We start from the raw sequence: 56,242 nt of genomic DNA, 5'->3' as shown, positions 1-56,242 counted from the left end.
CATGCCCATTCAGGTGCGCTAGGTTAGCTAAAAATTGTACGACTAGACCGGATACGTCGATATGAACTTTCGAAGAATTTGATAAGCCTGTTTCTTAAAAAAACAGGATCTGGAAAGAATAAGCACCCGCCAGTAATGGTTCGAGCCGGCCCCGTTTACGTCGCAGGTGGTTCGAGTTCCCACTGCTAAAATGTGAACCCACCAGCCGAGCCAATCGCGAGTTTTTTGTGCAGTCGGACGAACTCTTTTCCAATGGGATGCGACCAAAATCGGATGCAGCCGGTAAGCCGACAACAGCAAAATCCTGGATGAATGGAAAGCTGGGCGTGCCTCCGGCGGCATGTTGCTTTAGGTACGAAAGGGCACTTCGAGGTTAATGCCGATCAGTTAAGTCTCATCGCTTGACCTTTGGCCGCAAGAAATCAAAATCCGATGCCTGAATAGGCATCGGATTTAATGAGATGGTCAGCCTGACCGAGAAGCCCTGCAGGTTTACGCTTGCAGGGCTTTTCTCGTTTTCGGCGGAGGATCTCTCATGAACACGATGACGCTTCTCGGTACGGGTCTGTTGGAAGGCATAAATAATCGAATAAAGGTCATCAAGTGGATGACGTACGGTTACCGGGATAGCGAGTTCTTTTTCATAAAGATCAAGAGCGTCTTTCCTGGTAATCCGTGAAGAACCTTTTTTATTCTGACGAAGGCTGAGAATTTAAAAGAAATAAGCAAGCAGTAATGCTCTTTTATGGGTTCGGTGAGTTCTTTTTTTGAGGGCGTTTTAATGGTTTTATTTGTGGTTGATGTTATGTGCTTAGTGTGAAAGGTCAGACTATCACTGCCAGATTTTCTCAATTCAATGATTTCTGTCGTTACAAGTAACCCAGATGTACTCAATGGTTTTGGCATGTCGATGAACTGAAAACGTCTATGTGAGTTTGGGCGTGCGTTTCGCTTCGTCGGTATGCCACTGAAATTCACCGACATCAGCATGAAGATTTCGCGGATGCAAAAAAAGTGGAATGAATGTTCTGTCGCAGGTCGTTTCTGTTAATGAAAATGCGCAAAAAATACCCTTGGCATTTGCCTAACATGAACCATCGATTACCGCCGTATCACGATGCCAGGAGACCTGCCATGCGCTTTGTAAATCCAATCAAGCACAGTTTAAAAAGCGCTAAACCAACCGTCGGTTGCTGGCTGACGCTCGCGAGCCCTGCGGTCGCTGAACTGATTGCTCATTGCGGTTTTGATTGGTTGGTCATCGATGCCGAGCACGGCCCTAGTGATGCCCAGGATATTGCTGCTCAACTTAGAGCCATTGATGCGGCGGCTTTTTATGGGGCAAGAGCCGTAGGTGCAGTGCGAGTAACCGCCAATGATCCTTCTTTGGTCAAGCGTGCCATGGATTGTGGGGCACAGACTATTGTCTTCCCGAACATTAACAGTGCGGCTGACGCGCAAGCCGCAGTGGCATCAATGTTATTCCCACTACCAGATCAAAGTGGTGTCAGAGGCGTCGCTGGAATGGTCAGAGCGGGGGCGTATGGGTTGGACAGTAACTATGTCAAATCCGCAAACAACCAGGCTTGTGCCATTGTCCTGATAGAGTCAGTTGAAGGGGTGGAGAACGTCGACTCTATAGCTCAAGTCGAGGGCGTTGACTGTCTGTTCATTGGTACAGCTGATTTGTCTGCAAGCATGGGGCTACTGGGGCAGACCAGGCACGATGATGTCAATGCTGCGGTAGAGAGAGTCTTGACAGCTGCCCGCAAGCATTCCAAAGCAGTAGGAATTTTCGCGACCTCGGTGGAAGAAGCCCGCCAGTACAGGGAAAAGGGTGTGACCTTTATCGCACTTCACTCTGATACAGGTTGGTTGGCCAAGGGAGCGACAGACGCCTTGGATGCTCTCAACTTAAAAAGATAATACCTAATTGAGCGTCGAGTAGTATCGATGAGTATTTGTTATTTTAATTGTTTATATTGGAGGTTGTAAATGTCGATGTCAGATTGTGATGGGAAAATCTGGAAAGATGGCGAGTTAGTTGAATGGCGTGAGGCCAATACTCACATTTTGACCCATACACTTCATTATGGCATGGGCGTGTTCGAGGGCATGCGCGCATACGAAACTGCGCGTGGTCCTGCAGTCTTCCGACTGAAAGAGCATGTTCGTCGTCTTTTTAACTCGGCCAAGATTTTTCAGTTGAAAATTCCGTTCGATGAAGAAACTATTCGTAACTCGTGCGAAGAAGTTATTCGGGCAAACAAGTACGACGCTTGCTATCTACGTCCTTTGGTTTGGATCGGTTCAGACTTTCTGAGTATCGCAGCGAAAAACAACACAATTCATGTCGCCACAGCTGCATGGCCCATGGGATCTTACTTAGGGGAGGAGGGCATGGAAAAAGGCATTCGAGTAAAAACATCGTCTTTCACCCGCCACCACGTCAACGTTTCCATGGTGCGTGCAAAAGCTTGTGGCTATTACATCAACTCGATCCTGGCTAACCGAGAGGTTACTTCGCTCGGATTTGACGAGGCGCTATTGCTAGATACTGAGGGTTATGTGAGTGAGGGTGCGGGCGAGAATATTTTCATGGTTCGAGACGGGGTTATTTACACTCCCGATCTGGCGTCTTGCCTTGATGGCATAACCCGTGACTCGGTTATGGTAATTGCTCGTGATTTGGGTTTCGAAATTCGGGAGAAACGGATCACTCGCGACGAACTGTATTGCTGCGATGAGGCGTTCTTTACAGGTACCGCTGCTGAAGTGACACCTATTCGTGAGCTCGATGGTCGGACAATCGGTGCGGGCTCGCGAGGCCCTATCACTCAGCAGCTTCAAGAGGTCTACTTTTGCGCAGTACATGGAACTAATGAAAAGTACGCTCATTGGTTGACCCATGTTTGATGGTCGGGTGACCAGGATGTCGCGGCTATTGCTGGAGCCACAGTCAACTATTCCTAATGGTGGCTAGACTTCTTGATGTGAGGTGAGATAACCATGAATAGTTCCCAGCACGGTACTCCTGAAAGTTTGGAGTTTTCCACCAGCGAAAGCGACACGCAGGAGTCTGCAGAGTGGCGTGATGCGCTACTTTCCTTGATTAAAAATAGCGGCCCTGAGAGGGCTCGCGAAATCATTGATGAGCTGGTCAGTCTCGTCCGTGATCCCAGCATTGGCTGGAAACCTACGCTGGGTACGCCCTACATCAACACCATCCCCGTGACAAAGCAGCCTGCATTCCCAGGCGATTTGGCAATCGAGGAACGCCTGTCATCGATAATTCGTTGGAATGCTCTAGCCATGGTCGTACGTGCTAACCAGGCATATGGGGACTTGGGTGGTCATATCGCCAGCTACGCGAGTGCGGCTGATTTGTTCGAGGTTGGTTTTAACCATTTCTTCAGAGCGAGGAGCGACTCTTTTGGTGGCGACCTGGTCTTCTATCAGCCTCATTCGGCACCAGGAGTTTACGCGCGAGCCTTTCTTGAGGGACGGCTGGGAGAAGAGAACCTTCAGTATTACCGGCAGGAGATCACCGCTTCTAGCCACGGGGTACAGGGCTTGTCCAGCTATCCACACCCTTGGTTAATGCCGGACTTCTGGCAATTTCCGACAGGATCGATGGGCATCGGCCCAATTAGTTCGATCTTCCAGGCCCGATTCATGCGGTATCTTCACAACCGTGGCTTGTTAAACACATCTGAGCGAAAAGTGTGGGGCGTTTTCGGTGACGGTGAGATGGATGAGCCGGAAAGTATGTCAGCCCTTACTTTGGCTGCAAGGGAGGGTCTGGATAACCTGATCTGGGTAGTCAATTGCAATCTTCAGCGATTAGATGGTCCGGTGCGAGGCAATGGGCGAATCATCGACGAGCTGGAAGCATTGTTTGTCGGGGCTGGCTGGAACGTCATAAAACTGGTTTGGGGGTCTGATTGGGACGGGCTATTCGCCCGTGACACTGACGGAAGCCTGGTGCGGGCCCTTTCGGAAACCGTTGATGGGCAGTTCCAGACTTTTGCGGCGAAAAACGGACGTTACAGCAGGGATCATTTCTTTGGTCAAAACGAAGCATTGGCGAAGCTTGCCCAAGGTTTTACAGACGAACAAATCGATCGGCTGAAACGTGGCGGCCACGATATGGTGAAGATCTATGCCGCCTACCACGCTGCTTCTGTTCATAAGGGCCAGCCTACTGTGGTTCTTGCCCAGACCAAAAAAGGTTATGGGATGGGCGAAGCCGGTCAAGGGAAAATGACGACTCATCAGCAAAAGAAGCTTGATCGCGAAACGCTTATTGGCTTTAGAAATCGATTCAATCTTCCTTTGACTGATGAGCAGGTTGAGACTCTCTCGTTCTACAAGCCTGCCGATGATAGTCGTGAAATTCGCTATCTCCTTGAGCGTCGGCAAAGCCTTGGGGGCTTTACGCCTGGCCGGCAAACGAATGTTCCTGTGGTCGCGGTACCCGGATTGGATGTTTATGGAAGCTTTGCCACCAAAGCGCAAGGCAAGGAAATGTCCACAACTATGGCTTTTGTCAGGATGCTCAGCAGCTTGCTAAAAGATCCTGTTTTGGGACGGCGTGTGGTTCCAATTGTGGCAGATGAAGCCCGGACGTTCGGGATGGCGAATCTGTTCAAGCAAATCGGTATCTATTCCAGCGTCGGTCAGCATTATGAGCCAGAGGACATTGGCTCGATTCTGAGCTATCGGGAGGCGCTGGATGGTCAAATACTCGAAGAGGGTATCAGCGAAGCGAGTGCCATCAGCTCCTGGGTGGCAGCGGCAACTAGCTATGCTACCCATGGTCTGCCCATGCTGCCGTTCTACATCTATTACTCAATGTTCGGTTTTCAGCGAGTCGGCGATCTCATTTGGGCGGCAGCTGATCAGAGGGCTAGAGGCTTTCTGCTCGGAGCCACGGCAGGCCGTACAACCTTGGGCGGGGAAGGTCTGCAGCATCAAGATGGCAGTAGCCATTTGATGGCTGCTCTGGTGCCAAATTGCAGAGCTTATGACCCCGCATTCGCTGGTGAATTTGCCGTAATTCTAGACCATGGCATGCGTCAGATGCTGGAGAAGCAGGTTGATGAGTTCTACTACGTCACCCTTATGAACGAGAGCTACGCTCAGCCTAGCCTGCCGACTGATGTTGAGAAAGACATCATCAAAGGCATGTACCTTTTCTCAGAACAAAAGTGTGGAACGGAATCGAACAAAGTTCGGCTGCTCGGATCAGGAACCATCTTGCGAGAAGTGATGGCTGCAGCAGAACTCCTGAGCGCAGATTGGCAGGTCGATTCCGAGGTATGGAGTGTCACGAGTTTTACAGAGCTCGCCAGGGACGCCAGAGGAGTAGAACGTTGGAACCGGCATCATCCTGAAGGCGATCAGAAGACTAGCCATGTGGGTCAGTGTTTGCCGAAGGGGACTCCAATCATTGCTGCGACCGATTACGTGCGCGCGCTTGCGCAACTTATTGGTTCCTATGTTGAGGATCACTATGTCGTTCTGGGTACCGATGGTTTTGGTCGCAGCGATACCCGGACAGCTTTACGCAAATTTTTTGAAGTCGACCGTCATCAGATAGTCCTGAGCGCCCTGTGGGGCTTGGTGCACGAAGGGAAACTTAGTGCTGAAATCTGTTCTCGTGCAATTGAAAAATACGACATTGGATTTGACGAAACAGCCCCTTGGGAATGTTGATGTGAGTTTGTGAGGGGGCATCGAAATCGCTTTCGCCCATTATTCCCATTAATGCTGTCAGGCAAACATTGAGAAAGTAGTTTTCGATGAAGTTTTACCGTTCGCTTCACCATCTACAAGGCAGCGGGATCCCAGCCCAGCGCAGTATGCGAACCGGTGGGAAGATACTACGGCTTTCTTGAAAAAAACTTATGCTAAGATCCCTTGCTCTATTGAGAGGATATGGAATGTATATTCTGTATTTTTGGGGTTTTTGAAATGATCATATCAAAGGTTAAGATAGACGCTACGGATCGCCGCATATTGGCGGCGCTCCAGCGGGATGCCAGGCTGTCGAGTGCGGAGCTTGCTGAGCTGGTATCACTGAGCGCATCTCCATGCTGGAGACGGGTCAAAAGACTCGAAGAAACAGGTCTGGTGCGAGGCTACCATGCCAGCATTAATACCGAAATGCTTGGGTACGCTATTACTGCCTTTGTACAGGTATCCCTGGATCAAAAGGATACTGCCCATATGAAGGCTTTCGAAGAGTCGATAACTTCTTTTGAGCAGGTTATAGCCTGCCACTGCATTTCAGGTGTTTATGATTACCAGTTAATGGTCTTGGCAACTGATTTGGCTGAATTCAGTGAGTTTGCCAGAAAGAATATAAATGGTTTTCCAGGTGTCAAAGACGTTTGCACCTCCTTTGTCGTAAAGGAAGTTAAAGCGCCAGTGAATTTGATGGTCGGGTAGTAGGGGGTATGTATCTAATCTGTTTGAAGTGCATGCTACTTACCAAACTATTGGAGAGTACAGTCTGATTGATTTCCCCTCAGGAATTAAAATTTCCCGCTGGAAAGGGTATGCCGGCTCGTTTCCGTTGTGGGGGCGTCATCTGAAATCAAGGGCTTGCAAGCGAAAGCTGACGCAAGCCCTTGTTTGTTTCTGCTCCATTATTTCCATCTTGATCGTGGTTGCCTGATGCTTCAGGACGCTGGGTCTGCCTTGCGGCGATCGCTGCCGGCTGGGTTGCCGGTATCGATCAGCCTTCTTTCCAGCAGTACGTTTTCCAAGGCCTGGCGGTCTGACGGGTTCATTTGATGTTCTCGCTCCTTGAGTTCCAACAGGATCGGGCTGGACCACTGGCGGTAGGTTTGTTCAGCACTACGATTGGGTGACATGGGTACCTCCTTGATCAGGCTCCTGCCAATAAAGGCGCCGCAGTTCGATACGCAAAAAACCCTAGTCGACGAAGCAGGTTCTCGCCACTGCTTTACGTCGGACTTCCATTTCCCCAGATGCCCGTAGCGGCAGTGCGCTGTACGTAGTCGCCAAAGTCGCGGGCCGGCCGACCCAGTGCCCGCTGTACGCCATCGGCCACGGGTGTGTTGCGGCCGTCGAGCACAGTCGTGAACAGATACAACACCAGTTCGATCAACTCCGGGGGAAGTTGTTCCTGTTCCATTGCCTGTCGATAGGCGTCCGGCGGTACTGTCACGAATTCGATGTTGCGACCGGTGGTGCGGGCAATCTCGGTCACGGCTTGAGCAAAGGTCAACGCCCGAGGGCCGGTCAATTCATAGAGCTGGTCAGAGTGTCCGGTTTGGGTCAGTGCTGCGACGGCACACTCGGCGATGTCTTCTGCATCGATAAAGGGTTCGGCGACCTGGCTGACGGGGAGTGCGAGTTCACCTTGCACAATGGGTTCAAGAAAGTGTGCCTCGCTGAAGTTCTGGCAAAACCAGCTGGACCGCAGAATCGTCCAGTCAATCCCGCTGTCCTGCACGACGCGTTCGGCCTGTTCCGCTTCAACTTCGCCGCGCCCGGATAACAAGACCAGTTTGCGGACTCCGCTTTTCACCGCCAGGTCGGTGAACGCCTGGATGGTTTCAAGGGCGCCTGGAACGGCGAGATCAGGTTGAAAGGAAATGTAGACTGATTGAACGCCATCGATCACGGCGTCCCAGGTTGATCTATCTTCCCAGTCGAAGGGTGGATTGGCGTCGCGGGAACCCCGGCGAACGGGCAGGCCGGCCGCTTCGAGTTGTTGTGTGATGCGCCGTCCGGTTTTACCGGTGGCGCCGAGGACCAGCGTGATTGGTTGAGCCGTTTTCATCGCGTTCATCTCCATCGGTTAATGTGAGTGATGCTCATGTTTAAAAGATGATAGATGCTCATGTTTTGCCGTCAACCCGTCAAAGTGAATTCCCCGACGTGTGGCATCTGTTATTGGGCGTAGGGAGTGGCGATGCTAAGGTGAGTACATGTCACGTTATTGATCGGGAAATTCGCTCGTGCGCAAAACGCCCTCTGAAACCCTCGAACAGCCTGCTGCGCAAGCGGTTCGACGTAATCCCACGCAACAGCGCAGCCGCGAGCGTCAGGAGCGGATTCTGGCCATGGCCACTCAATTGATCGCGGACAAGGGCAGCGATCAACTCAAGATGAGTGAAATCGCCGAGCGCTCCGAGATCTCGATCGGTTCCCTTTATCAGTATTTTTCCGACAAGAGTTCCGTCATCCGCACGTTGGCCGAGCGTTACAACGCCGAGAGTCGCCGTTGCATTGCAGAGGCAATGGAGGCCGTCGAGGATGCCCGGGGTTTGCAGGCCGCCTATTCGCAGTTGCTCGATCTGTATTACGAGATCGTGATGGCGACACCGGTGATGCGTGACATCTGGTCCGGCATGCAGGCTGACAAGCAGTTGTTGCAGCTTGAACTGGGGGAGAGCCGGGTTGCCGGAGCGCTGCTGTCCCAGGCCATGCTTCGCGTATATCCCGACAGCGATGAACACCAGGTCCAGGAGTCCGCGTTTTTGATCTGGCACCTGGGGGAGGCGACCATGCGGTTGGCTGTCACTTGTGCACCCGATGAGGGACGAGCGCTGGTCGAGGCGTTCAAGCGCATGTCCCTGCGCGAGATCATGGAGCCCGCGCGCAGGAGCATCGACTCGCCGTAAAAGCCTGGCGGTTATTTCAGTTTCCCTAAACGAAGGGTTGGCCGCCAAAGCCACGGGGCAGTCGTTGCAGGCCGGCCAGCGCGGTCAGTCGCGCGGTCCAGGCTGAACGCCAGTCATTGGCGGAGTGCATGGCTTTGGCTTTGCGTGCTGCGCGGCGGGCAGCGTTGCGTTCAGCCTTGCGTGCTTCTTTGTAGGCGTCGGTATTTCGGCAACTTCTGCATTTCACCCGATTGAGTTCGCGGGTCGATACGAGGTTGTTGCCGTGGTGACCGCAGGCCAGGTGCCCGCTGACTTTGAAATGAGTGACCATTGGAACGTCTCCTTCGTGACGTGTGAGCGGTTGACTCCACGTGAGCGGGGACGTTCGATTGGATTTGAGCAACAAAAAATCCCGACGCCAGGCCGGGTTGTGAGAAAGGATGGAAATGCAACAGGCAGCCAAAGGTTCGGAGACGTCAGTGTCACCGATCATGCTGCCCAAATCGGGCCGGTCCTCGCACCGCGAATCCGTGACGGTTCATCTGAACCGAGGCAGAGGCCGGTCGACAGGTTTGAGTGACGACAGCGTGTGCCGAATCAGCGGCGTGTCCTTCTCGATGTCGTTCAGGCGATCACGAATTCTGAGGGCGGTGGGGTGCCCGCCTTGATGATCGACCCAGTCGGCGATTTCCTTGCAGGCCGCAGCCAGGCGGGCCTGACGGGAGTCCAGCAAGGTGAGCAGAGTGGTGATGGACTCTTTTTCGGACATGGGAGACACCTCCGTTCAAGAAACCTGGTTGTGGCAGCAAAAAGCCCGCCGGGAGCGAGCTTTCTGCCGTTGGGGTCGCTGATCCTTCAACCATTTCAGTATAGACCCGTTAAAAAACGGGGATTAGTGGTCAACTTTGTCGAGCTGTCACTTGTGATTTAGCGTTCAACTGCCGGCAAACATACTGGGCGTCTTCTTCAACATCGTAGCCATCACCGATAAAGCCTTGGGTGCGGGTATCGGCGATGCGGTACCAGACCGCGGCATCCGGTGGCAGGTGGTCACTTTCACCCTCACGGCGGCCATGGATGATGATCTTGTTGCAACGCTTCACGACGAAAATGTCTTCCATGGCGTCTCCGCAGCTGATTCGTGTTCAGTTCAACTATAGAAGCCATTGGTGATCGTGCAAAAAATAGGCAGGTTAATTCGTCGGTTCAGGTGCTGCCGGAATTACGCCAGCACCGCGACCGCTTTGATTTGTGCCCAGAGTTGCTGACCAGGATGGACGTTGAGTTGATCGCGGGAATAACGCGTGATCCGTGCCAGCAGCGGCGAGCCTGCGGCGTCCAGGCGAATCAGCACGTGGGCGGCGTTGTCGGCGTTCATTTCACTGACCACAGTGACCGGCAGACGATTGAGAATGCTGCTTTGCCCGGCATTGTCCAGGCTCAGGCTCACATCCCGCGCCTGGACCTTGCAGCGCAGCGCCTGGCCCGTATCCATTGGTGTATGAGGCACACGAATGTTGAGGGTGGTATCGGGCAATTGCAGGCTGAGCAGTTGATAGTCGGCGTCATAAGCGCTGACGCGACCCTCGATCACCACACCAGCGTCATCCCCCATCGCCAGCGGCAAGTCGAGGCGCGCCAGGGTTTGGCCGATCGGACCGCTGGCCAGCGCCTTGCCGTTGCTGAGCAACACGATATGGTCGGCCAGCCGCGCGACCTCATCCTGGGAGTGGCTGACGTACAGCACCGGGATGTCGAGTTCGTCGTGCAGACGTTGCAAATACGGCAGGATTTCACTTTTGCGCTGGGCATCCAGCGCGGCCAGTGGCTCGTCCATCAACAACAGTTTCGGGCTGGTGAGCAGTGCTCGGGCTATGCCGACGCGCTGTCGCTCACCGCCCGAAAGGTGTTGTGGGTGCCGGTCCAGCAAATGGCTGATACCCAATAACTCGGTGGCGTGGGCCATGTCGACCCGACGCTGCGACTTGGGGATGCGCTTGAGGCCGAACTCCAGGTTAGCCAGCACCGACAAATGAGGAAACAGGCTGGCTTCCTGGAATACGTAGCCCAGCGCGCGTTTGTGTGGCGCGACGAAAACCTTGTTTTCGCTGTCTTGCCAGACTTCATCGTTGACCTGGATAAAGCCTTGATCGGCCCGTTCCAGGCCGGCGATGCAGCGCAGGCAAGTGGTCTTGCCCGAGCCGGAATGACCGTAAAGCGCAGTGACGCCTCGGCCGGGCAGCTGCAGGTCGACGTCCAGGGCGAAGCCTGAATAACGTAGTTTCAAACGCATATGAATCATCGATCAGCTCCAGCCCGCTTTGGTTTTACGGCTGGAATACAGCGTCAGCAGGACGACAAACGAGAACACCAGCATCGCCCCGGCCAGCCAATGGGCCTGGGCATATTCCATGGCTTCGACGTGATCGTAGATCTGCACCGAGACCACGCGGGTCTTCTCGGGAATATTGCCGCCGATCATCAGCACCACGCCGAACTCGCCGACGGTGTGGGCGAAACCGAGAATGGCCGCGGTAATGAAACCGGGACGGGCCAGGGGCAGTGTCACGCTGAAAAAGGTGTCCCAGGGATTGGCCCGCAAGGTCGCGGCCACTTCGAGCGGGCGCGTGCCCATCGCGGAAAAAGCGTTTTGCAGCGGCTGGACGACAAACGGCATCGAATACAACACCGAACCGATGACCAGCCCCGCGAAACTGAAAGTGAGGGTGCCAAGGCCGAGTGATTGGCTGAGCTGGCCGATGTACCCGTGAGGGCCGAGCGCAAGCAACAAGTAAAAACCAATCACCGTCGGTGGCAGCACCAGGGGCAGGGCGACAATCGCCCCGACCGGGCCGCGCAACCAGGAGCGGGTGCGCGAGAGCCATAACGCAATCGGAGTGCCGACAATCAGCAGGATGACGGTTGTCAGGGACGCCAGTTTCAGGGTCAGCCAAATGGCGGAAAAATCGGCACTCGATAGCGACATTTAGATTTCGTAACCGTAGGATTTGATGACAGCGGCCGCTTTCGGCCCCTTGAGGTAGTCAACCAATGCCTTGGCGGCCGGGTTGTCCTTGCCCTTGTTGAGAATCACCGCGTCCTGTTTGATCGGGTCGTGCAGGTTGGCGGGAACGATCCAGGCCGAACCGCTGGTGATCTTGCCGTCCTTGTAGATCTGCGACAGGGCGACAAAACCCAGCTCGGCGTTACCGGTGGAGACGAACTGGTAGGCCTGGGTGATGTTCTGGCCTTCAACGATCTTGTCTTTGACCTTGTCGGTCAGACCTTCCTTGGCCAACACCTGGGTAGCCGCCAGGCCATAAGGCGCGGCTTTCGGGTTGGCGATGGACAGGTGCTGGTACTCGTTCTTTTTCAGCACATCGCCCTTGGCATCGACGTAGCCTTCTTTTGCCGACCACAGCGCCAGGGTACCGACCGCATAGGTGAATCGCGAACCCTTGACGGTATCGCCTTCGGCTTCAAGTTTTTTCGGGGTGTTGTCGTCTGCCGAGAGGAACACTTCGAACGGCGCGCCGTTTTTGATCTGGGTGTAAAACTGGCCGGTGGCACCAAAGGAGGTGACCAGTTTATGCCCGGTGTCTTTTTCGAAATCAGCGGCGATGGCCTGGATAGGCGCGGTGAAGTTGGCAGCGACAGCTACCTGGACTTCGTCCGCCTGGGCTGAGCCGAAGGCGAATACGGCGAGAAGGCTCGGCAGGCAGGCAGGGGCAAAACGTGAGGCACGAATGGTCATGAAGCGGCTCCGTTAAAGGCAATTGCAGCAGGTTAATCGTTATGTACAAAAATATATAGCGAATTGCCTTTAAACGGAATGTGCTGTGACAAAACTGTATACAATTTTAACGCAAGTGCTGCTCAGGGTTGACGTAGCAGTCTCGCTAATCCTTCTTCAGCCAGTTTTCGAGTCAGTGCCTCGGTGGTCAATTCGACCCCGAGGGTAAATGCCTGGCCGGCCCAGAGGTTGCTGAAGTCCGCTTCACCTTTGGCCCGCAACGGCATCAGCGCGCCACCGGCAAGAGGGAAGGCCGGAGCCTTGGCGCTCATGGGGCCCAGTTCACGCATCACCCGATTGAGGATGCCTCGGGCCGGGCGACCGGTGAACACGTTGGTGACGGCCGTCTCGCTTTCCCTGGCGGTGCGCAAGGCTTTGTGATGGGACGGGCTGACCTTGGCCTCTGGGGTGAACAGGTACGCCGTTCCCACCTGTACCGCCGAAGCGCCCAGCATGAAGGCGGCGGCGACGCCTCGTGCGTCAGCGATGCCGCCGGCAGCAATCACCGGCACTTTCACCGCATCGACGACTTGGGGCACCAGGGCGAAAGTCCCCACCTGACTGCTCAGGTCATCGCTGAGAAACATTCCGCGATGGCCCCCGGCCTCGTAGCCCATGGCAATGATTGCATCGCAGCCATGCTGCTCCAGCCACACCGCTTCTGCGACAGTGGTGGCCGAGGACAACACTTTCGCACCGGTGGCTTTGACCCGGTCGAGCAGGGATTTTTCCGGCAGGCCAAAGTGAAAGCTCACCACTTCAGGGCGAAACGTTTCGATCACTTCGCAGGCCGCGTTATCGAACGGCGCCCGGTTGGACACCGGCGTTGGTGCATCGAAGTCGGCGCCGAGTTCCTGGTAGTAGGGTTGCAGGAGGTTTTTCCAGTCCTGCGCGCGTTGCTCGTCAGGAGCTGGAGGTTGATGACAGAAGAAGTTGACGTTGATCGGGCGCTGGGTGTGTTGGCGGATGGTTTTCAGTTCTTCGCGCAGTTGATCCGTGCTGAGCATTGCCGCTGGCATCGAGCCCAGCCCGCCCGCATTGCAGGCTGCAATCACCATGGACGAGTTTGTGGCACCGGCCATCGGCCCCTGAATGATCGGCAGTTCGATCCCGAGCAGGTCAAGAATGCGGGTATCTGGCCATTGGTTCATGTGCTGTGTTCTCCGACGTTGAAGCAGGGCAGGGACGGTAGAACAGGATTTGTAACGCAACGACTGGCGCAAGGCCAGTCGTCATTTCAGCGGGGCCGGTTATCTTCAGCGTCGGTGGAAGCCTCCACTGCCGCCGCCGAAGGAGTGATCCATAAACCGGGAAGAGTCGTGAAAACTGTTGAAGCGATCATTACCGAAGGAGCGGGCATCGTACTCGCGGTCGGTTTTTTGTCCTTCGGATCGCTCTGGCCCGTCAGCAGGTCAACCTGGCGACCCGATTGGCTTAAAGTCGGGTACGGCAATCGGTTGCCATGTGTTATTTCAATTGCACCACCACCAGACTGATTCCAATGAGAGGCCGTAATGTTCAAAGGTATTTTGATCGACAAAGACGACAGCGGTTATCGGGCCACACTGCAAGAGATCCAGGACGATCAGTTACCCGAGGGTGATGTCACGGTGCGTGTTGCCTACAGCACGCTGAACTTCAAGGATGGCCTGGCGATCACCGGCAGCAGCCCGGTGGTGCGTAAATTCCCCATGGTGCCGGGCATCGATCTGGCCGGTGTCGTCGAAGTCAGCGGGCATCCGGACTACAAGGTCGGTGACGAAGTCCTGCTCAATGGCTGGGGCGTGGGTGAAGGGCATTGGGGGGGATTGGCGCAGAAGGCTCGCCTGAACGGTGACTGGCTGATTCCGCTGCCCAAGGCATTTACCGCTGCCCAGGCGATGGCCATCGGTACGGCGGGCTACACAGCCATGCTGTGCATCCTGGCCCTTGAGCACAATGGCGTTACGCCCGAACAGGGTGAAATCCTGGTCACTGGTGCCAACGGTGGCGTCGGCAGTTTCGCCATCGCGTTGCTGAACAAGCTCGGCTACCGGGTGGTGGCCTCCACCGGGCGTACGTCGGAGCATGACTACCTGAAGCAACTGGGCGCTGGCGAAATTATCGACCGCGCCACGCTGTCCGAGCCAGGCAAGCCGCTGGCCAAGGAGCGTTGGGCGGCCGTCATCGACTCGGTCGGCAGCCACACCCTGGCCAACGCTTGCGCCAGCACCAAGGCTAATGGCACCGTCGCGGCATGCGGTCTGGCACAAGGCATGGACTTTCCGGCATCCGTTGCGCCGTTCATTTTGCGCGGTGTGACCCTGGCCGGTATCAACAGCGTGACCCAGCCCAAGGCCAAGCGCGTAGAGGCCTGGAATCGCCTGGCCAAGGATCTGGATTTCAACCTGTTGCCGCTGATCAGTCACGAAATCGGCTTGAGCGAAGCCATCGAAGCCGCGCCGCGCTTGCTTGCCGGGCAGTTGCGCGGGCGCGTGGTAGTGGATGTGAATCGCTGATTACGGCGACTCGCGCTCCAGCAACTGCCGTTTGCGCTCGACACCCCAGCGATAGCCCGACAGATTGCCATCGCTGCGCACCACGCGATGGCAAGGGATCGCCACGGCCAGGCTGTTCGCGCCGCAGGCTTGAGCCACGGCGCGAACGGCTTTCGGCGAACCGATGCGTAGCGCGATGTCGGCGTAGCTCGCCGTGCTTCCGGCAGGGATCTCCCGCAGCGCTTGCCAGACCCTTTCCTGAAATGCGGTGCCGCGCACGTCCAATGGCAAATCAAGGCCAATGGCCGGCGCCTCAATAAAGCCGACGACCCTGGCAATCAACGCCTCGAACTCCTGGTCAGCACCAATCAGGTTGGCGCGCCGAAACTTGTCTTGCAGATCACAAACCAGTTGGTGCGGATCATCGCCGAGCAGGATCGCGCAGACCCCGCGCTCACTCTGCGCCACCAGAATCGCGCCCAGCGAACACTGGCCAACGGCAAAACGAATGTCGTTGTTTTGACCGGCCGCGCGGTAATCACCAGGTTTCATTCCCAGCAGTTGGTCTGCCGCTTCATAAAACCGGCTGTTGGAGTTGAAGCCGGCGTCATACAGGGCATCGGTTACCGAGCCGCCGTCCGCCAGTCGCTCGCGTACCTTGCGTGAACGATGAGCATCGGCGTAGCCCTTGGGCGTCAGGCCGGTGACGGCTTTGAACACGCGATGGAAGTGGAAGCTGCTCAGGCCCGCCGTCGCGGCCAATTCGCCCAGGGCAGGCAGCGTTTCGGCGGTTTCAATCTGGCGGCAGGCGGCGGCCACGGTGGCGGCATGTTGCGCGGCGAGTTCGCTCTGATCTTTGGTCGCGCGTTTGCTCGGGCGATAACCCGCGGCCCGGGCCTGTTCCGCGCTATCGAAGAATTCGACATTCTGTGGTTTGGGCAAGCGCGCGAGGCTGCTGGGGTTGCAATAGATGCCGGTGGTCTTCACGGCATAGACAAACTGCCCGTCAGCCTTGGGATCGCGGGCGACCACGGCGGCCCAGCGCGGATCGTCTTCGGTGGTGATCTGGGTCGATTGGGTTGTCATGGCGTCATGTCCTTTGAGGAGTTGCCTGTACATTAACCATGGGGCAATTCCCACACACTCCGGCGCTTGCGGTCAAATTCGAAGCCTTTATCCGGCGGTACGGAAGGTGAAGTTGATACGTTGCTCGCCGAGTTTCGGATGATGGCCATCCTTGATTGGCAACACACCGTGATAACGCAGGCGATCCACGCCACCCCAGACCACGATGTCACCATGGAACAGGGGAACGCGCTGACTTTTGTCGCTGCGTGCAAAGCCGCCGAACAGGAATATCGCCGGCAAGCCCAGCGATACCGAAACGATGGGGGCTGCGTAGGAATGTTCGTCTTTGTCTTGATGCAATGACATTTTTGCCCCGGGGATGTAGCGGTTGATCAGGCAGGAATCCGGTGCAAAGTCGATGAAGCCCGCTGCCAGCGCCGCCGCTTGTGCCAGCTGGAGAAACACCTCGGGCATCACGGGCCAGGGCTGACCGGTCTGCGGATCGTGACGGGTGTATCGATATCCGCTGGGGTCGGTGGTCCAGCCGAATGTGCCACAACTGCTCAGGGCGACCGACATGGTAAAGCCACCGGGCGTGACCATCTGCCGAAACGGCGCGGCCGCCAGCACCGCCTCCAGGGCGGGCAGCAAGCGTTCCAGCCAGGGCAGGGCGAAGCCTCTGAGTACGTAGGACTGTTCGCCGATCTGCTCGCGCCTGGGCTGTTGCTCGGGTTCTGCATCGGCAAACAGATCGAAAGTCAGCGGATTCATGGGGTCATGACGCATCGTGAAAGATGATTCCAAGGGTATGCCGTTTGCCGCTGTGCAGGCGACTCACGCCATGGCGCAGGCTCACGCGGTAGTAACCGCGAGTCCCTTTGACCGGACGCTGGTTGACCGCAAAGATCAACCCGTCACCTTTCTTCAGGCCGATGACCATGGGGCGTGACTGCATGCGCGGGCGCTGTTCAGTCAGGACAAATTCGCCGCCGGTGAAGTCTTGATCGGGGTCTGACAGCAGAATCGCCACTTGCAGCGGGAAAACGTGCTCACCGTATAAATCCTGATGCAAACAGTTGTAGTCCTGCGGACCATATTGCAGCAACAAGGGGGTCGGACGGTTCTGACCAGCGGCATGGCAACGTTCGAGGAAGGCTTGATGAGACTCAGGAAAAAGAATGGGCAAACCCATCTGTTCATGCCAGCGATTGGCGATGGGCACCAGGCGCGGGTAGAGCGCGCTGCGCAAGCGGGCCACAAGTTCCGGCAACGGGTAGCTGAAATATTTGTACTCGCCTCGGCCGAACCCGTGGCGAGCCATCACCACGTGCGAGCGAAAAAGCTCGGTTCGAGGGTACAAGGCGCTGACCTGCTCACAAGCCTTGTGGCTCAACAGTGACGGGATGACGGCGTAACCGTCCTGATCAAGTTGTTGTTCCAGCCGGGGCCAGTCCAGTCTGTCCAGATATTGCTCGCTCATTGCCGGGCCTCTTGTTGTTGAGGTGGCCAGTCTGGAAGGGAAGGATGAAGCGGGCACTCCGGCGCTTGCGGTCGAACTGCGAGTTGGAGCTGACGTCCATTGTCGCTCCGGATCGTATTACAGCGCTTTGCTGACGCTGATTTCGCTGATGACGTCGTCCTGTCCATGAATGGCATCCAGTGCCGCCTTGGCTTCTTCCGGGGTGCCGTTTTCAAGCTGGGCAAACTCGAAGCGGCGCTCGCCGTTGAGTTTGTATTTGATGACGTACTTGGTCGTTTTGGCCACGGTTGTATCTGCCTGTCTTGTGTTTCGGGTTCGCTGATCAGCTCAGTTTTGTGCTGGAACGGCGAATGATTTTGATCGAGTGCGTCAGGGTGGGTTTGCGCGTCACGCTGATAGCGCGGCGGTTGACGGTGTCGATTGTGATGTTCCAGAAGCCGGTGCTAGGGGCGGTGATGCGGGCCGGAAACGTGTCGAATGCACCGCCGTGATAGGTGTGACGGCCGCCATTTTTGAAGCTGCGGAAGTTGGCGTCGTTCATCAAACGGATGTTGCACATTTGGGAGCATTGAATGACGACAATGTCGTCTTCATTGAGGTGCTCGCGCTGATGGATAAATTTCATGAGGCGCCTCCAGAAGGGCTTTTTCTACAAAATCAAAACGATAGCATGGGCGATTGGCGCAGTTTATCAGCCTGAAGGCCTTATTATCCGGCCACTTTGACAATTAAAAACGCTAATTTCACGTTCGATGAGCGATAAAGCAGTTTGTCTCGGAGAAAAAGCGTATCTGCGCTGTCCGAGGGTCTTTAACGGAGGTTTTGTATGAAGTGGGGTTTGTGGGTACTGCCGATGGCATTGACGATGACTGGTTGTGCGAACGTCTCGGAAATCAACGAGTCGCTGCCGACCATGAACGTGATTTCTGGCAAGAAGCCCCATGAATACGCGCAATGTCTGAGCGAAAAGCTGGCCGAAAGCCGTGGCGCCTTGCAGATCGAGCCGCACAAGGATGGTTTGCGTGTGATCGTGCCACTCAAGTATTCCTCGGGTCCGTCTGCTGTATTCGACATTGAAGAACGCTCTGGCGGCAGCAGCATCAAGCTGCACGAGAGCATGTCCAATGTCCCGGTGCGTCCAATGGACGTACAGAATGCTGCCAACGAGTGCATTTCCGGCTGATAGACTATCGACGATCAGCACCGATGCCGCCAAAGCTCTGCTTTGGCGGCATCGTTATTTCTGGAGTCGAATATGAAGCGAGAGCAAGTCCGGGAGCGCCATGCAGAGGGTTTAATCTCTGCCACCCATGTGATTCAGAATCCGGCGGAGCTGGGGGAATGGATTGTGTTTTTCAAGAAAAGTGCCGGGCGCAGCTATTTCCTGGTGGATGACAATGATGAAGTCGAGTCTTTCAGTCGCCTTGATGATCTGATCGATACCGTGCGCGGGCTTGGCATAAAATTCGCTGAAATCCATCTGTAGGGCGCGGCGCCTTACTTACAGATCACCACGACGTTGCGGCTCTTGTAGTTGCCGACATCGGCGCCGAAGGTCTTGTCGCTCTGCTTGAGCGAGGGTGTGCCATCGGTTCCGACAATCTTGTAGCCGGTGCCTGCACAGGACGCATCGGCCTTTTCGTAACATGCAGCCCAGGAATTGGCTTCCCCGGAGCAATCAATCGATAGGCCTTGTTCCCCATTGCCCAGGTAGGTTTCTTCCGACGTTGCGCAGCCACTCAGGGCCAATACCGCTAGCAAAGGCAAAATTTTGTTCATGGCTTGATCATCATCAGGGAGGTGAGCTAAGGCTGAGACAGCGTCACAGGCAAAAGGTTATAGCCAAACGCCACGTTATTGCATGCATTCATAAAAAAAGCCCTGCGCAATGGCAGGGCTTTTCGCATTGGACGTCGATCAGTTCTTGTCCTTGCTGCGTCGCTTGGGTTCCGGGTGCTCAAGCTCCAGCACCGAGGCCACTTCGATTGCCAAGGCTTCGGAAGGGAAAGGTCCGGCGATATTTTCACCGGCGACACTGGCCACCCACCATTGACCGTCTTTCTCCTGATTGATCAGGAATCCGTTGACGCTTTTTACTGCCGACATCTATTTGCCTCGTTGTCTGGTTCAATCGCGGCATGATACCGCCAAACGCACTCAACGGGTGTCGATGGGCGTATGGTGATTCGTTCCGGGCGGTTAAACCGTGCAATTGCGCCAGTCTCTGCTATGCATAAGGGCTTGCGCAGTGACCTGCGCACTCCCGCAGGGAACTATCGGCAAGTTTATTTCTCTATGTTGGCATCGGTTAGCCAGCGCGGGGGCATTGTAAGGTGCACGCCGCCTGATTAGACTGCGCCGAAACTCGTACACGCACAGCCCTTACAAGGACTTATATGATCAAGAAATGCTTGTTCCCAGCAGCCGGTTACGGTACTCGCTTCCTGCCAGCGACTAAAGCCATGCCCAAAGAAATGCTGCCGGTGGTGAACAAGCCACTGATCCAGTACGGCGTTGAAGAAGCACTGGACGCTGGCTTGAACGAAATCTCCATCGTCACCGGTCGCGGCAAGCGCGCCCTGGAAGACCACTTTGACATCAGCTACGAGCTGGAAAACCAGATCAAGGGCACCGACAAGGAAAAGTACCTGGTCGGTATCCGCCGCCTGTTGGATGAGTGCTCGTTCTCCTACACTCGCCAGACCGAAATGAAAGGTTTGGGTCATGCGATCCTGACCGGTCGTCCGCTGATCGGCGACGAGCCGTTCGCCGTGGTACTGGCGGACGACCTGTGCGTCAACCTGGAAGGTGACGGCGTACTGAAGCAGATGGTCAAACTGTACAAGCAGTATCGCTGCACCATCGTCGCGATCATGGAAGTCGACCCGCAAGAAACCAGCAAGTACGGTGTGATTGCCGGCGACCTGATTGGTGACGACCTGTACCGCGTGCGCAACATGGTCGAGAAGCCAAAGCCGGAAGATGCCCCGTCGAACCTGGCGATCATCGGTCGTTACATCATGACGCCGGACATCTTCAGCCTGATCGAACAAACCGAGCCAGGCAAAGGTGGCGAGATCCAGATCACTGACGCCCTGATGAAACAGGCGCAGGATGGTTGCGTGATCGCCTACAAGTTCAAGGGCAAGCGTTTCGACTGCGGTGGCGCCGAAGGCTACATCGACGCGACCAACTTCTGCTTCGAGAACTTCTACAAGACGGGCAAGGCGTACTGATCGCTTTCGACCTGACTGTATTGAAAAGCCACCTTCGGGTGGCTTTTTTATTTTCAGGCCCCATATGGACTGCAGCGCTTGCCCAACAAATGTCTGCAGGTATGCTGGTCACCTGCCAAGGAGATTGAAGATGGCCTACGATTTTGACCTTTATGTGATTGGTGCCGGTTCCGGCGGTGTACGGGCTGCACGCTTTGCTGCCGGGTTCGGCGCAAAAGTGGCCGTGGCCGAGAGCCGTTATCTGGGCGGCACCTGTGTGAACGTCGGCTGTGTACCGAAAAAATTGCTGGTCTACGGTGCGCATTTCGCCGAAGACTTCGAGCAGGCGTCCGGTTTTGGCTGGAGCCAGGATGAGGCGCAGTTCGACTGGCCGACATTGATCGCCAACAAGGACCGCGAGATCAATCGCCTCAATGGCATTTATCGCAACTTGCTGGTCAACAGCGGCGTGACCTTGCATGAAGGCCACGCGAAGATCGTCGATCCACATCAGGTCGAGATCAATGGCGAGCGCTTTACCGCCAAAAACATCCTGATCGCTACCGGCGGCTGGCCGCAGATTCCGGAAATCCCGGGGTACGAGCATGCCATCAGTTCCAATCAGGCGTTCTTCCTCAAAGAGCTGCCCAAGCGTGTATTGGTGGTGGGCGGTGGTTACATCGCGGTCGAGTTTGCCGGGATTTTCCACGGCCTGGGCGCGCAGACCACGCTGCTGTACCGCGGCGAATTGTTCCTGCGCGGCTTCGATGGTTCCGTGCGCAAGCATTTGCAGGAAGAGTTGACCAAGCGCGGCATGGACCTGCAATTCAACGCGGACATCGAGCGCATCGACAAACAGGCCGATGGCAGCCTGAAGGTCACACTCAAGGATGGTCGCCAGCTGGAAGCCGATTGCGTGTTCTACGCCACGGGTCGTCGTCCTATGCTGGACAATCTCGGGCTGGAAAACACTGGGGTCAAACTCGACAAGAAAGGCTTTGTCGAGGTCGACGAACTGTATCAAACCGCTGAGCCGTCGATCCTGGCGCTGGGTGATGTGATCGGCCGTGTTCAGCTGACTCCGGTTGCGCTGGCAGAAGGCATGGCGGTGGCGCGACGCCTGTTCAAGCCAGAGCAGTATCGTCCGGTGGATTACAAAATGATCCCGACAGCGGTGTTCAGCCTGCCGAACATCGGCACTGTCGGTCTGACCGAAGAAGAGGCTCGGGAGGCTGGCCACGATGTGCAGATCTTCGAAAGCCGTTTCCGGCCGATGAAGCTGACCCTGACGGAATGTCAGGAGCGCACGCTGATGAAGCTGGTGGTGGACGCCGGGACCGACAAGGTGTTGGGTTGCCACATGGTCGGTCCGGAAGCCGGTGAAATCGTCCAGGGCCTGGCGATTGCCTTGAAGGCCGGCGCCACCAAGCGCGACTTCGACGAAACCATCGGCGTGCACCCGACGGCCGCCGAAGAATTCGTCACCATGCGTACGCCGGTCGCCGGTTAATTGTCCTTCGCTGCGTCTGCCGCTGCCGCAAGGGTCGCGGCCAGACGTACGCGCTCTTCAAGATCCGTCCGGGTCTTGGCCAAATCCATTTCCAATGACCTGTTGAGCTGCGACTGCTCATCGACGTTCTGTTTGAGTGCCTGGCTTTCCAGCAGGGCGACGCGCAGGCGTTCCTGGAGGAGGGTGCGCTCGCCGTCGACGCGAGTGGTCTGTTCCAGCAATTGATCCTGGCGGGTATTGCTTTGCTTGAGCTGTTCTTGCAGCAGGCTCAGCTCGCGCAGCGTGCCGCGGTTTTCAGTCAACAGGCGTTCATTGTCGCGGTGCAATTGGGTGATTTCATCCTGACGTACCAGCGCGCTTTGTTGTGCCTGGCGCAGTTCCATCTGCAGCTGTTGCACCTGGCCTTCATGGCGACTCATTTCCTGTTCGCGCTGTTCCTTGACTGCATTGCGGTAGTGCTCCAGCGCGTCGCGAGTGTGCAGGTGTTTTTCTTCAAGGGAGCGGATCTGCTCGTCCTTGTCTTTCAAGCGCAATTCGAAATCGGCCAGCGCCTGGTTCAACCCGGCGTTGCGGGTTTGCTCCGTTTGCAGCAAGGCGCGGGTTTCTTGCAGGGCCTCGGACTCCTGAGTCAGCGCCAGGCTTTGAAACTCGTATTGCTGGTGCAGTTCGCTGTTGGCCTCTTGCGCTTTGCCGAGCTGGTTATCCAGCGCCTTGCGTTGTTCTTCGTACTGCGCGCGCGCCTGGTCGATGGGTTCTTGCGCCTGCTCCTTGAGTCTTTGTGCGAGCCGCGCCACCAGCGCCATCAGTTCGTCGTCAATCGGTTCCGCCGGCACTTCGACCGGTTCGTTCCTGTTATCCAGCTCCTTGAGGTAGCGATGAATCGTGGTTTTCGAGCCGGTATTGCCCATCTCGATGCGTACGGCATCGATGCTGGGGTTTTCGCCGCGGGCGAGGATCGCCAACCGAGCGGCTTGAACCACCGCTTTATTTACACCGCCGCGTGCCATGAGTTCTCCCGGGTTTTGATGGTGTGGTACGTACCACGTAAATACACATTGTACCATTCAATCCATAAAGTTAAATACTGAATGCTATTAACACGGGATATACTGGTATTACCCCGTGTGATACACCCAGTACCGGCTTTTGACCCGTCAAAGCGGTATGAATTCAAGAGTTGACCCCATGACCGAGCTCGATCGTTACCTGCAAGCTGCGACGCGCGACAACACCCGTCGCAGCTATCGCGCGGCCATCGAACACTTTGAGGTGGCATGGGGCGGTTTTCTGCCGGCCACCAGCGACAGCGTGGCGCGTTATCTGGTGGCCCATGCCGGGGTGTTGTCGATCAATACGCTGAAACTGCGTTTGTCGGCATTGGCGCAGTGGCACAACAGCCAGGGTTTTGCCGATCCCACCAAGGCGCCGGTGGTGCGCAAGGTGTTCAAAGGCATCCGTGCGCTGCACCCGGCCCAGGAAAAACAAGCCGAGCCCTTGCAGCTTCGGCATCTGGAACAGGTGGTCGATTGTCTGGAGCAAAAGGTGCAGACCGCCAGGGCCGAAGGCGACCGAGCGGGTTTGCTGCGGGCCAGGCGCGACATGGCGTTGATCCTGCTGGGATTCTGGCGCGGCTTTCGTAGTGATGAGTTGTGCCGGCTTCGGGTTGAACACGTGCAGGCCATCGCCGGTTCCGGTATCAGCCTCTATCTGCCGCGCAGCAAGAGTGATCGCGATAATCTCGGCAAGACCTATCAGACGCCGGCCTTGCAGCGTTTGTGTCCGGTGCAGGCTTACATCGACTGGATTACCGAGGCGGCCCTGGTGCGCGGGCCGGTGTTCCGGGGCATCGACCGCTGGGGGCATTTTGGCGAGGAGGGGCTGCACGCCAACAGCGTGATTCCGTTGTTGCGTCAGGCATTGGAGCGCGCAGGTATCGCCGGCGAGCTTTACACCAGTCACTCCTTGCGTCGCGGTTTTGCCACCTGGGCGCATCAAAGTGGCTGGGATTTGAAGTCGCTGATGAGCTATGTGGGCTGGAAGGACATGAAGTCGGCCATGCGTTACATCGAAGCCAGTCCGTTCCTCGGGATGGCGCGCATCACGGAAAAGCCCGTGTCACCCTAGATACCGTTTTCTTCTATTAATACAGCTGGCTAATAGCGAAAGCCAATCAGCAGCATCAGGTTTGCCAATGAGCCTTCCGTTCGTCGAGTGGGTAAAGTTCTCTCCATCAACTTCTTAACCCCTGACGGAGAGTCAACGATGCCTATCATCAACAGCCAAGTTAAACCGTTCAAAGCTGACGCATTCAAAAATGGCGACTTCGTAAAAGTCTCGGACGCTGACCTGAAAGGCAAGTGGTCTGTGGTGTTCTTCTACCCGGCCGACTTCACCTTCGTCTGCCCGACCGAACTGGAAGACTTGGCTGACAACTACGACGCATTCCAGAAACTGGGCGTCGAGATCTACAGCGTTTCCACCGATACCCACTTTGCTCACGCTGCCTGGCACAACACTTCGCCAGCCATCAGCAAGATCCAGTACACCATGATCGGCGACCCGACCCACGCCATCTCCCGCAACTTCGACGTGCTGATCGAAGAAGCAGGCCTGGCTGACCGTGGCACCTTCGTGATCAACCCTGAAGGCCAGATCAAGATCGTTGAACTGAACGACGGCGGTGTAGGCCGTGACGCTTCCGAGCTGCTGCGCAAGATCAAGGCCGCTCAGTACGTTGCTGCTCACCCAGGCCAGGTTTGCCCAGCCAAGTGGAAAGAAGGCGAGGCCACTCTGGCGCCGTCCCTGGACCTGGTCGGCAAGATCTAAGTCTGTGATCGCACCATCAGGGCGGAACTCCGCACCTACTCGGTAAGCTGCACCGCCCAATAAAAACGCCCGGGCGAGATTCGCTCGGGCGTTTTTTTATGCCTGCTCTAAATGAATCAGTAAAAAGGAAATCGCCCGTATGTTGGACGCCAATCTTAAAGCCCAGTTGAAATCGTACCTGGAACGGGTCACTCAGCCGATCGAGATCGTTGCATCCCTCGACGACGGTGCGAAATCCCAGGAAATGCTCGAACTGCTGAAAGACGTTGCCAGTCTTTCCACCCAGATTACGTTGCTCGACGACGGTGATGATGCACGCAAACCGTCGTTCTCGATCAATCGCCCGGGAGCCGATATCAGCCTGCGTTTCGCCGGCATCCCGATGGGCCATGAATTCACTTCGCTGGTGCTGGCTTTGCTGCAAGTCGGTGGTCACCCATCCAAAGCCAGTGTTGAAGTGATCGAACAGATCCGCTCGCTCAAAGGCGAGTTCAACTTCGAGACTTACTTCTCGCTGTCGTGTCAGAACTGTCCGGACGTGGTCCAGGCGCTGAACCTGATGGCGGTACTGAACCCGAACATTCGCCACGTTGCCATCGACGGGGCACTGTTCCAGGCTGAGGTTGATGAGCGCCAGATCATGGCGGTCCCAAGCATCTACCTCAACGGTGTGAACTTCGGCCAGGGCCGCATGGGCCTGGAAGAGATCCTCGCCAAGATCGACACCAGCGGCATCGAACGCCAGGCCGAAAAAATCAGCGCCAAGGAAGCCTTTGACGTGCTGGTGGTCGGTGGTGGCCCGGCCGGTGCTTCGGCGGCAATCTACGCGGCCCGTAAAGGCATTCGCACCGGCGTCGCGGCCGAACGTTTTGGTGGGCAGGTGCTGGACACCATGGCCATCGAGAACTTCATCTCGGTGCAGGAAACCGAAGGGCCGAAACTGGCCGTGGCCCTGGAAGAACACGTCAAACAGTACGACGTGGATATCATGAATTTGCAACGTGCCGATAAATTGGTACCGGGCAAAAATGGCGAGCTGCACCAGATTCATTTCGCCAGCGGTGCATCGCTCAAAGCCAAAACCGTGATTCTGGCGACCGGAGCGCGCTGGAGAGAGATTAACGTGCCGGGCGAGCAGGAATACCGCAACAAAGGCGTGGCGTACTGCCCGCACTGCGACGGCCCGCTGTTCAAGGGCAAGCGCGTGGCGGTGATTGGCGGCGGTAACTCCGGCGTCGAAGCAGCCATCGACCTGGCCGGTATTGTGTCCCACGTCACTCTGTTGGAGTTCGATGTGCAGTTGCGCGCCGATGCGGTATTGCAGCGCAAGTTGCACAGCCTGCCGAACGTCACCGTGATCACCAGTGCACAAACCACTGAAGTCACCGGCGACGGTCAGAAGGTCAACGGCCTGCGCTACAAGGATCGTCAGAGCGACGAGTTGCGCAGTGTGGAGCTGGAAGGGATCTTTGTGCAGATCGGTCTGCTGCCCAACACCGATTGGCTCAAAGGCACCATCGAGTTGTCGCCCCGTGGCGAGATCATCGTCGACGCTCGGGGTGAAACGTCGGTACCGGGTGTGTTCGCCGCCGGCGACGTGACCACCGTGCCGTACAAGCAGATCGTGATCGCGGTGGGCGAGGGCGCCAAGGCTTCACTGAGCGCCTTCGATCACTTGATCCGGACTTCTGCACCGGCATAAGCACCGGCACTGAAAATAAAAAACCCCATGATTGATCATGGGGTTTTTTATGGATCAAAAGATCGCAGCCTGCGGCAGCTCCTACACCGATCTCCGTAGGAGCTGCCGCAGGCTGCGATCTTTTGATTCTGCTTTACAGTGGTGCTGGCTGGATGATCTCGACCCAGTAAGCGTCCGGGTCTTTGATGAATGCCAGGCTCTTCATGCGGCCATCGTTCAAGCGTTTCTGGAAATCGCAGCCCAGTGCTTCAAAGCGCTCGCAGGCGGCGACGATGTCCGGTACCGAGATGCAGATGTGGCCGAAACCGCGGGGGTCGGTGTTGCCATTGTGGTAGGCGAAATCCGCATCGTTCTCGGTGCCGTGGTTGTGGGTCAGCTCGAGAATGCCGGGGATCGATTTCATCCATTCGGTGCGCGCGGCGGCATCGGCCGGGATCTGGTTTTTATCGACCAGCGCCAGGAAATACAGGCTGAACTCGGCTTCCGGGAAGTCGCGTTTTTCCACCAGCGTAAAACCCAGAATGCGTGTGTAGAAGTCCAGGGACTTGGTGATGTCCTTGACCCGCAGCATGGTGTGGTTGAAGACAAATTTCTGCGTAGCAGCGTCCGGTTGGGCGGTGACGCCGGGGAAGGTGTTCAATTCGTGCAGGCTCATGGGCCCTCCGGGAAATATGTGGGCTAACGAATGGCGACAATGATACGCAAGGGTTCGGACATCACCAAACCCAAACCGTCGGCTATTGCCTGACGGCCGGCCTGGGCCCAGACTTTACGGCTTGATCCATGAGTGCCCATTGCAATGATTCGATTCCGTAAAGTGCTGTTCATCCTGTTAAGTACGCTTTCGATGGCTGGCGCTGCTCGTGCCGATGGGCCAGTAGTGACCTGGCCGGAAGGCTGGCAGATCGAAGCCGTACCTGACTCTGCGTCGGGGGTGAGCCGTCAGCGGGCGGTGAAAAATGACCGCAATGGATCGCCGCTCATGGTGATGGAACTCACCATGAGCCCAGTGCAAAGCGATCACCAGGTAAACCTCGAAGGGGTATTGCTGGAGATGCGCAAGTCAGTGCAAAAGGATTTCTTTCAGGGCGGGTACCAAAGTGTCTGCACGCGAATTCATTCGACTACGTTGAGTCGATTGGCTGCGCTGGAAACAACCTGCACCGTCACGCAAAACGGCAGGCATGTGCTTTCTCAAACATTGGTGGCCGCGGTGGATGCCGATAAGGCCTACGTTCTTTCCTACGCAGGGCAGGCCGAGGCTTATAAGGCGAGCCAGGATGAAATAGACGCTGCCCGTAACAGCTTGAAACTTTAGTAAGCGACAGTGCTTTTTCGATGCATGAAGAAAATTTTAGATATCCAAATGGATTAAGCACAAAGTTGTTGGCAGTTCAGTAGTTGCCTGATGTCCGCCCCGGGCATTTAGATAACCCATGAAAAAGCCCTGCATTAGCAGGGCTTTTTTTGTCACCGCGAGAGTTAGCCGCGCAGCCAGGAATCAACGGTGGCTGCACCGTACTGTTCTTTCCAGGCTTTCAGGCCGCGGTGGTTGCCGCCCTTGGTTTCAATCAGCTCGCCGGTGTGCGGGTTCTGATAAACCTTGACCACACGGGCGCGGCGGGTTTTAGGTGCTGCTGCCTGCTGCAGACCGGATTTTGCCGGGTTGGGATCGAGAATCGCGATGATGTCGCGCAGGCTCTTGCCATAGGTTTTCATCAACCCCTGGAGCTTCTCTTCGAATTCGATTTCTTTCTTGAGCCCGGCATCGTTCTTCAGGGATTCCAACTGCTTGAGCTGTTCTTGAAGGGCCTTTTCGGCTGCACGAAATTCAGCGAGTCTGGACAATATCTTTACTCCAATAGTGTGTTTGGCTGATACCAACCGCAAACAAAGCTATAAGCCAAGAGCCTTGAAGCGACTCGGTGATAGTGGCTCACCTGCCAATTTAGCGCAGGCATGAAAAATTGTAGTAGTTAATTGGCCAAGAGTAAATCCTGTCTTTTTTTTCATGTAACGGCAGTAGTGTTTTGATTCAATTTGGTGCGGGTAATCGTTGTTTTGTCGATTAAATTCGCGAGTTAACGGTCGCTTAACGCACTAATGAACTCGGCGCCAGGCATGGGTTTGCCAAACAGATAACCTTGCAGGAAGTTGACCTGGTGAACGCTCAGGTAATCACTCTGCTCCCGGGTTTCGACACCTTCGGCCACCAGGGCAAGGTCGAGTTTGACGGCCAGCTCGATGATGCTGTCGAGGATGTGGCTCGAGAGTGTGTCGATGCCGATCATGGCGACAAAACTCTGGTCGATTTTCAGGAAGTCCACATTGAACTGGCGCAGGTAGCCCAGGCTCGAGTGACCGGTACCAAAATCGTCGATGGCGATTTTCACGCCCAGTTCGCGAAGTTGCTCGAACAGTTGCAGGGTGATGGCCGTGGGCTCGATCAGTTCACGTTCGGTCAGCTCCAGTACCAGATGAATCGAGCCCGGCTCGAACGCGTCGAGAAACTCTCGGCAATCCTTGACCAGTTCCAGGTCCTGGCAATGGCTGGCGGTGATGTTGATGCCGATGTGAAACGGCTTGTTGAATCTGGCGGATTGCGGCGCGAGCAGGGCGGCGGTCTGTCGCATGAGCGAGCGGGTCATCGGTACGATCAGCCCGGAATGCTCGGCAAACGGGATGAACAGATCCGGACGCACCAGGCCTTCCTTCGGATGTTTCCAGCGCATCAGCACTTCAGCGCCGGACCAGTTTTTGTTGTCGCCATGTACCACGGGCTGGAAATACGGAATGAACTCTGCGGCTTCCAGTGCCCGTTGCATTTCCTGGGTGGGTGCCGATGAGCGCTTTTGCAGGAAGTGACCAATTGACCCGGCAATCACGCCGAAGAAAATCAGCAGGCTGAACAATGGTGGATATTCGCTGCTCATGTATCGCCAGGTTTCGCCTTTGGGAAAGCCGGCTTCCACGGCAAAAGCATAGTGCTGGGAGGTCAATCGACTTTGCGCAACCGGCAGCTCAGGTGCAGCGTCGGTGTGAACCTTGCCATCGGCGGACATCCAGTTCGGGCCAACTTGCAGCAACAGCAAGGTCTTGCGGCCGATCAAGCGCAGAACATTGCTCAAGTGATAACCATCGAGAGTCGTAAGCGCGCCTTTTTTACCTTCGCTCAGCCGGTACACCAGCAGGGCGGTATTGGGTGTCACCGGGTTGCCATTCATGAGCCATAAGGCGCCCTGGGTGTAGTCACCGGGATTGACCTTCTCCTGATAGTCGCCGAACAAAGAGCTGCAATAGAGGTTGTCGTCCCACACCAGATTGGTTGAACGCACGAATGGGCGGCGAGTGACCTGTTCGCGCAGGGCCAGATTGACATCGCCGCAAATTTGGCCCGCCAGCGGCAGCAGCTCGCGAGCGGCCTGGGCGGTGTTGTCGAGCATCAAGTCGAACTGGCGAATCGCTTCTTCGGCGGCTTGTTCGGTGCCTTGTTTAAGCGCACGCCCGGCTTGCATGTAAAGAATGGCGGCCCCCAGCAGCACCGGGAGCAATCCACTGATCAGGGTCACAGCAATTCTCGTGCTGCGACTGCGGGTTTTGGCTTTCAGTGGCATTCGCGAATCCTGTCACGAAGAAGTAAGGCTCTCAAATACTGGCAGGGCAATACGCCTCCCATGAAGAGTTCGGGTATGGGCCATGATAGTTGGCCGTTGGCGCTTGTGCCGCTCAGCGCAAGTCAAGGCTTTCGGCCAGTTTGATAAAGGCCAGCGTCGCCGGAGATGCCTGGCGTCGATCGAGCACCGCCAGGCCGACCTGGCGCAACACCGCCGGCGACAGCGGTTTTTTTACACAGCGGTTGTCAATTTGATTGGGCAACGAGCCTTCGGCAACCACCGTCACCCCGTCCCCACGAGCGACGACGTCCAAGGTGCTCATCAATTGCGAGCAGCGATAACGGATGTTGGGCGTCAGTCGGGCCGCCGTGAACAGGCGTGAAACCAGCTCCGAAGAGCCGGCCTGGGTCAGCACGAACGGGAAATCGCACAGGTCTTTCAGGCTCAGGCTGTCGTAATTAGCCAGCGGATGACCGGTGGGGAGCAGCGCCACCATCTGGTCTTCGATCAGCGCGACCGTGTCGAAACGATCTTCGGGCAACACCACAAAGCCGATGTCGATCCGTCGTTCCTCCAGCCACTGCAGCACCTGGCGGTCGGGGCCTTCGTCGATATGCACCTCAATGCCGGGATGGGCGGCGCGGTACTGCTGCAGAATCAGCGGAAGCAATTTGATCGACGACGTCGGGCCGAAAGAGCCGATACGCAATGTGCCGCGTTTCATGCCCCGCGCATCGGCCGCTTCCTGGCGCAGGGTGTTGGCCAGGCCCAGCATCGCCCGGGCCCGCAGCAACAACTGCTGGCCAATGTCGCTTAACTCGACCCGGGATTGATGCCGGCGCAACAGTTCGACACCCAACTCCAGCTCCAGGGACTTCAAGGCATGGGACACCGCCGATTGGGAAATGCCCAGGCGATTGGCCGCAGCAGTGAAGCCGTGGAGTTCGGCCACGAGGGAGAAAATCTCCAGTTGAGTGAGGGTCATGAGTGTTTGCTCATTTTACGATGACTGGGTATTAGCCGAATGATACGTCATCTCCCCGACATCCGGTCCTGGAATCCAATGACGATCTGCGAGCAAACCCTGTCAAAACCCTCGGATCTTCCGGTGTATCTGAAACTGGCGGCGGTCACCATGGTGTGGGGTGGCACCTTCGTTGCCGGACGCTATCTGGCTGACAGTCTCAGCCCGTTGCTGGCGGCCAGCCTGCGGTTTCTACTGGCCAGCGTCGCGCTGCTGGTATTTTTAGCCATGGCGCGGACACCGTTGGTCCGACCCAGTGCCCGGCAATGGCTGCAATTGTCATTGCTTGGCTTTTTCGGGATTTTTTTCTACAACCTGTGCTTCTTTTACGGCCTGCATTACATCAACGCTTCACGGGCATCCTTGATTGTGGCACTGAACCCGGCCGTGATCGGCCTGGCTTCCTGGCTGCTGTTCAAGGAGCGTTTGAACCGGGTGAAAGTCGTCGGCATTGCGATCTGCATGGCGGGCGCGAGCATGGTAATCGTCAGTCGCAACCCGCAATTATTGGCCGGCGGTGCCGACGCCTGGCTCGGCGATCTGCTGATTTTCGGCTGCGTCCTCGGCTGGGGTGTCTACTCGCTGTTCTCCAAAGAGCTGAACCACAGCCTGGGACCGGTGCAAACCGTGACCTATTCGATTCTGTTGGGCACCGTCATGCTCTGGATGACCTGCATCGTCCGTGGCGAGGTGGGTGTCGCCGCGATCGCTCACCTGGGTGCGCAGCAATGGTTGAGCCTTTTGTACCTCGGCGTGCTGGGCTCGGCACTGGCGTACATTGGCTACTACGACGGCATTCGCAAGATCGGCGCGACCCGTTCCGGGGTGTTCATTGCCTTGAACCCGTTGACGGCGGTGATCCTTGGCGCGCTGCTGCTGGATGAGCCGCTGACGCTGGCCATGTGCCTGGGTGGCGGGCTGATTCTGACGGGGATTTTCCTGTGCAATAAACCCCTTGCACGAGCAGGGAAAAAGGGGATTTGATACAGAAGGCGGACAAACTGATTTACGCTGTGTAGAATCGGTTTACGCATACAATAATAATCGTCTTCTGGCAGCAGAAGCCTCGCCCGCAAGAGCCTTGGGTCGACAATGAAGATATTCGGGTTTCAACTGATCTACGGTGACTTTCTCGCCCGCAGTGTGCGGGGCATCTCCTGTGCGCCACCCACCGGTCTCAGCATTGCTAGCAACTAACATTTGTTAATTTCAGCTGTTATTTCTAAAAGCATGATGAGGCGCCGACCATGGCAGATTTATACGAAAACCCAATGGGCCTGATGGGCTTTGAATTCATCGAGCTCGCATCGCCGACCCCGAACACCCTGGAGCCGATCTTCGAGATCATGGGCTTCACCAAGGTGGCGACCCACCGCTCCAAGGACGTGCACCTGTATCGCCAGGGCGCGATCAACCTGATCCTCAACAATGAACCCCACAGCGTGGCCTCGTACTTCGCGGCCGAGCACGGTCCGTCGGTGTGCGGCATGGCGTTTCGCGTCAAGGATTCGCAAAAAGCCTACAAGCGTGCCCTGGAACTCGGCGCCCAGCCGATCCACATTGAAACCGGCCCGATGGAGCTGAACCTGCCGGCGATCAAAGGCATCGGTGGTGCGCCGCTGTACCTGATCGACCGTTTCGGCGAAGGCAGCTCGATCTATGACATCGACTTCGTGTTCATCGAAGGCGTAGATCGTCACCCGGTCGGTGCCGGCCTGAAGATCATCGATCACCTGACCCACAACGTGTATCGCGGTCGCATGGCCTACTGGGCCAACTTCTACGAGAAGCTGTTCAACTTCCGCGAAATCCGCTACTTCGACATCAAGGGCGAATACACCGGCCTGACCTCCAAGGCCATGACCGCGCCGGATGGCATGATCCGCATTCCGTTGAACGAGGAATCGTCCAAGGGCGCCGGGCAGATCGAAGAGTTCCTGATGCAGTTCAACGGCGAAGGCATCCAGCACGTTGCTTTCCTGTCCGATGACCTGCTCAAGACCTGGGACCACCTGAAAAGCATCGGCATGCGTTTCATGACTGCGCCGCCGGACACCTACTATGAAATGCTCGAAGGCCGTCTGCCGAACCACGGCGAGCCGGTGGGCGAACTGCAGGCGCGGGGCATTTTGCTGGACGGTTCGTCCGAGTCGGGCGACAAGCGTCTGCTGCTGCAGATCTTCTCGGAAACCCTGATGGGGCCGGTGTTCTTCGAATTCATCCAGCGCAAGGGTGACGATGGTTTCGGCGAAGGTAACTTCAAGGCGCTGTTCGAATCCATCGAGCGTGACCAGGTTCGTCGTGGTGTTCTCTCCACCGACTAAGCCGTTACACCGATGAAAACTGTGGGAGCGAGCTTGCTCGCGATGGCGGTGTGTCAGTCAACATTAATGTTGAATGTACAACCGCAATCGCGAGCAAGCTCGCTCCCACATTTTGTTTTGTGTGAGGTTAAGGTCTGCGTTGCCGGACCAGATGCTTGAACCCTTCAAACACCAGCACCAGCACGGCCATCCAGATCGGGATGTAGGTCAGCCATTCGCCGGCCTTGATGCTTTCGCCCAGCAGCAACGCCACCCCCAGCAGCAACACCGGTTCGACGTAGCTCAACAAGCCGAACAGGCTGAACGGCAGCAGGCGGCTGGCGACGATGTAGACCACCAGCGCCGACGCACTGATCACGCCGAGCAGCGGGATCAACAGCGACAACCATGGATGCTGGTCAAACACACCGAAACCCTGTGCGCCGCTCTGAACGAACCAGATCGCCACCGGCAGCGTCAACGCCATGTCCAGCCACAAGCCGCCGAGATTGTCCGCCGCCAGTCGTTTGCGCAGGATGAAGTAGGTTGGATAGCCAATGCAGACCAGCAAGGTCGCCCAGGAAAAACCACCGACCTGATACACCTCGTTGACCACCCCCAGGCAGGCGAACACCACGGCGACTTTTTGCAGATAGGACAGGCGTTCGCCGTAGGCCAGGCGGCCGGTCAAGACCATGGTCAGCGGCAGCAGGAAATAACCGAGGGACACATCCAGGCTGTAACCGTTCAGCGGTGCCCACATGAACAGCCACAATTGCACGCCGAGCAGGGCAGAGGAGGCGATCAGCGCGCCAATCAGTTTCGGGTTGGCAATGGCGCGCCGAACGATCTCCAGCACGCGCTTCCATTCCCCGGACAGCACCATGAACCCGGTCATGCACGGGACGGTCAGCAGCATGCGCCAACCGAAGATTTCCACGCCGCTCAAGGGAGTGAGCAACGACGTGTAGTAGTACATGACGGCAAACAGCACCGAGGCTGAAACCGATAGAGCGATACCTTTAGACAAGCTGTCCTCGCGTGATTTTGAGTGAGAGTGAAACGGGCGCAGAGGATACGTGGTTTTTCAGACGAATATTGACCGATCAATCAACACCGACCCTATGGGAATGGGGTAATCAGTTATTGCGCGGTTTGCGCCCCGACACAAAATGGCTCACATCATTGAACCCCGGTGTCGACGCATGCCCCGGCGTCACCAGCGAATCGATGAACGCCTCGTCCTCGGCCGTGATCTTCACCGCCTGCGCCTTAGTGTAGGCGTCCCACTGCGCTTCGGTACGCGGCCCGACAATGGCCGAGGTAACGGCGCTATTGTTCAGCACCCAGGCAATCGCGAACTCGACGATGCCGACGCCGCGCTGCTGGGTGTACTGCTGGATTTGCTGGGCAATGCGCAGGGACTCGACGCGCCATTCGGTTTCCAGGATACGTTTGTCCTGACGTCCGGCACGGCTGTTGGCGTCCGGTTTCACATCTGGCGCGTATTTGCCGCTCAGTACCCCGCGTGCCAGCGGGCTATAGGGCACCACGCCCAGGCCGTAGTTTTGCGCCGCCGTGATCTGCTCGGTTTCAGCCTGGCGGTTGACGATGTTGTACAGCGGCTGGCTGATCACCGGCCGGTCAACGCCCAGTTTGTCGGCCACGCGGATGACTTCGGCGATGCGCCAGCCACGGTAGTTCGACAGGCCCCAATAGCGGATTTTGCCCTGGTGAATCAGATCGCCTATGGCCGAGACCGTGACTTCCAGCGGCGTATTGTGGTCTTCGCGGTGCAGGTAGTAGATGTCGAGGTAGTCGGTGCCGAGGCACGTCAGGCTGGCATGGATGCCGTTGAACAGGTGCTTGCGGCTCAGTCCGCTGCGGTTGGGGACGCCGTCCACGGGGCCGAAGCCGACCTTGGTCGCCAGCACCCATTCATGACGGCGGCTGGCGATGGCCTCGCCGACGATCTCTTCGGAGCGGCCGTTGGTGTAGACGTCGGCGGTGTCGATGAAGTTGATGCCCTGGTCCCAGGCCTTGTCGATGATTCGCAGGGAATCTTCGGTGCTGGTCTGTTCGCCGAACATCATGGTGCCCAGGGTCAGGGTGGACACCTGCAGACCCGAATGACCCAGCGTGCGGTAGCTCATGAGCAAATCCTTTTACCAGTGGGAAAGGCTCAATCAGATACCAGAACAGTCGCATGGATCAAACAGAAATATCGAACACCGCAGATCAAACTGTGGGAGCGAGCTTGCTCGCGATGACGGAGTGTCAGTCAACAAAGATGTTGAATGTTAAACCGCAATCGCGAGCAAGCTCGTTCCCACAGGGGGGACTGCGGTGCTTAGGCGCGCAGGGTCCGGGTCATGCGCAGCGCCAACAGACTGCCGCAGACAATCACACCCGCCAGCAGGTACAGCGCCGCATCGGTCGAACCGGTGCTGTCCTTGACCCAACCCACCAGGTACGGGCTGAGGAAGCCGGCCATCTGCCCCATGGAGTTGATCAGCGCCAGGCCGCCAGCCGCGGCGCCGGCACTGAGCAGGGCGGTCGGCACTGGCCAGAACATTGGCAGGCCGGTGAGGGCGCCCATGGTGGCGATGGTCAGGCCGAGAATCGCGATGGCCGGGTTGGCGGCGAAGTTCACGGCAATCAGCAGCCCCAACGCGCCCATCAACATCGGCACTACCAAGTGCCAGCGACGTTCATTGCGCAGGTCCGCCGAACGGCCGACCATCAGCATGAAAACGGCGGCCAGCAAGTACGGAATCGCACTGAGCCAGCCGATCACCAGGTTATCGCTGAAGCCCAGGTTCTTGATGATTGATGGCAGCCAGAAGTTGATCGCGTACACGCCGCTCTGGATGCAGAAGTAGATCAGGCCGAAAGCCCAGATCGCCGGGTTCTTGAACACCGCCAGCAGCGAATCAGTCGTGGTTTTCGGTTTGTTGGCCAGGTCTTCGGCGTGGTCGGCTTCCAGTACCGAACGCTCGAATGGGGTCAGCCATTTGGCATTGGCGTAACTGTCGCTGAGCAGGAAGTAAGCCAGTGCACCGAGGATCACGGTCGGAATGCCCTGCAGCAGGAACATCCACTGCCAGCCAGCGAGACCGCCCTGGCCTGCGCCGAAGTGATTGAGAATCCAGCCGGAAAACGGGCTGCCGAGCAGGCCGGAGACCGGGATCGCCGACATGAACAGCGCCATGATGCGGCCACGGCGGAAGGTCGGGAACCACTGCGAGAGATAGAGCACAACACCGGGGAAAAACCCGGCTTCGGCGGCGCCGGTGAACAGACGCAGGGTGTAGAACTCGGACGGTGTGGTGACGAACAGCAGGCAGGTCGACAGGGTGCCCCAGGTGATCATCATCAGCGCGATCCAGCGCCGTGGTCCGAATTTGGTCAGGGCCAGGTTGCTTGGCACACCGCACAGCACGTAACCGATAAAGAAGATGCCGGCACCGAGGCCGTACACGGTTTCGCTGAACTTCAGCGCGTCGAGCATCTGCAGTTTGGCAAATCCAACGTTGACCCGGTCGAGGTAGTTGAACAGGTAGCAGATGAAAATGAAGGGGATCAAACGCAGGGTGATGCGCTTGTAGACGGCGTTTTTATCGTCAGCGATGGCGTCGGACGCTACGGCGCTCTGTGTCATGGCGGCTCTCTCTTTATTATGATTTTTTGCGATGCAAAGGGTAACGTTGATCGCCCAGAGAGTCTCGACCACCCTCAGGGTGGCTGTCTTTGTGCCTGAGCACAGGGTTTGCAACCAAGGCCTGTGCGGGTGAACAACCCGTTCCATCACCGTCTTCAAGGATCACTTGCATGTTCGAACTCGATCACGACCTGGCCCAGGACATCGTCGACCGGGCGATGGCCATCCTGCCGTACAACGTCAACGTCATGGACAGCCAGGGCTTGATCCTGGGCAGCGGCGAGCCGGAGCGGGTCAACACCCGGCATGAAGGCGCGCAACTGGTCCTGGCCAATGGCCGGGTGGTGGAGATCGATGCGCAGACGGCGATTCATCTCAAGGGCGTGCAGCCGGGCATCAACCTGCCGCTGATGCTCGACCAGCGCCTGATCGGCGTGCTGGGTATCACCGGCGAACCCGAGCAACTGCGCACCTACGCCGAGCTGGTGCGCATGACCGCCGAAATGCTGGTGGGCCAGCGCAACCAGCAGGCCGAACAACAATGGCGGCGCCAGCGCTGTGATGATCTGCTGGCGTTGTTGCTCAGCGAAGCCGGGGATGCTCCGCGCCTGGTCGATGAAGCGCAGCAGTTGGGCCTCAAGCCACAGATGACCCGGGTACCGTACCTGTTCGAACTGGGCCTGGAACACGCACCAGGGCAAACCGTCGAGGCACTCAGTGCCTGGTTGACGACCCGTCACCCCGACAGTTGGTGCGTGAGCTCGGCCAAGACCTCATTGCTCTGGTGCCGGCCGGCGAGCCAGACGGTCGAGAACGAGCGCTTGCTGGGCAAACTTGATGGCCTGGGCTGGAACATCCTGCGCATTGCCGTGGGTGGGCAAGCCGATGGGCTGGCGGGGTTGCGTCGCTGCTATCGCCGGGTCGGTGACTTGCTGGCCTACGGACGCGAGGTGCTGCCGCGCTCCCGATTGCTGACGCTGAACCGCTATCGGCTACCGGTAATGCTCTGGCGCCACCGCAACGACGACGCCCTCGACGAATTGCTCAACCCGCTGCGCAAAGTCATCGCCAAGGACAGCAACGGTCAGTTGCTGGCGACCCTGCGCAGCTGGTGCGAACACGACGGCCAGAGCCAGGCCTGCGCCGATGCACTGGGGATTCATCGCAATAGCCTGCGTTATCGGATGGAGCGGATTGCCGAGCTGAGCGGGGTTGACCCGTTGCGACTGGACGGCATGCTGGCTTTGTATCTTGGCGTGCAACTGCTTCCACAAACCGACGCAGCTCCTACAGGGGAGGTGTGAATGCCGTTTTGTGGAAATGAACAATAATCCTCAACGGCGCTTGTGCAGCGGCCCGGCGTTATTGTCCATGGCGGCTGGCAGCATGTGGGCATTGGAACTGGAGAATTCCCATGAAAATCGTGATCGCCCCCGACTCGTTCAAGGACAGCCTCAGCGCTCAAGGCGTGGCCGATGCCATTGCATTGGGATTGGCTCAGGTCTGGCCTGATGCCCAACTGATCAAATGCCCGATGGCCGACGGCGGGGAAGGGACTGTCGAGTCGATCCTGGCGGCGTGCGATGGCGAACTGCGCCGCAATGAGGTGCGCGGGCCTTTAGGGGCTACGGTGAATGCCGCTTGGGGCTGGTTGCCCGATAGCCACACCTCGATCATCGAAATGGCCGAAGCCAGCGGGTTGCAGTTGGTCCCGGTGGCTCAGCGCGATGCGTGCATCAGCAGCACCTTCGGGACCGGGCAACTGATCCGCGCCGCGCTGGACGCCGGTGCACAACGGGTGATCCTGGCGATTGGCGGCAGTGCGACCAACGACGGCGGCGCCGGTGCCATACAGGCCTTGGGCGTGAAATTGCTCGACGCCCAGGGGCAGACCCTTTCTCCGGGCGGCCTCGCCCTTGCGCAATTGGCCCGCGTCGACCTGAGCGACATCGATCCGCGTCTGGCGCAAGTACGCTTCGACATCGCCGCCGACGTCAACAACCCGCTGTGCGGCCCCCACGGTGCCTCGGCGATCTTCGGCCCGCAAAAAGGCGCATCGCCCGAACAGGTCGAGCAGTTGGACCGCGCACTCGGACACTTTGCCGACCATTGCGCGACCGCCTTGAACCACGACGTGCGCGACGAGCCGGGCAGTGGTGCGGCGGGCGGCCTGGGGTTTGCCGCCAAGGCGTTCCTCGGTGCGCAATTCAAGGCGGGTGTTGAAGTGGTCGCTGAACTTGTGGGCTTGGCCGACGCCGTTGCAGGCGCTGATCTGGTGATCACCGGCGAAGGCCGATTCGACGCACAAACCCTGCGCGGCAAGACGCCGTTTGGTGTGGCGCGGGTGGCCCGGGAACACGGCGTGCCGGTCATCGTCATCGCCGGCACGTTGGGCGAGGGCTATCAGGCGCTGTACGAGCACGGTATCGACGCTGCGTTTGCCCTGGCGAGCGGGCCGATGACCCTGGAGCAGGCCTGTGCCGAGGCACCGCGTTTGCTGAGTGAGCGGGCGACCGATGTGGCGCGGGTTTGGCGGGTGGCCAGTCGCTGACCCTTCGAACACCCCAATCCCTGTGGGAGCGAGCTTGCTCGCGATGACGGTGTGTCAGTCAGCATTGATGTTGACTGACAGCGCGCTATCGCGAGCAAGCTCGCTCCCACAGGGATTGGGTCTTGGCCGACTATTCAGGCGGATCAATCTGATCCAGCACCCGGTTCGCCGTGATCTCCGCCAGCATCACGCTGTTGGAAATGCCCAGCAGGGCATTGCGCGAACCGCCGTCCAGGTGATCCACCAATTGATGGACCATCACATCCACCGACGCCAGGGTCTCGACCAGATACACCATCAGGGTTTCGGTCGTGGCCTCTGGCGTCACCGTAAACAGGCTGCTGGGTGTGCGCGGCGTGGCTTTGATGTCGGCAGTCGAGGGGAAATGAAAGGCGAGGGCGCGTTCGGCGGCTTCGTTGAGTTTTTTTGAATCGGGTTCGTACGGGGAAACCGGATCGGTGTCCGGCGGGTTGGGTGTGACCTTGAACATAAACTAGATCCTTTTATGGAGTGCCACTCCTCTTGCTGCTAAACGAGAGGGGTGGCAGCTGTACGCAGGTTAGCAGACCGGGGATCTAGCAAACCGGCGCGCCCGAAGGCGCCCTGCGCACAGCTACCATCGAGTGCAAGCATGGGAATGCCTGGCTGATAGCGCTTGTGCACTTCACTAGAAAACCACTGGGCTGCTAAACCCGATCACTGATGGGCAGTGACGCGAATCAAGTTACCGATGGCCCCCCAGGCGCACAAGCCGGCGGATTCTGGCGTACCCGTAGGCAACGGCGCAAGGTCTTGTAGCTTGCATGAAGTAACCTTAAACGCCTTTAAACAGGCGCCCGCGGCTGGCGTGTTTCACGATTTGAGATAGGGTTGAGGCAAGGAACACGCGCCACAGGAGAACGCCATGCGCTACTCAGCCTTGACCCAACGAATCGCCGGTGACGGAGCGGCGGCCTGGCAGATTCACGATCGAGCGCTGGCGCTGCGCGAGCAGGGTGTCGATGTCTTGCTGCTGTCGATCGGCGACCCGGACTTCGACACCCCACAACCCATCGTGCAGGCGGCCATCAACAGCTTGCTGGCCGGCGACACTCACTACCCGGCGGTGCGCGGCAGCCAGGGCTTGCGCAACAGCATCGCCCGGCATCATCGCCAGCGCAGCGGCCAGGCGGTGGATGCGCTGCTGCTCAACAGCCCAAACAACCCCTCCGGCGCCAGCTTGCCGATGAAGGCCTGGAAAGCGCTGGCCGAATTGTGCATTCGCCATGACCTGTGGTTGATCAGCGACGAGGTGTACAGCGAGCTGCTGTTCGAGGGCGAACACATCAGCCCCTCGAGTTTACCGGGTATGGCCGAACGCACGGCGACGATCAACAGCCTGTCGAAATCCCACGCCATGAGTGGCTGGCGGGTAGGGTGGGTGATCGGGCCAAAACCCCTGTGTGAACATTTGGTGAATCTGTCGTTGTGCATGCTGTTCGGCATTCCGGACTTCATTCAGAACGCCGCGCAATTGGCGCTGGATGAAAACCTGCCGCACGTGGCGCTGATGCGTGAGGAATATCGCCAGCGTCGCGATTTGGTGTGCGCCAGTCTGGATCTGTGCCCTGGCATCCAGGCGATTCGGCCCGATGGCGGCATGTTCGTGATGGTCGACGTGCGCCAGACCGGGTTGTCTGCACAGCATTTTGCCGAGCGATTGTTGGACGGCTATGGCGTGTCAGTGCTGGCCGGCGAAGCGTTCGGGCCGAGTGCGGCGGGGCACATTCGCATCGGCCTGGTGGTGGACCGGCCGAAGCTGGCGGACGCCTGCCGACGTATCGTGATGTGTGTGACGAACATGCTTGAGGGGCGGCGGGCCTGAGGTTTTCACCTCGGCTTGAGCGTCCAATTGTCCAATTCAACCTCCTTTGAACGCATTCTCACCGTAAAAAAAAGTACGCCTACCTGTCAACTTTGACAGTATCGCGTTGTTAAAAACTGCCGTTTAATTCGCTCAAGGTCCAGTTACCGAGCAGAGCGAAGGGACAGTGTTGTTGTTACCCGATGTCTCGATCTGCCAGACAGACTTGGTGGCCATTGCGTGCGCAAGGGTCAAAGTGTTGTTCATGGGAGAACGATGTCATGACGAGTTACGGCAGCAAGCAATCATTACCCGCATGGAGTCAACGCGAACCTGGGCGCAATGGCCCGTTGGAGTTCGTCAAACCGGATGTCAGTACTGTAACGATGCCCGGAAACCCGCCAGGCCTGTTCCCTCGGGCTTCACTGGATGCCGGAATCCTGTTGCAGGTCACACCCTGGCCGACGCTTCCACCTATTGATGGTGAAATCGAAACCGTGACGCTTCAGATTGCACGGGCCGGCAGTGATGAATACGTAGATATTGCAATTGTCACCTACACCCACGGTACGTCGAATTTCCCTTTGCCGATCACCCTCCCGGCTGACTTTTTGTTGATGGATGAAAACGAGGGGGCATTCAAGATCCGCTATCTACATGTGAACTGGGCCGGGACACCTGCCGAGTCGGAGGATGTATTGGTCTTTATCGACAAGACCCCGCCTAACGGTACAACGGCACCTGGCAAGATTACATTTTCAATCACACCGCCTTTTACTGAGACCAATCTTGTCGGGTTGACCGATGTAGAGGGCACCATCCCCGCCTGGACCGGGGCTGCGGAAGGCGACAAGGTGGCCTTTGCCTGGATGAAGGACCGGTTGCCCGAAGACCCGAACGATATTGTTCCGATTGCCGTGGTCGAGTTGGGGGCAGATCGAAAGGTGAAGTTCCCGGTTGACCTGATTCGCTCACTGGGTGACGGCGGCTTCTGTGGTGGCTATACCATTTTTGACAAGGCGGGTAACCGCAGCAGGATTTCGTTGTATGACTTGATTCCCGTTGCACTCGGCACCCTTCCGCCAGTGCCCTATCCAGCACCGAGCGTGCCGGAAGCGGTCCCCAAAGGTTATGTCGATCGAAACGACGCGCTTCAGGGCGTTCACGTCGAGTTCGCCAGCATTCTGCATGCGAAGAGCACCGATGAGGTCGAGATCATCTGGAACGGGGTAGCGTTGGCATATCGCACGCCGATCGGTTCCAGCCCGGGTAATACCATCAGTATCGGAGTGAACTGGGAACACATGCGTGACCAGTACGGCGCCGCGACAGGGGCGGTTTCCACCCCCATTGCATACAAGTTATACCGCGGCATACTCGAACTGGGTGGTGCGTCCGCCACGGTGATGGTCAACTTCGAAACCACAGGCCCTGGCAACCCCGATCCGTGGCCTGGCAACCCGTCGCTGCTGCCGCTGGAAGTGTTTGGTCAGTCAAACGTTGCCAACAAATTGGTTGCCAGCGATGAGAACGAGCTCATCGAAGCGGTGATCGAACTGGTCGCTCCCATTGCCGATGACGACGAATATCAGGTGCTGTGGAATGGAGTGCCTATCGGCGATCCCTATGTGATTGATACCACCAGCGATACTGCCGGCGACAAGATCCGGATCGCACTGGATTGGGATGTGATCCGCCGGCAAGGCAACAATCCGAAAATGCCGGTGACGTACTCCTTGTCCAACCCTGCGATCGCCAATCCCCAAGAGCCAAAGAACCCGACCGAGGTTGAAATCGAGTTCCTGACGGTGAACTTGCTGCCTGCCGTGCCACAACATCTCGTCAGCGGCAGATTGACCTGTCTCTCGCTGCATACAGAAGACGACAAGATGGGCTTTCAGTATCTGATCGAGCCTAGCGATTATCTCAAGGAAGGGATGATGGTGGACGTCGAATGGAAGGCTTACACCACATACGCCGCTCCAGAATTGGTTGAGGGCGCTGGCAAGACAGCCACGTTGGGTCCGGTCACCGCCAAAGAGGCGACGGAGGGTTTGAAGTGGCTGATCGAGCCTTATGAAAAGCACCTGCTGCCGACCTGGGGAGGCCCCGCTGATCAGGCAGGCAAGGGCGAAGTGATCTACACACTAGTTGTCAACGGTGAACCCGTGCCATCGCCTGCGTCAGACACGATGGTGGTGCTCTCGGCGGGATCGGGAAGTTGTGTCATTCCGTAAAGCCAAAACAGGCAGAAACAAGCGCTCAGTGGTTCGTGTCGTGCGGCACGGACCACTGCCTTGATGTGACTGTGGGCGGCGAAACTGGCGGTAAAAAATCCTACAAGATCTTAAGGGAACTCCCGCATTTCAATCAGTTGTTACTGGATATTCTGCGCCGTCTTTGTAGGTCGGATCATCACAGCCTGTAGGGCTGATCCGGGTTTTCTTCGTCCAGAAATTATGGAGCCTGTTATGGCTGGCACGCGTTTGTTCACCTTGAGCCCCCTGTCTCGAATCTTGAGATTGTTATCCATCGCTCCGCTGATGTTACTCGGCGAGCATGCTGTATCAGCGACTCGCACGATCAATGCAACAACGCTCGGCATCGATGGCAGCGCTGCGTTTGACAGTTATCGATTGATCAACGCCGCCACATTGAATGCCGACGGCGCCCGCACACAAGATATTAGAGTCAGCAGCGGTTCCACCTTGAACCTGACCGGCAGTCAAGTGCAGGGCACTGGAACCAACAATGGCGTTCATCTGGATGCAGGCAACGCAACCATTACCGGCAGCGCTATCAGCAGCGACCGGATCGGCCTGGTGCTCAGCCATGATGCCGCCAACACTAAAGGCTCTACCGCGCAAGTGAGCGGTAGCACCATCACTGGCGGGCAAAACGGTGCGACGGTCAATGGCCTGAGCACACTGACACTGACCGGCAGCACGGTGACGGGGGGCAGCGCAGCGGGCTTGCGTTTGTTCAATGGCACGGTCAATGCCAATGACAGCACCATTGTAGGTGGCAAGAACGGCGTTCAAATCAACTTCGATCCGGCGGTTGATGCGCCCGGCACGCTGAATCTCAATGGCTCTCACGTCATCGGGCGTGACGGCTCGGCCATTATTGTCGATACCCTGAATGCGGGGAGCGTATCGGCCAATATCGCCGTACTCAATGGCTCGACCTTGACGGGCAGCAATGGCGTATTGATGGAAGTCGTCAGGGGCGCCGAAGGCAATCTGCGGGTAGGTAACAGTCATCTGGTGGGCGATATCGTTGCCGATGACAGCAGCACCGCCAATGTCACCCTGGAAAACTCCGCGACCCTGACCGGTCGCCTGGACAATGTGCAAAACCTGGCGGTCAACAGCGATGCCCGATGGGTGATGGTCGGCGATGGCAGTGTTGAAAACCTGGCCTTGAATGGCGGCGGCGTGCAGTTCGGCAACCCTGGGGAATTCTTCAAACTCTCTGTAGGAACCTTGTCGGGCGAGGGCGGTACGTTCTACATGCACCACGACTTCACCACCGGCCAGATCGACACCCTGACGGTCACCGGCAATGCCAGCGGCAACCATGTGATAGCGCTCGACAGCAGCGGCACTGAACCCTTGGCACCGGCATCGACTGCAGTCGTTCATATCGGCTCTGGGGATGCAACGTTCAAACTGGCGGGCGGTGCCGTCGACCTCGGTGCGTTTTCCTACGACCTGATCAAGCAGGGCAATAACGACTGGTTTTTGAATACGGCTACAAAAACCATCAGCCCGGGTACTCAATCGGTGATGGCGCTGTTCAATGCTGCGCCGACTGTCTGGTACGGTGAACTCAGCACGTTGCGCAGTCGCATGGGCGAAGTGCGCATGGACAGCGGCAAGGCCGGTGGCTGGATTCGGGCGTATGGCAACAAGTTCGATGTCAGCGCCAGTTCCGGTGTGGCCTACCAGCAAACCCAGCAGGGGGTGTCGTTCGGTGCCGATGCCCCCTTGCCGATGGGTGACGGTCAGTGGCTGGTGGGATTGCTGGGTGGTTATAGCAAGTCCGACCTGGACATGACCCGTGGCACCAGTGGCACGGTTGATAGCTACTACCTGGGCGCCTACACCACCTGGCTGGATGAGCCGAGCGGGTACTATTTCGACGGCGTGCTCAAGTTCAACCGCTTCCAGAATGAATCCGACGTTCGACTCAGCGACGGCACAAAAGCCAAAGGTGACTACAACAACAATGGTGTCGGTGCGTCGCTCGAATTCGGCCGGCATATCAAGTTGGCTGACGACTACTTCATCGAGCCTTATACCCAGCTGTCGGGTGTGGTCGTTCAGGGCGCCAGTTACGACCTGGACAACGGCCTGTCCGCGGAGGGCGATCGCGCACGCTCCTTGCTCGGCAAGGTCGGTGCCACGGCCGGACGCAATTTCAATCTGGGTGAAGGCAAAGTCGTGCAACCGTACCTGCGGGCTGCTTATGTGCACGAGTTCGCCAATAACAATGATGTCGAGGTCAACAACAACCCGTTCAATACCGATCTTTCCGGCTCCCGTGGTGAGCTGGGAGCCGGAGTCGCCATGACCCTGACCGACAAAGTCTCGGTGCACGCCGATTTTGATTACAGCAACGGCGACAAAATCGAGCAGCCTTGGGGTTTCAACGTTGGTGCGCGTTACAGCTGGTAATTGAACGTCTGCAGTGGCCAGCGATTACTGTCGAGTGCTGTCATTGATGACGGCACTCGGCGCTCCCGAAAACGGAGCTGAGTGTCGATTGCGCTCGGGGCTCTTTGACTCTGTGAGTCTCCAGCGCTTGTCACCCGGCGCAGGAGATTTCCATGTCATTAGAGCAAACCGTTGTGCCGCTGCCGCTACCTTTCACAGACCCGCCCCCCTTGAGCAATGTCGAGGGCGGGGAAACCAATCTGTTGCACCGAACGGCCTGGAGTGACCCGAACAATCCACTCAAGGTGTGTTTCGATCCATGGGAAAACTCGCAACCGTCCGAGAAGGATCCGGAGTCAATCCAGATCCTGCTCAACGGCGTTGAAATCGCTCGCAAGGAGTGGACGGCGCCCATCCACCCTGACGATCTCTATGTTGACATCAGTGCAGACAAGCTCCCCTCGGGTGTACACCGCCTTAGCTATATCGTGACGATCTGGAGTGGAACGCCCCATGAGTCGTATCCGGTAACCATCACCATCGATAAAACCCCGCCGACTCTTGCGACTCCCAGCATACTGATTTTCCCTTTTGAAGTCCGACCGCCCAATGAGTTGACTGCTTACTACCTTGAAGATGAAGACAAGGTACGGGCTGATATTCCCGCTTACAACGCCCCCAAGGTCGGTGACGTCATTACCTGGTATTGGGATCAGAGCTCCTCCGGAACAACCATCGGTGGCACCAAGGAGCTGACGGCACTGGACTACGATAAACCCTTGTTCATTGACATTGAGGGTGAATGGATTCGCAGTCAGGGAGATGGTGACCGTTTTGTCTGGTACACGGTGACCGACCGGGCGGGCAATCCGCCCAATGGTCAATCCGCTGTCGAGCGGCTGATTGTCAAGGCACAACCTGTCCCCCGCGTGTTACCCCCGCCGAAAGTGGTTGAAACCGGCGCTGCAGGTTGGCCGGCCAACGGGACGTTGAACCCCACCAATGCGGTCAATGGCGTCAAAGTCATATTGAATCCGGCGTCGGTCATCTACCCCGACGAGGTGCCTCAGGTGCGATGGGGCAACGAAGGCGAGTTGGGATATTACCTGGCTGACCCCGTCAGGCCGGGTGTCTGGGAGTATGAAATTCCCAAGCAATACATGGCGCCGCATTTTGGCAAGGCGATCCCCGTGGACTATATGTTCAGGGACAAGAAGGGCGAACTGCATGAGTCTGCCAAGTTTAACTTGACGGTCAGCCTGTATCCGAAGGACAGGCTTTCCGCTCCCCAGTTCGCTGAAGGCTCACCTCTGAGTCTGGCTTCGGTGCCTCCTGAGGGCGCCAGCATCACCATGATTGCATGGCCGTTTATCGCCGCCGGGCAGCAGGTGATAATCCGGGTTGAAGGGCAAGAGGATTCCACTGGGCAGTTCATCCATCAGGTCGTGTACGACAGGCATGAGGTGACTCCCACACAAGCTGCAGCAGGCATCATCAAGGGGCAGGCGCTGGTTGAAAAAGCCTTTCTATTGAAGATCAGGCTGAACACCAGTCTGAACGTAAAAGCCTATGTCAGTTTCGATAATGGCCAGACGTGGGAGGGAGCCGCCGATCCCAATCCGAATGTGCAGCACTTCCCGTGGTTACGACCAAAGCTCATACCTTGACGTTGAGGCGTCGCAAGCCCTGCAACAGGGCTTGCACGGTTTTATTGATAAGTGACGGTAAATCCAAGAGAGCCTTTGGCAACGCCGCCGCTGACATCGGCGCTGTCGTGGGTCTGATAGAAGCGTGCCGTGAATGGCAGCACTGTAGTGCCAACCGGGTTGATGGCCAGCAAGGGAACTTCAGTGCCGAGTGCGACTGGGGTGATACCGTCGTCACGCAGTATCTGAATACCCATGCCGTTCGCCGTCGAGCCCGTTCCCAAGGTAAATACACCGTTACTCCCATCACCTACCGGCGTTGAACCTTTTGCGCCGTCAAGGCGTATGTGTGCCGTGGCGACGTTGCCGCCAGCGGGGTCGGATTCACAATCACTCAAGGTAATGGTGAAGGGGGTGGGTGGGGTCGAAAAACCTATGTGGGTGAAGTCCGTGGAGGGCCATGTGCCCAGTTGCACGGGGTCGGCGCTCACCGGATTACTCAGTGCGGTGCATTGCGACTGAATGACCGTGCCGGAGAGGTCGTAATTGAGCACGGTATTGAGGCGTGTCAGGCTCCCGCTGAACAAACGGGTGCTGAATCTTTGCGGACCGGGTGCAATGGGGCCGGTTTTAACCAGCGTCACGTAGCTTTGCATTGCAGCCAGGGGGATCGCGGTAAAAATCGGATGATTGGCGTCGGCGGTGAAAGGCACCACTGGCGGGCCGATTGAGACAAATTCGTTTTCGAATTTGCCCTCGAATGGAAACCCAAGGCGGATACGGGCGCCGATGCCATTGTTGATGCCTGTGTTGAGGACCTTGCCATTGATGTCTTCGCCATTGAGCGGTGGCAATGTCCCTGGAAAAATCGGTGCGATCGGCGTCGCCTGGAATCTCAGGGTATCAGTGCCATCGTTGAAGCAACTGATCGTCAGGCCCTCGTTATTGTTGGTAAAGAAAAACTTGTCGAACGTACCGATGAGGCTCCCTGGCCTGGCATCACGGGGCACATAGACCGTGCCCGCATCAACGGTGAATGTCATTGTTCCGGATGCTGTCCCCCAGCGGCACCCGTTGGGGTCACCGGGTGCAGCTACAACTGATTGCGCCATTGCGCCGACAGACAGGGCGGTCAGCGCGGTCAAATGCCGTACCGTTGCGTTCATGTTCTGTTTCCTGAGTATGAGGGGGATATTGCTTTCATTTAGAGGCACGTCACTTCTTGCAGGCTGTAGCCCTGCGCCTTGTCCATCGTTTGAGGGTCAATGCTCAACTGACAGTGATGCTGGTCTTCGTCGCCCCAACGCACATCAAGTTGTTGCGGTTCGGCGCTGGTTGCCAGCATGACTTGACCGGCTTGCCCGACGACGCCGATGGCTTGTCCCTCACTGTTGATGATCTGCGCCCCGAAAGGCAGTGCAAGACCGGCGGCGGTCCGTGCGGTGATGATCAGTCGACTGATTTTGCGTGCTGCGAAGCTGGCCTTGACCACCGCACCGCGCCTTGGCACAACCTGGGTTGCACCATTGTCGATTTCCACTTCCGGGCCCAATTGGTCCGTCTCCAGTGCAATCTGATTGGCCCGGTAAGGCCGCAGGTACGGCACAAGCGCATAGCCGCGCTCATTGGTTTTTACGCCTGCGGCATTGGCGACCCCGACCCCGGCGATACCTGGTACTTCGACCAGCGCAGCGGTTTCACCCAGGTAGGGCCCCAGTTCAAGACCGTCGGCGTGGAGCAGCAACGCGCCGCTGGCATTGAGCGACAGGCTGCGGTAGTCCCTGCCTTGGGTCAGGCCTGCACCCAGGCTTCCCTGGGGAATCTGGTAGCCCAGGGCCAGCGATGCGGATTGTTGAGCCAGGTTATCGCTGGCCAGCGATGCCCGATAACTGAGGCGATGGTCATCGGCACTGCCGGTCAGGCTGGCGCGCTGGCTGAAGGTGTCACCGCTTTTTTGCAGATCAAACGTTGCTGAGCTGGAGTGACCGAAATCAAGGGGCATCGAAACGCTCAAGCCCAGTTGCCGGTCATTGCCATTGTTGCGGTCCATGAGCGACTGGCTGGCGAAAAGGTTGTAGCTGATGCTTCGATGGTGGGTGTTGAAATTGAATTGAAACTGCCGGCGCTCGTAGTCGCTGCGCCAGTAGTTTTCCTGGGACAGCGTCAGGCCGAGGGAGCTTTGCTTGCCGATGTTCTGGTAAATCGACGCTTCCAGCCGGCTGCGACGGCTGCCGTGAAACGCTGAATCACGACTGCGCTGGCGTACGGCCTCGTCAAAGTCACGGTAGCCTTCGGTCGAGTAGCGATACCCGGCGAAGCGCAGATTGGTGCGGCTCTGAAACGACTTTCCGTACTTGATCGCATAGCTCAAGCCTTGCGTCGACAGTGTGTCGGACGTATCAACGTCGGCGCTGGAATGAGTGACATCGAAAGCCAGTGCACCGATCGATCCCAGATCTTTCGCTACCCCGGCGTTGCCCGCCCGATAGAACTCGCTGGCCATAAGGCCGCCGTACAACGTGGTGCCCCAATCTGTGCCCATGGCCAGCGTTCCCTGCCAAAGCACGGGTTCTTCGAGGTCGGTTGCCGAGTTGTAGCGTCCGACACTGGCGCTGTATCGCCAGGTACCCTCGCGCAAGAGGTTGGTGAGGGTGGCGTAGGGTTGGGTAAAACGACGGACCTGCCCATCGGCTTCGGTCAGGACGATTTCCAGTTCACCGCTGCCGCCGGCGGTACTCAGGTCGTCGATCTCGTACGGGCCTGCGCTGACATAGGTGGAGTAAATCGGATAGCCATTCTGCAGCACCTCCAGCTTGGCCCGGCTCAGTGCCACGCCACGGATGATCGGCGCATAACCCTGCAAGACATCGGGCAGCATGCCTTGGTCGGAGCGCAGCACCACACCTTTGAGTGGCAGTGTCTTGAACGCATCGCCGGGGGTGGAGGTTTCACCTAGCGTCAGGTTGGCGTTCATCCCGGGCAGGTCGCGCTGGGCATACGCGTAGGCCCTGTTCCAGTGGCGTTGTCCCTGCTCATCCTGGCTCAGGCTCTGGTTGCTGCGCAGGCGCCACGGCCCCAGGTTGAGTCCACTGTTAAGGTACAGGTCCTGGCTGCTGGATTTGCCGGAATATTTGCTCGTGCCTTGTTGCGCCGAGGCTTGATAATTGATGAAGGCGGCATTGATGCCGTAATCCCAATGTTCGGGGTCTATCTGGCCAATCATGTCTCGGCGCATGACAATTTGCGGAATGGACACATCCAGCCGCAGGGCACTGCCATCGAGTTCGGTCCTGGCACTTGGGATTAGCGCCCCTAGGTCGACGCAGGTGTCTTGCAGCAGCTCCGGATCAGCCAGGCTGTCGAGGCGAACCCCGAACTCTTCCAGCAGTGGCGCGGACAGGCACGGAAGGAGCCGTTCTCCATCCGGGCTCAACTTGAACTCCAGTTCTCGACGACCGAAAAACCTTGAGTTGACCTGGATATCGACGGCGTACCGTCCTGGTCCTAGGTCTGAGCTGTTGGCGAGCGCCGCCAATGCCAGCGCACCTGCATCGGTGGCATGGGCAGGGCTTTGGCGCATGAAACCGGCTTGAAATTCGGCGCTCGGCGCGGCGTGTGCGAGCCTGACTTCCAGCAGTGCGGAGCTGCTGCCGAGGACAACCAACGGGACGAAACGCAGGCGACCAGCCGCCAGCCGATGTCCGGGTAAAAGACTCATAAACATAATCCTGACGAGGGAAGACAGTGGGCGGCGCCTCAAGGGCTCAGCTGGATGGGCAGGCGTAGAGGTGCGCTGAATCCGCCGTAGTCGTTGATCGCGGAGAACTCCACTAGCAGGCCTGAGCCGGCCTTGATATCGCTCAGCGGGTAGCGTTGACTGGCGAATGGCTCGACCATGGGGGCACTGGAAAGCTTCTGACTCTGACCATTGCCGCTCACGTCCAGGCGACTGAAAGAGACATGGAAGGGGGTCGGGTTGTGCACCTGAAGTTGCGCTTGACCATCGACTTGCCGGATCGACCATTGCAGGTCTTTCAGGTTGGCGAGCGGGCCGCCCTTGAGCTGAGCAGGTCGATAGAACAGTTTGATCCGGGTGCGCAGCGCGATGTTCAACACGTTGCCTTCAGTGGACTCGACCCGGGGAATTTCCTGCACGTTGAAGTAGAAGACCGACTCCCGATCCGTCGGCAAGTTGTTGGGCAGGCCGTTGATCTGCACTTGCTGCTGCTTGCCCGGATTGAGGCGAAACAACGGGGGCGAGGGCATGAAGGGGACCGCGGTGGTGGTATCGTCGGCGGCGGTGTTGACCCAGGTTTGTACGGCAAAGGTCTTGTCGCTCGGGTTGGCGACGATGACCGAAACACTTCGCTTGTCGCTGTCGAATACCACTCGGGTAGCGCTGATGGTCAGTGCCGCCTGACTGGCGGGTATATGGGCTGCCAGCATGAAAAAAGTGATGCAGGCGCCCAAGGCTGGTCGGCAAGCGACAGCCTGTTTGATAAAGCCAAACATGGGAGTAGTACCTTTGTACCCGGGTATAGAGCACGTACCCGGGCATTGCTATGGAGTGCCCCCGTCGGCGCGTTGCAAGCAATCCACCGACGGAGGCTGGGGCCAGGTATCAGTTCACGGCAACGCTGAACTGGATGCCTGCCGAGGCCGTGCCGGCGACCACGGCTGCCAGTGTGGAGCGATAGGTCGCGTTGAAACGCAGGTCCGTCGGGCGGTCAGCGTTAATCGGGTAATCGGCGCTTTCTACTCCGTTCTTCATCAGGTTGCCGATGCTGTCGCGCAGCGCAATGACAACACCTTTGGCGCCATTGCTAGTCGGTGTGACCGCAAAGTAGTCGCCGCTTGCATCGGGAGTGCCGCTGAACGTCACCTTGGCGACGTTAGGGTTGCTCGGGTCAAGTACGCAGCCGCTACCCCCATGGACGCGCAGGGCGAAACCTTTGCCGCCATATTCCTGACCGACGGCGGTGAAGCGGCTGGCCTCGACGTTGACCATAGTGACCAGGTTGCCGATGTTGCCGTCGCCCGGGTTGACCACGTCGATCGGGCAGGTGCTGTTGGTGATCATGCCTTCAAAGTTGATGATGCCCGGGTTGGCGAATGCCGAAGTGCCGGCGAAGCTGGCCGCCAGGCCCAGGGAAAGAGCCAGTAGAGATTTTTTCATGTCAATTGATCTTTTATTAATAACGTTGACCGGCTTACATGCTCGAGACTGTGCCGGGTGGCGTTGGAAGTTGAAGGAGAAAGCGTAGCGGTGTCTCGGCGGGGGGGATTTTAGGGAGCAGGGTGGGGTGGGGATATGAGAGAACTCTCAGTTGTAGTCGCCATGGAGTTTCAGGGTGGGAAGCTCCCATTAGTGCAACGGATTTGGTTGCACTAATGGAGAGAGTTTTTTTATTATTTTGTTTTTCCGCGGTAAGTTCCGCCAGCGCCATTGAAAACTTTATTAAAGGTCCCTGGTCTTTTAAATGCATTATGAGCCATCGTTTGTCTGATGGTCTCTGGCGCAAGTTCGGGGTCATTCGTTAGTTTAGTTACTAACTTGAAGTTCGGCTCGGGGGTCGGAGTGCGCGGTGGTTCGATGGATGTAGATGGTATAGGTTGTTCAAGTTGTAATTCGGCACGTGTTGGTTGCGTTTGCGTTTGCGTTGAAGCGGATACGCTGTTTCTGGGCGACATGTCGGTACTGGCATCCACCAAGCTGCGTCTACGCGATATACTGGCGCTGGTATTCATCATAGGTTCGCTGTATCTGCGTGGCATAGTAATATTGGTCGTGAAGTTGTTGTTGGTGACGTTGGTGACGTTGGTGACGCTGCTTGTTTCGGTCACTGCACTAGTAGTGACCATTTCACGGGTGACAGTGTCGTTGGTAGCGTATCGAGGCTTGGGTTTTTTTGCCATGCTTTTGAGTCCAGCCTTGAACAACCCTGAAAGCAAACCAATGAGCTGAAACCCCTGGGCGTTCTGTGCGTGTTTTGCTTTATCAGCAGCCGTACCGCTACCCGTCATGCCAACCCCGGACGACAATTCGCCCCACCCGGCCAAGACTTCCACGGGATTCATGGTGACAGCCCCAAATATCATTCCAGTGAGTCCGGAAAAAATATGGTTCACTCCGGGATCGCTGAAGAAGAAGTGTCCAGTCGGATCGATGAAGTTAACCGGATCCCCTGCGCAGTACATATAAGGATTGATCCCCCCGGCCCCGAACGGGCTGAAGGAGTCGGGGCTGTGAAAGCGCATCAAGCCAGGGTTGTAGGCGCGGTAGCCGCGTCCCAGCAAGTACCACTCTGTAATCTCTTCGCACACTTCTCCATTGAACGCCAGAAGGCTTTTCATTGTGCGTTCACTGTCGCGCACGCCATAGCTGCTGTAGGCGTCGGTACGCAATGTCGATTGCTGGGTTTCGCCGATTACACTTTTCTTGCCATCGGTCATCAACAGCAAGGTTTGTCCGGCATCGCCCGGCTGCTGCTGCCCCAATGGCTGACCTTGCCCAAACAGATATTGAATGTGTGTCTGATCCTGCACCGTGTCGCTGATCTGTTCGTTTTGATAGAAACGCAAGATTTCGCTCTGACCGGAGTGTTTGACCCCGAACAAATGGTTATGCGGATCATAACGGTAGTCCGTCATCAGACGCTCACCGGGCTCGCTGACAGCGATCAAACGCCCTTGGCTGTCATAAGACAGACGCCGACCTTGTTCATCGTTGAGCATATTGCCATTGGCGTCATAGCTGAATTCGGCGGTTTGCGGTATGTAAGAAGAATGAGAGTGCGTGACGCTTTTCAATTGGCAGGTGTCTTGGGTGTCATAGATAAATTCAGCCAGGTCACGACTACCGCCCTTGAACTGCGTGCGGCACAAGGTAATGTTGTCCAGTGCATCGAACACAAAGAGCTGTTCCGTCATTTCATTGCCATGGCGATCCTTGGGTAATTCATCTCCCGAGCAGTTATACAATTCCAGCCGGCCACGCTGGTCATAACCGAATTCTTCCAGCAACAAGCTGCGCCCATCTTCTGTTTGAAGATGTCGACTTTGTAAACGATCGTCGGCTTGCCAGGTCTGGCGCAGGATACGTGCCGGCTGGTCGCTTGGTCTCAGGGTGCGCAGGATTTCGCGGCCCAAATCATCGTAGTCCAGTTCGGTGGTCAGGCTGGTCTTGGCTGCCATGTCCTCTGAAGTGATACGTAGCAATCGGCCCAGCGTGTCGTACTCGAATTGGGCCCTTATGTAACCCTGGTCGATGGATTCGAGTCGGCCTGTGTCGGTTTCATAGAAGTACTGACAATCGATATCCTTGACATCATTGCGCAGCAGTTGGCGACCGTTCAAAGACTGGCGATAGCCCGTGCTCCAGGTATTACCGTCTACGGTCCAATGATGTGCTTTGACATTGCCTGAGCTGTCATAGTCGAATTCATGGCCGCCCAGGCTGTTGTTGGAGAAACGCAGATAAGCAGTTTTAGGGTCGTATTCGAAAGTCGACAGTTTGTCCTCTGGGGTTTCAATGCGGATTGGCTGTTCCGTCAGTCCGGGTGCGTAGAAATAGTCGATGCTCTGGCCTGCCGGCGTTATGCGTTTACTGACTTGAAGCTGACTGCCGGTATATTCGTACCGCTCGATACGTGGGCCCACTGTCAGCTGCCTGAGCCGTTCCAGGCCATCAAACGTCTGTGCGCCGGCCAGTACGGGTTTCAGATCTGCATCCACCGGGGTGATCTGCAGGTTAATAGGTAGCTCTGCGGTGCTGTGCAACGCATATTGGCGCTCCACAATCGTGTCGTCCGGCAATGTGCTCTTGATCATTCGGTCAAACACATCGTAGGCGTAGCGGGTGGTGCGGCTCAGGGCATCGGTCTCCTCGGTGCTGCGCCCCAGGCCATCGTATTGGTAATGATGTTCACTGAGCGGTTCGGCCTCCGGATCACCCGGCTCATCGTCCAAGGCATAACGCTTGACCCAGTCGGGCTTCTCGAACAGGTTGTTCTGCGTCACCGTTTTGCCCATGCCCTCGATCCAGGACGAGGTGGTCAGGCTGACCGGATCACTGAACTCGTTTTCCACGACGCCGTCCGGGCGCGTCACGCTGCACTGCTCGCCCCAGTCGTCGTAGGTGTACTGGCTGGTCAGCACCAGATCGTCCTCGGCGTCGGCGCTGCACCAGTCGAGCTCGGTGTCTTGCGTCAGTTGCCCGAGTGCGTTGTAGCT

At 57.3% G+C, this 56,242-nt stretch carries 52 protein-coding genes and 2 pseudogenes (1 of these 54 cut by a window edge); 23 read left to right on the top strand and 31 right to left on the bottom strand.

Going from position 1 to position 56,242, the window contains the following annotated elements:
• A pseudogene (locus tag AC1D1M_RS27720) lies at window positions 1-22 on the bottom strand (transposase domain-containing protein); its annotated part reaches 101 nt to the left of the window's first position; the annotation flags it as partial.
• A gap of 537 nt (window positions 23-559) precedes the next feature.
• Here AC1D1M_RS27720 and AC1D1M_RS27715 point away from each other — a divergent pair.
• The 5 genes and pseudogenes from AC1D1M_RS27715 to AC1D1M_RS27695 form a co-directional block, all read left to right on the top strand.
• Window positions 560-679, top strand: a pseudogene (locus tag AC1D1M_RS27715) (transposase); the annotation flags it as partial.
• A gap of 455 nt (window positions 680-1,134) precedes the next feature.
• Window positions 1,135-1,926: an HpcH/HpaI aldolase family protein gene (locus tag AC1D1M_RS27710; RefSeq protein WP_477778150.1), complete on the top strand. Its 792-nt coding sequence runs from the start codon at window positions 1,135-1,137 to the stop codon at window positions 1,924-1,926.
• Window positions 1,927-1,995: 69 nt separating this feature from the next.
• Window positions 1,996-2,916: a branched-chain amino acid transaminase gene (locus AC1D1M_RS27705; RefSeq protein ID WP_477778149.1), complete on the top strand. Its 921-nt coding sequence runs from the start codon at window positions 1,996-1,998 to the stop codon at window positions 2,914-2,916.
• 93 nt (window positions 2,917-3,009) lie between these two features.
• Window positions 3,010-5,718 carry an alpha-ketoglutarate dehydrogenase gene (gene mdeB / locus AC1D1M_RS27700; protein ID WP_477778148.1) on the top strand — a complete coding sequence of 903 codons (2,709 nt, stop codon included), beginning with the start codon at window positions 3,010-3,012 and terminating at the stop codon, window positions 5,716-5,718.
• A gap of 222 nt (window positions 5,719-5,940) precedes the next feature.
• Complete coding sequence (locus tag AC1D1M_RS27695; protein ID WP_477778147.1) at window positions 5,941-6,453, top strand: Lrp/AsnC family transcriptional regulator; 513 nt, start codon at window positions 5,941-5,943, stop codon at window positions 6,451-6,453.
• 233 nt (window positions 6,454-6,686) lie between these two features.
• On the opposite strand, the gene AC1D1M_RS27690 is transcribed toward AC1D1M_RS27695, so the two are convergent.
• Entirely contained in the window at window positions 6,687-6,881 is a 195-nt protein-coding gene (locus tag AC1D1M_RS27690) for a hypothetical protein (RefSeq protein WP_150723672.1), read from the bottom strand.
• Window positions 6,882-6,973: 92 nt separating this feature from the next.
• Window positions 6,974-7,816, bottom strand: a complete 843-nt coding sequence (locus AC1D1M_RS27685; protein WP_477778161.1) for an NAD(P)H-binding protein — start codon at window positions 7,814-7,816, stop codon at window positions 6,974-6,976.
• A gap of 178 nt (window positions 7,817-7,994) precedes the next feature.
• On the opposite strand from AC1D1M_RS27685, the gene AC1D1M_RS27680 reads away from it, so the two are divergent.
• The gene (locus AC1D1M_RS27680) at window positions 7,995-8,660 is read left to right on the top strand and encodes a TetR/AcrR family transcriptional regulator (protein WP_477778146.1); all 666 of its coding nucleotides are present in this window, start codon (window positions 7,995-7,997) and stop codon (window positions 8,658-8,660) included.
• Window positions 8,661-8,685: 25 nt separating this feature from the next.
• On the opposite strand, the gene AC1D1M_RS27675 is transcribed toward AC1D1M_RS27680, so the two are convergent.
• From AC1D1M_RS27675 to AC1D1M_RS27645, 7 genes are all read right to left on the bottom strand, one after another.
• Window positions 8,686-8,970 (bottom strand): hypothetical protein, encoded by a 285-nt coding sequence (locus tag AC1D1M_RS27675; RefSeq protein WP_477778145.1) that lies wholly within the window; start codon window positions 8,968-8,970, stop codon window positions 8,686-8,688.
• 207 nt (window positions 8,971-9,177) lie between these two features.
• Window positions 9,178-9,408 (bottom strand): hypothetical protein, encoded by a 231-nt coding sequence (locus tag AC1D1M_RS27670; RefSeq protein WP_057714650.1) that lies wholly within the window; start codon window positions 9,406-9,408, stop codon window positions 9,178-9,180.
• A gap of 130 nt (window positions 9,409-9,538) precedes the next feature.
• Window positions 9,539-9,760, bottom strand: coding sequence for a hypothetical protein (locus AC1D1M_RS27665; RefSeq protein ID WP_477778144.1), 222 nt, complete (start codon window positions 9,758-9,760; stop codon window positions 9,539-9,541).
• A gap of 101 nt (window positions 9,761-9,861) precedes the next feature.
• Entirely contained in the window at window positions 9,862-10,941 is a 1,080-nt protein-coding gene (gene modC / locus AC1D1M_RS27660; protein ID WP_477778143.1) for a molybdenum ABC transporter ATP-binding protein, read from the bottom strand.
• A 3-nt stretch (window positions 10,942-10,944) separates the two neighbouring features.
• Window positions 10,945-11,625 carry a molybdate ABC transporter permease subunit gene (modB, locus tag AC1D1M_RS27655; RefSeq protein ID WP_477778142.1) on the bottom strand — a complete coding sequence of 227 codons (681 nt, stop codon included), beginning with the start codon at window positions 11,623-11,625 and terminating at the stop codon, window positions 10,945-10,947.
• Window positions 11,626-12,393, bottom strand: coding sequence for a molybdate ABC transporter substrate-binding protein (gene modA, locus AC1D1M_RS27650; RefSeq protein ID WP_477778141.1), 768 nt, complete (start codon window positions 12,391-12,393; stop codon window positions 11,626-11,628). It lies immediately after the preceding gene.
• A gap of 122 nt (window positions 12,394-12,515) precedes the next feature.
• The gene (locus tag AC1D1M_RS27645) at window positions 12,516-13,583 is read right to left on the bottom strand and encodes an NAD(P)H-dependent flavin oxidoreductase (RefSeq protein WP_477778140.1); all 1,068 of its coding nucleotides are present in this window, start codon (window positions 13,581-13,583) and stop codon (window positions 12,516-12,518) included.
• 363 nt (window positions 13,584-13,946) lie between these two features.
• Here AC1D1M_RS27645 and acuI point away from each other — a divergent pair, with 363 nt between their 5' ends.
• Entirely contained in the window at window positions 13,947-14,930 is a 984-nt protein-coding gene (gene acuI, locus AC1D1M_RS27640) for an acrylyl-CoA reductase (NADPH) (RefSeq protein WP_477778139.1), read from the top strand.
• Here the strand turns inward: acuI and ada are convergent, their stop codons facing one another.
• The 5 genes from ada to AC1D1M_RS27615 all read right to left on the bottom strand — a co-directional run bounded on the left by ada (window position 14,931) and on the right by AC1D1M_RS27615 (window position 18,082).
• Window positions 14,931-15,995: a bifunctional DNA-binding transcriptional regulator/O6-methylguanine-DNA methyltransferase Ada gene (gene ada / locus AC1D1M_RS27635; protein ID WP_477778138.1), complete on the bottom strand. Its 1,065-nt coding sequence runs from the start codon at window positions 15,993-15,995 to the stop codon at window positions 14,931-14,933.
• A gap of 87 nt (window positions 15,996-16,082) precedes the next feature.
• A complete protein-coding gene (gene alkB / locus AC1D1M_RS27630; protein ID WP_477778137.1) occupies window positions 16,083-16,763 on the bottom strand; it encodes a DNA oxidative demethylase AlkB in 681 nt (226 codons plus the stop codon).
• The gene (locus AC1D1M_RS27625) at window positions 16,753-17,457 is read right to left on the bottom strand and encodes a 2OG-Fe(II) oxygenase (protein ID WP_477778136.1); all 705 of its coding nucleotides are present in this window, start codon (window positions 17,455-17,457) and stop codon (window positions 16,753-16,755) included. The genes alkB and AC1D1M_RS27625 overlap by 11 nt, the downstream gene beginning before the upstream one ends.
• A gap of 117 nt (window positions 17,458-17,574) precedes the next feature.
• Entirely contained in the window at window positions 17,575-17,742 is a 168-nt protein-coding gene (locus AC1D1M_RS27620; protein WP_477778135.1) for a hypothetical protein, read from the bottom strand.
• Window positions 17,743-17,779: 37 nt separating this feature from the next.
• Window positions 17,780-18,082: a DUF1883 domain-containing protein gene (locus AC1D1M_RS27615; protein WP_007912251.1), complete on the bottom strand. Its 303-nt coding sequence runs from the start codon at window positions 18,080-18,082 to the stop codon at window positions 17,780-17,782.
• Window positions 18,083-18,283: 201 nt separating this feature from the next.
• Here AC1D1M_RS27615 and AC1D1M_RS27610 point away from each other — a divergent pair, with 201 nt between their 5' ends.
• Entirely contained in the window at window positions 18,284-18,640 is a 357-nt protein-coding gene (locus AC1D1M_RS27610) for a hypothetical protein (protein ID WP_477778134.1), read from the top strand.
• A 72-nt stretch (window positions 18,641-18,712) separates the two neighbouring features.
• Window positions 18,713-18,943, top strand: coding sequence for a hypothetical protein (locus tag AC1D1M_RS27605; protein WP_046038394.1), 231 nt, complete (start codon window positions 18,713-18,715; stop codon window positions 18,941-18,943).
• Window positions 18,944-18,954: 11 nt separating this feature from the next.
• On the opposite strand, the gene AC1D1M_RS27600 is transcribed toward AC1D1M_RS27605, so the two are convergent.
• Both AC1D1M_RS27600 and AC1D1M_RS27595 read right to left on the bottom strand, forming a co-directional pair.
• On the bottom strand, window positions 18,955-19,236 hold the full coding sequence (locus AC1D1M_RS27600) for a hypothetical protein (protein WP_477778133.1): 282 nt from the start codon (window positions 19,234-19,236) through the stop codon (window positions 18,955-18,957).
• 138 nt (window positions 19,237-19,374) lie between these two features.
• Entirely contained in the window at window positions 19,375-19,563 is a 189-nt protein-coding gene (locus AC1D1M_RS27595) for a hypothetical protein (protein ID WP_223460915.1), read from the bottom strand.
• A gap of 290 nt (window positions 19,564-19,853) precedes the next feature.
• Here AC1D1M_RS27595 and galU point away from each other — a divergent pair, with 290 nt between their 5' ends.
• Together galU and gorA are read left to right on the top strand one after the other, a co-directional pair.
• Window positions 19,854-20,693, top strand: coding sequence for a UTP--glucose-1-phosphate uridylyltransferase GalU (galU, locus tag AC1D1M_RS27590; protein ID WP_007975949.1), 840 nt, complete (start codon window positions 19,854-19,856; stop codon window positions 20,691-20,693).
• Window positions 20,694-20,823: 130 nt separating this feature from the next.
• Complete coding sequence (gorA, locus tag AC1D1M_RS27585) at window positions 20,824-22,182, top strand: glutathione-disulfide reductase (protein WP_477778132.1); 1,359 nt, start codon at window positions 20,824-20,826, stop codon at window positions 22,180-22,182.
• Here the strand turns inward: gorA and AC1D1M_RS27580 are convergent.
• Window positions 22,179-23,189 (bottom strand): DNA-binding protein, encoded by a 1,011-nt coding sequence (locus tag AC1D1M_RS27580; RefSeq protein ID WP_477778131.1) that lies wholly within the window; start codon window positions 23,187-23,189, stop codon window positions 22,179-22,181. The genes gorA and AC1D1M_RS27580 overlap by 4 nt on opposite strands.
• 178 nt (window positions 23,190-23,367) lie before the next feature.
• On the opposite strand from AC1D1M_RS27580, the gene AC1D1M_RS27575 reads away from it, so the two are divergent.
• The 3 genes from AC1D1M_RS27575 to ahpF all read left to right on the top strand — a co-directional run bounded on the left by AC1D1M_RS27575 (window position 23,368) and on the right by ahpF (window position 26,710).
• A complete protein-coding gene (locus AC1D1M_RS27575) occupies window positions 23,368-24,306 on the top strand; it encodes a site-specific integrase (RefSeq protein ID WP_477778130.1) in 939 nt (312 codons plus the stop codon).
• Window positions 24,307-24,444: 138 nt separating this feature from the next.
• Window positions 24,445-25,008, top strand: a complete 564-nt coding sequence (gene ahpC / locus AC1D1M_RS27570; RefSeq protein ID WP_129444510.1) for an alkyl hydroperoxide reductase subunit C — start codon at window positions 24,445-24,447, stop codon at window positions 25,006-25,008.
• Between the two features lie 139 nt (window positions 25,009-25,147).
• Complete coding sequence (gene ahpF / locus AC1D1M_RS27565; RefSeq protein WP_477778129.1) at window positions 25,148-26,710, top strand: alkyl hydroperoxide reductase subunit F; 1,563 nt, start codon at window positions 25,148-25,150, stop codon at window positions 26,708-26,710.
• 133 nt (window positions 26,711-26,843) lie between these two features.
• Here the strand turns inward: ahpF and gloA are convergent, their stop codons facing one another.
• Entirely contained in the window at window positions 26,844-27,365 is a 522-nt protein-coding gene (gene gloA, locus AC1D1M_RS27560; protein ID WP_223448366.1) for a lactoylglutathione lyase, read from the bottom strand.
• A 144-nt stretch (window positions 27,366-27,509) separates the two neighbouring features.
• Between gloA and AC1D1M_RS27555 the strand changes: the two genes are divergently transcribed.
• Entirely contained in the window at window positions 27,510-28,028 is a 519-nt protein-coding gene (locus AC1D1M_RS27555) for a DUF4946 domain-containing protein (protein ID WP_477778128.1), read from the top strand.
• A gap of 164 nt (window positions 28,029-28,192) precedes the next feature.
• On the opposite strand, the gene AC1D1M_RS27550 is transcribed toward AC1D1M_RS27555, so the two are convergent.
• The 3 genes from AC1D1M_RS27550 to AC1D1M_RS27540 form a co-directional block, all read right to left on the bottom strand.
• Window positions 28,193-28,558, bottom strand: a complete 366-nt coding sequence (locus AC1D1M_RS27550) for a histone-like nucleoid-structuring protein, MvaT/MvaU family (protein ID WP_008075430.1) — start codon at window positions 28,556-28,558, stop codon at window positions 28,193-28,195.
• A gap of 233 nt (window positions 28,559-28,791) precedes the next feature.
• The gene (locus AC1D1M_RS27545) at window positions 28,792-30,324 is read right to left on the bottom strand and encodes an EAL domain-containing protein (protein ID WP_477778127.1); all 1,533 of its coding nucleotides are present in this window, start codon (window positions 30,322-30,324) and stop codon (window positions 28,792-28,794) included.
• A 112-nt stretch (window positions 30,325-30,436) separates the two neighbouring features.
• The gene (locus tag AC1D1M_RS27540; RefSeq protein ID WP_477778126.1) at window positions 30,437-31,309 is read right to left on the bottom strand and encodes a LysR family transcriptional regulator; all 873 of its coding nucleotides are present in this window, start codon (window positions 31,307-31,309) and stop codon (window positions 30,437-30,439) included.
• A 78-nt stretch (window positions 31,310-31,387) separates the two neighbouring features.
• Here AC1D1M_RS27540 and AC1D1M_RS27535 point away from each other — a divergent pair, with 78 nt between their 5' ends.
• On the top strand, window positions 31,388-32,332 hold the full coding sequence (locus tag AC1D1M_RS27535; protein ID WP_477778125.1) for a DMT family transporter: 945 nt from the start codon (window positions 31,388-31,390) through the stop codon (window positions 32,330-32,332).
• 263 nt (window positions 32,333-32,595) lie between these two features.
• Complete coding sequence (hppD, locus tag AC1D1M_RS27530) at window positions 32,596-33,672, top strand: 4-hydroxyphenylpyruvate dioxygenase (protein ID WP_007979060.1); 1,077 nt, start codon at window positions 32,596-32,598, stop codon at window positions 33,670-33,672.
• Between the two features lie 127 nt (window positions 33,673-33,799).
• Here the strand turns inward: hppD and rarD are convergent, their stop codons facing one another.
• The 3 genes from rarD to AC1D1M_RS27515 all read right to left on the bottom strand — a co-directional run bounded on the left by rarD (window position 33,800) and on the right by AC1D1M_RS27515 (window position 37,312).
• Window positions 33,800-34,681 carry an EamA family transporter RarD gene (rarD, locus tag AC1D1M_RS27525; protein ID WP_477778124.1) on the bottom strand — a complete coding sequence of 294 codons (882 nt, stop codon included), beginning with the start codon at window positions 34,679-34,681 and terminating at the stop codon, window positions 33,800-33,802.
• Between the two features lie 109 nt (window positions 34,682-34,790).
• A complete protein-coding gene (locus AC1D1M_RS27520; RefSeq protein ID WP_477778123.1) occupies window positions 34,791-35,804 on the bottom strand; it encodes an aldo/keto reductase in 1,014 nt (337 codons plus the stop codon).
• A 197-nt stretch (window positions 35,805-36,001) separates the two neighbouring features.
• The gene (locus AC1D1M_RS27515) at window positions 36,002-37,312 is read right to left on the bottom strand and encodes an MFS transporter (protein WP_477778122.1); all 1,311 of its coding nucleotides are present in this window, start codon (window positions 37,310-37,312) and stop codon (window positions 36,002-36,004) included.
• A gap of 170 nt (window positions 37,313-37,482) precedes the next feature.
• On the opposite strand from AC1D1M_RS27515, the gene AC1D1M_RS27510 reads away from it, so the two are divergent.
• Both AC1D1M_RS27510 and AC1D1M_RS27505 read left to right on the top strand, forming a co-directional pair.
• On the top strand, window positions 37,483-38,616 hold the full coding sequence (locus AC1D1M_RS27510; RefSeq protein ID WP_477778121.1) for a sugar diacid recognition domain-containing protein: 1,134 nt from the start codon (window positions 37,483-37,485) through the stop codon (window positions 38,614-38,616).
• 110 nt (window positions 38,617-38,726) lie between these two features.
• Window positions 38,727-39,863 (top strand): glycerate kinase, encoded by a 1,137-nt coding sequence (locus AC1D1M_RS27505; RefSeq protein ID WP_477778120.1) that lies wholly within the window; start codon window positions 38,727-38,729, stop codon window positions 39,861-39,863.
• Window positions 39,864-39,993: 130 nt separating this feature from the next.
• On the opposite strand, the gene AC1D1M_RS27500 is transcribed toward AC1D1M_RS27505, so the two are convergent.
• Window positions 39,994-40,353: a DUF6124 family protein gene (locus AC1D1M_RS27500; protein WP_477778119.1), complete on the bottom strand. Its 360-nt coding sequence runs from the start codon at window positions 40,351-40,353 to the stop codon at window positions 39,994-39,996.
• A gap of 414 nt (window positions 40,354-40,767) precedes the next feature.
• Here AC1D1M_RS27500 and AC1D1M_RS27495 point away from each other — a divergent pair, with 414 nt between their 5' ends.
• The 4 genes from AC1D1M_RS27495 to AC1D1M_RS27480 all read left to right on the top strand — a co-directional run bounded on the left by AC1D1M_RS27495 (window position 40,768) and on the right by AC1D1M_RS27480 (window position 48,031).
• Entirely contained in the window at window positions 40,768-41,727 is a 960-nt protein-coding gene (locus AC1D1M_RS27495) for a pyridoxal phosphate-dependent aminotransferase (RefSeq protein ID WP_477778118.1), read from the top strand.
• A 260-nt stretch (window positions 41,728-41,987) separates the two neighbouring features.
• The gene (locus AC1D1M_RS27490) at window positions 41,988-43,943 is read left to right on the top strand and encodes a hypothetical protein (protein WP_477778117.1); all 1,956 of its coding nucleotides are present in this window, start codon (window positions 41,988-41,990) and stop codon (window positions 43,941-43,943) included.
• A gap of 234 nt (window positions 43,944-44,177) precedes the next feature.
• Complete coding sequence (locus AC1D1M_RS27485; RefSeq protein WP_477778116.1) at window positions 44,178-46,385, top strand: autotransporter outer membrane beta-barrel domain-containing protein; 2,208 nt, start codon at window positions 44,178-44,180, stop codon at window positions 46,383-46,385.
• Between the two features lie 152 nt (window positions 46,386-46,537).
• On the top strand, window positions 46,538-48,031 hold the full coding sequence (locus AC1D1M_RS27480) for a hypothetical protein (protein WP_477778115.1): 1,494 nt from the start codon (window positions 46,538-46,540) through the stop codon (window positions 48,029-48,031).
• 41 nt (window positions 48,032-48,072) lie between these two features.
• Here AC1D1M_RS27480 and AC1D1M_RS27475 read toward each other — a convergent pair whose 3' ends face one another.
• From AC1D1M_RS27475 to AC1D1M_RS27455, 5 genes are all read right to left on the bottom strand, one after another.
• Entirely contained in the window at window positions 48,073-49,176 is a 1,104-nt protein-coding gene (locus AC1D1M_RS27475) for a fimbrial protein (protein WP_477778114.1), read from the bottom strand.
• A gap of 38 nt (window positions 49,177-49,214) precedes the next feature.
• Window positions 49,215-51,728, bottom strand: a complete 2,514-nt coding sequence (locus tag AC1D1M_RS27470; protein ID WP_477778113.1) for a fimbria/pilus outer membrane usher protein — start codon at window positions 51,726-51,728, stop codon at window positions 49,215-49,217.
• 38 nt (window positions 51,729-51,766) lie between these two features.
• Window positions 51,767-52,522, bottom strand: coding sequence for a fimbrial biogenesis chaperone (locus AC1D1M_RS27465; RefSeq protein WP_477778112.1), 756 nt, complete (start codon window positions 52,520-52,522; stop codon window positions 51,767-51,769).
• Between the two features lie 109 nt (window positions 52,523-52,631).
• The gene (locus AC1D1M_RS27460; RefSeq protein WP_477778111.1) at window positions 52,632-53,186 is read right to left on the bottom strand and encodes a fimbrial protein; all 555 of its coding nucleotides are present in this window, start codon (window positions 53,184-53,186) and stop codon (window positions 52,632-52,634) included.
• Between the two features lie 233 nt (window positions 53,187-53,419).
• The coding region (locus tag AC1D1M_RS27455) for an RHS repeat domain-containing protein (protein ID WP_477778110.1) at window positions 53,420-56,242 on the bottom strand (2,823 nt) is incomplete at its 5' end.

The sequence above is a fragment of the Pseudomonas sp. P1_F7 genome (assembly GCF_056405655.1).
Note: the sequence above shows the minus strand (reverse complement) of the source record. Positions and strands in the feature narration are given on the sequence as shown.

What these genes read in the sequence shown, in the direction of transcription:
- AC1D1M_RS27710 (WP_477778150.1), top strand. Translation starts at nt 1,135, where the DNA reads ATGCGCTTTGTAAATCCAATCAAGCACAGTTTAAAAAGCGCTAAACCA.
- AC1D1M_RS27705 (WP_477778149.1), top strand. Translation starts at nt 1,996, where the DNA reads ATGTCGATGTCAGATTGTGATGGGAAAATCTGGAAAGATGGCGAGTTA.
- mdeB (WP_477778148.1), top strand. Translation starts at nt 3,010, where the DNA reads ATGAATAGTTCCCAGCACGGTACTCCTGAAAGTTTGGAGTTTTCCACC.
- AC1D1M_RS27695 (WP_477778147.1), top strand. Translation starts at nt 5,941, where the DNA reads ATGGAATGTATATTCTGTATTTTTGGGGTTTTTGAAATGATCATATCA.
- AC1D1M_RS27690 (WP_150723672.1), bottom strand. Translation starts at nt 6,881, where the DNA reads ATGTCACCCAATCGTAGTGCTGAACAAACCTACCGCCAGTGGTCCAGC.
- AC1D1M_RS27685 (WP_477778161.1), bottom strand. Translation starts at nt 7,816, where the DNA reads ATGAAAACGGCTCAACCAATCACGCTGGTCCTCGGCGCCACCGGTAAA.
- AC1D1M_RS27675 (WP_477778145.1), bottom strand. Translation starts at nt 8,970, where the DNA reads ATGGTCACTCATTTCAAAGTCAGCGGGCACCTGGCCTGCGGTCACCAC.
- AC1D1M_RS27670 (WP_057714650.1), bottom strand. Translation starts at nt 9,408, where the DNA reads ATGTCCGAAAAAGAGTCCATCACCACTCTGCTCACCTTGCTGGACTCC.
- AC1D1M_RS27665 (WP_477778144.1), bottom strand. Translation starts at nt 9,760, where the DNA reads ATGGAAGACATTTTCGTCGTGAAGCGTTGCAACAAGATCATCATCCAT.
- modC (WP_477778143.1), bottom strand. Translation starts at nt 10,941, where the DNA reads ATGATTCATATGCGTTTGAAACTACGTTATTCAGGCTTCGCCCTGGAC.
- modB (WP_477778142.1), bottom strand. Translation starts at nt 11,625, where the DNA reads ATGTCGCTATCGAGTGCCGATTTTTCCGCCATTTGGCTGACCCTGAAA.
- modA (WP_477778141.1), bottom strand. Translation starts at nt 12,393, where the DNA reads ATGACCATTCGTGCCTCACGTTTTGCCCCTGCCTGCCTGCCGAGCCTT.
- AC1D1M_RS27645 (WP_477778140.1), bottom strand. Translation starts at nt 13,583, where the DNA reads ATGAACCAATGGCCAGATACCCGCATTCTTGACCTGCTCGGGATCGAA.
- acuI (WP_477778139.1), top strand. Translation starts at nt 13,947, where the DNA reads ATGTTCAAAGGTATTTTGATCGACAAAGACGACAGCGGTTATCGGGCC.
- ada (WP_477778138.1), bottom strand. Translation starts at nt 15,995, where the DNA reads ATGACAACCCAATCGACCCAGATCACCACCGAAGACGATCCGCGCTGG.
- alkB (WP_477778137.1), bottom strand. Translation starts at nt 16,763, where the DNA reads ATGCGTCATGACCCCATGAATCCGCTGACTTTCGATCTGTTTGCCGAT.
- AC1D1M_RS27625 (WP_477778136.1), bottom strand. Translation starts at nt 17,457, where the DNA reads ATGAGCGAGCAATATCTGGACAGACTGGACTGGCCCCGGCTGGAACAA.
- AC1D1M_RS27615 (WP_007912251.1), bottom strand. Translation starts at nt 18,082, where the DNA reads ATGAAATTTATCCATCAGCGCGAGCACCTCAATGAAGACGACATTGTC.
- AC1D1M_RS27610 (WP_477778134.1), top strand. Translation starts at nt 18,284, where the DNA reads ATGAAGTGGGGTTTGTGGGTACTGCCGATGGCATTGACGATGACTGGT.
- AC1D1M_RS27605 (WP_046038394.1), top strand. Translation starts at nt 18,713, where the DNA reads ATGAAGCGAGAGCAAGTCCGGGAGCGCCATGCAGAGGGTTTAATCTCT.
- AC1D1M_RS27600 (WP_477778133.1), bottom strand. Translation starts at nt 19,236, where the DNA reads ATGAACAAAATTTTGCCTTTGCTAGCGGTATTGGCCCTGAGTGGCTGC.
- AC1D1M_RS27595 (WP_223460915.1), bottom strand. Translation starts at nt 19,563, where the DNA reads ATGTCGGCAGTAAAAAGCGTCAACGGATTCCTGATCAATCAGGAGAAA.
- galU (WP_007975949.1), top strand. Translation starts at nt 19,854, where the DNA reads ATGATCAAGAAATGCTTGTTCCCAGCAGCCGGTTACGGTACTCGCTTC.
- gorA (WP_477778132.1), top strand. Translation starts at nt 20,824, where the DNA reads ATGGCCTACGATTTTGACCTTTATGTGATTGGTGCCGGTTCCGGCGGT.
- AC1D1M_RS27580 (WP_477778131.1), bottom strand. Translation starts at nt 23,189, where the DNA reads ATGGCACGCGGCGGTGTAAATAAAGCGGTGGTTCAAGCCGCTCGGTTG.
- AC1D1M_RS27575 (WP_477778130.1), top strand. Translation starts at nt 23,368, where the DNA reads ATGACCGAGCTCGATCGTTACCTGCAAGCTGCGACGCGCGACAACACC.
- ahpC (WP_129444510.1), top strand. Translation starts at nt 24,445, where the DNA reads ATGCCTATCATCAACAGCCAAGTTAAACCGTTCAAAGCTGACGCATTC.
- ahpF (WP_477778129.1), top strand. Translation starts at nt 25,148, where the DNA reads ATGTTGGACGCCAATCTTAAAGCCCAGTTGAAATCGTACCTGGAACGG.
- gloA (WP_223448366.1), bottom strand. Translation starts at nt 27,365, where the DNA reads ATGAGCCTGCACGAATTGAACACCTTCCCCGGCGTCACCGCCCAACCG.
- AC1D1M_RS27555 (WP_477778128.1), top strand. Translation starts at nt 27,510, where the DNA reads ATGATTCGATTCCGTAAAGTGCTGTTCATCCTGTTAAGTACGCTTTCG.
- AC1D1M_RS27545 (WP_477778127.1), bottom strand. Translation starts at nt 30,324, where the DNA reads ATGCCACTGAAAGCCAAAACCCGCAGTCGCAGCACGAGAATTGCTGTG.
- AC1D1M_RS27540 (WP_477778126.1), bottom strand. Translation starts at nt 31,309, where the DNA reads ATGACCCTCACTCAACTGGAGATTTTCTCCCTCGTGGCCGAACTCCAC.
- AC1D1M_RS27535 (WP_477778125.1), top strand. Translation starts at nt 31,388, where the DNA reads ATGACGATCTGCGAGCAAACCCTGTCAAAACCCTCGGATCTTCCGGTG.
- hppD (WP_007979060.1), top strand. Translation starts at nt 32,596, where the DNA reads ATGGCAGATTTATACGAAAACCCAATGGGCCTGATGGGCTTTGAATTC.
- AC1D1M_RS27520 (WP_477778123.1), bottom strand. Translation starts at nt 35,804, where the DNA reads ATGAGCTACCGCACGCTGGGTCATTCGGGTCTGCAGGTGTCCACCCTG.
- AC1D1M_RS27515 (WP_477778122.1), bottom strand. Translation starts at nt 37,312, where the DNA reads ATGACACAGAGCGCCGTAGCGTCCGACGCCATCGCTGACGATAAAAAC.
- AC1D1M_RS27510 (WP_477778121.1), top strand. Translation starts at nt 37,483, where the DNA reads ATGTTCGAACTCGATCACGACCTGGCCCAGGACATCGTCGACCGGGCG.
- AC1D1M_RS27505 (WP_477778120.1), top strand. Translation starts at nt 38,727, where the DNA reads ATGAAAATCGTGATCGCCCCCGACTCGTTCAAGGACAGCCTCAGCGCT.
- AC1D1M_RS27500 (WP_477778119.1), bottom strand. Translation starts at nt 40,353, where the DNA reads ATGTTCAAGGTCACACCCAACCCGCCGGACACCGATCCGGTTTCCCCG.
- AC1D1M_RS27495 (WP_477778118.1), top strand. Translation starts at nt 40,768, where the DNA reads ATGCGCTACTCAGCCTTGACCCAACGAATCGCCGGTGACGGAGCGGCG.
- AC1D1M_RS27490 (WP_477778117.1), top strand. Translation starts at nt 41,988, where the DNA reads ATGACGAGTTACGGCAGCAAGCAATCATTACCCGCATGGAGTCAACGC.
- AC1D1M_RS27485 (WP_477778116.1), top strand. Translation starts at nt 44,178, where the DNA reads ATGGCTGGCACGCGTTTGTTCACCTTGAGCCCCCTGTCTCGAATCTTG.
- AC1D1M_RS27480 (WP_477778115.1), top strand. Translation starts at nt 46,538, where the DNA reads ATGTCATTAGAGCAAACCGTTGTGCCGCTGCCGCTACCTTTCACAGAC.
- AC1D1M_RS27475 (WP_477778114.1), bottom strand. Translation starts at nt 49,176, where the DNA reads ATGAACGCAACGGTACGGCATTTGACCGCGCTGACCGCCCTGTCTGTC.
- AC1D1M_RS27470 (WP_477778113.1), bottom strand. Translation starts at nt 51,728, where the DNA reads ATGAGTCTTTTACCCGGACATCGGCTGGCGGCTGGTCGCCTGCGTTTC.
- AC1D1M_RS27465 (WP_477778112.1), bottom strand. Translation starts at nt 52,522, where the DNA reads ATGTTTGGCTTTATCAAACAGGCTGTCGCTTGCCGACCAGCCTTGGGC.
- AC1D1M_RS27460 (WP_477778111.1), bottom strand. Translation starts at nt 53,186, where the DNA reads ATGAAAAAATCTCTACTGGCTCTTTCCCTGGGCCTGGCGGCCAGCTTC.